This window comes from Paucilactobacillus wasatchensis (assembly GCF_000876205.1).
Classification (GTDB): domain Bacteria; phylum Bacillota; class Bacilli; order Lactobacillales; family Lactobacillaceae; genus Paucilactobacillus; species Paucilactobacillus wasatchensis.
The window spans coordinates 1-41,100 of the sequence record NZ_AWTT01000013.1; the positions used below are offsets into that span (position 1 = coordinate 1).

A 41,100-nucleotide genomic window follows, 5' to 3' on the forward strand; every position below is an offset into this window, starting at 1 on the left:
CAATTTTTATTGAATAAACGTGTGCGCCGACCGCAGATACTTCCGTGTAACCCAAAAAATCAGTGAAGCATAATTCATAATTCGAATTATGCTTCACTGATTTTTTACGTTACACTCCAGTATCTTAGCGCGGTCGCTTACACTCTTAATAGATCCATCTCATCCAAATACTCTGCAATTTCTACCGAGTTCCAAGCTGCACCCTTTAGTAAGTTGTCCGAAACGTTCCATAAGTGAAATGAACCCTTGTTTTCCAAGTCTGGTCGGATTCGGCCGATGAATGTTTCCTTTTTACCTGCCGCATTAATCGGCTGTGGGTAAATTTGATTGGCCGGGTCGTCTTGTAAAACATCACCATCAAAATTTTTGATAGCATCTTGAATTCCTTCCACTGTGGCATTTTTATCCAACACTTCAAAATAAATCGATTCACTGTGTGCTACTGGCACGGGTACTCTTGAGCAGGTTGCTGTGACTTGAATATCATCACTGTTCATATCCCCACCACACATAATTTTCTTAGTTTCATGAATCATTTTCCATTCTTCGTGGGTGTAACCATCGTCTTCAAAGACGTCAATTTGTGGTAACACGTTAAATGCCTGCTGGTAATGTTTTTTATCGCCTTTGACTGGTAAAACTTCAGGTGTATATTCTTTTCCATCTAAGTAAGCACGACTTTCATCAAGCGTTTCTTTAATTGCTCGATTACCTGCACCACTAACTGCCTGCAACGTTGTCACAATTACGCGTGATAGCCCATATTTTTCACGAATCGGTTCCAATGCCATTACCATTTGAATTGTTGAACAATTAGGGTTGGCAATCAGCCCATGATGTTGCTGCAACGCCTCGGCATTAACTTCTGGGACCACTAATGGAACATCAGGATCCATCCTAAAAGCAGACGTATTATCAATTACGACTGCCCCTCGTTTGATGGCTTCCGGTGCATATTGTTTCGACACGGAACCACCAGCTGAAAATAAAGCTAAATCAATCCCTGTAAATGAATCTGGTGTCGTTTCTTCAACAGTCACTTCTTGTCCCCTAAATTTAACTTTTGTGCCTGCTGAATGTTTTGAAGCCAACATTTTTATCGCCTTCACGTGTAACTTAGACTGCTCCACCATTTTAATCATGCGTGTGCCAACAGCACCTGTTGCACCAACTATTGCCACGTTGTATTCACTCACAGTAAAAAACCTCACTTCTTTTAAATTGCACCCATTCTATCACATAACGGGCTATTTGAAATCACTTTCCAATTATAACCGCGATTTAATCTATTTTTGGTACCGGTCGAACCTCATATGTAATGTGCCCATCTTCGTTGAAACCATATAATATCTGGTTTTGAGCCTGATCAAAAAAGCCAAGATTGATTGCACGTTTCCCATCAATTGTCTCGATACCGCGAAATGATTGATCAAAGAAATGGTGAAACCATATTGCATCATCAATAGTTGATTTACTTTTTTCATTAGCCGCTGCCAACGTATAACCTTCATCTAAGTACCTTTTGATTAGTGACACTTTAATGTACACCTTAAAGCCAAAAACACGTGCTTCCTGGTCACCCCCACGTTCGTTAGCTGAAATAAATTCTTTTTTTTCCCAATAACGTAGTTGCCGAGTGGAGACACCAGTCATCTTGCTGAGCTCCCCAATTTGAAACCGTAATTGGCTTAAATCAATCATGTTTGGTCGCATGTTTGCCATTAATTTACTCCCTTCAACGAATTACTAATTTCATATGCCGATGCATAATACCGGCTTCTTCAAATACATCGCCAAATGCTTGAAAGCCCAGCTGTTCATAAAATTTGATCGCAGTTACTTGGCCGTCAAGCGTTAATTGTTTAACATTTTCTTGTTGCTTTGAATCAGCAATAATTGATTGTAGCATTTGTCTAGCGCAGCCATGGTTACGCATCGTTTTAATTGTGGCCACACGCTGAATACGCCATTCTTGCAGATGTTCACGAACACGCACAGTAGTTACCGGGTTACCATCAATATAGCCAACAAAGTGGTGGGCACCGCATTCATGATGGTCTCGTTCCAGCTCCTCAGGTACCTTTTGTTCCTGCACAAAAACAGCCATCCTAATTTGAAAGGCATCATCAAAAATGGGACTCGTAATGTCAGTTGTTTCTTTAATTTCCATTATTATTTTAATCCTTTATTTTAATATCAATTTGTTAGTCTAATTTCGTGCAAAACTGCTCTATTAACATTATACTACCCGTAAAATAGGATTGGGGTACTGATATTATGAAAATTCACCATATCTCAAATTTAGCCGCTAATGCAACCGTTAATCAGCATTTCTACACCACTATTCTGGGACTTCGCCTGGTAAAAAATACCGTCAATCAAGAAAATTTTCGAATTCGGCATTTGTTTTACGGTGACTATGCCGGCACACCAGGAACCGTGATCACATTTTTTATTGTGCCTATGTTGGGTCGCCGAACCGATGGCAACCACTATATTGGCAGTATGACCCTGGCGATTCCCGCCGGCTCATTAAATTGGTGGACCCACTGGTTAACTACCCAGCAGATCACTGCTGCCCACACAAATGGCACACTTAGGTTCACAGATCCTGATAATATTACCATCACGTTGATTGAAACTACCACTGTGTTGCCTCATGACCGCCAAGTTCCTAATAATCAAGTACCTGGTCAATTCCAAATCACCGGGATCTTAGGAACAACTTGGGCTGGTCCATCAATCAATGCCACTAGCAATTTTTTTACCCAGTTCATTGACGCTAGCACCGATTTACACCAAAAAGTACAACTAACTTACCAACAATTCATTCAATTGGCGCAAACATCAGTTGATGATACACGCACACGCTTTGGTCGTGGGAGCATCGATCATCTAGCTTTGCAGGTTACCACTGATGATGAATTATTTAATTTTTGGCGACGGGCGGTCAGTCAAGGTTGGCAAGTTGAAATGTACCGTGACCGCACCTGGTTTAAAAGTATTTACTTACGTGATCCCAGTGATAATCGGCTTGAATTAGCTACTACTTCACCGGGATTTACCATTGATGAACCGCTGGCTACCCTCGGAGAAAAGCTAACTTTACCACCGTGGCTGGAACCAAAACGAGCTGAAATAAAAGCCCAATTAGCGCAACAAGACTAGTTTCAATGGTTGTAGTATTCGACTAACACATCCTCATCGGTTAAGATCAATTTGGTAATACTACCATTACCTGGCCGCACCGATAAATCGTATTGATCCCCCGCAAATTGTTCCATCATGCTCAGCAATGTGTTGCCATGACTAATTAAAAGCACATTATCACCATCTTGCAACGTTTTATTAGCTCGAATCAATTGGAATCCCTTATCTAGCCTTTCCCAATATTCATCGTTATTTTCGGCGTCATGGAATGGATCAGCTTCCTTAAGAAAATTCTTGGCTGTCCCAATTGAATACTTAGCCACAATTTGTTTGAAGGTTGGAACGCCATGTGGTGCCCCGGCGACATACCAAGCTTCATCCATATTTGTGCCTTCATAATAGCCATAAAACTCTTCTCTGAAAAACGGCGTGGTGATTGGCTGATTAACTGAATTAGATTTATTAAGGTCTAAAATTGTCTGTGCGGTCTGCTCAGCGCGAGTTGTATCACTACAATAGGCCGCAGTAAATCGTAGTTGCGCCAACTTATTGCCGGCACTGCTGGCATCCGCGATTCCCTTGTCTGTCAATGGCGAATTGCTCCAGCCCTGTAGTTTATTATAAATATTAAAGTAGGTTTGACCATGACGCACCACGTATACATTTACTTTAGTCATTTTTTCTCCTCCTTGATGAGCACAACCCAAAACGATGTTTGCTTTTTTCTACCTTAACGCAAGTATTAGGTTTACACCACAAATTATTCACATTGATTGTCTATGATGAAGATAATCTAACAAAGCAGGTGAGCAAGATGAACTTAATCGAAAACACAACTCAACATTCAGAAAACATTGTCGCCGCTAAAGTGATTGCAATGACTAAAAAAATAATTACCTTGATGACACAAGATGGGCAGTATCTGACCGTTCCAATTACAATCCAAGAACGACGCGATAATTTATTTATCGCTTCAATCAAAGATATCTGGCGTGCTGGCATTTGGATCCCCGTGAACCGTAAATTTCACAGTTTTCTTCAATATGATTGGCTAGCAAACCCGACGACGAACTCTTAACTTTTGGTTATTCTTGGCAGCAGCTAGTTTATCGCTCTCAATCTATGATAAAATGTTGATATTTGATGGATCAATCTTAGCCGGTCTTGATCGGCTAAGTGATCAACTTAAATATTAACGATAAAATACGCACCACGGTATTTTTTAATCCTATTGAGACTGTGAGGAACACTAAATGAAGAAGTTAAGTGCGATGAAGGATACTAGGATGGGGCTTTTTACGATCCTAGTATTTCTTTTTTGGCTCAAAACAATCTTCGCCTACTTTGTAGATTTCCGTTTGGGCACCACCGGTATTTTTCAATACCTAATTTTACTTATTAACCCTTTGGCGACCGCCATCTTTTTATTTGGTATTGCCTTTTATTTTAAACGATCCCGGTTCTTTTATCCGATCCTAGGCGGACTCTACATCGCTAACACCGTTTTACTTTATTTAAATGTCATTTATTTTCGTGAATTTACCGATTTTATGACGGTGGCGACGATGACCGGTTACTCTAAGGTTAACCAGGGTCTAAGTGGCAGTTCGCTGGCGCTGACCAACATTCATGATGTCCTTTATTGGATCGACATCGTTGTTATTATTGCTTTGATGCTCTTTCGCAAAATTAAATTTGACCCACGTGCAGTCAATCACCGCATGGCCTTTTCGTTAACTTCAATTGCGCTATTAATGTTTGGCATTAACTTGTCTCTTGGTGAAATGGACCGACCGCAATTACTAACCCGTACATTTGATCGGACTTACATCGTCAAATATTTGGGATTAGATGCATTTACGGTCTACGATGGCGTCAAATCACAACACACTAATAATTTACGTGCTAGTGCAACCAAATCACAGCTTAAAGTTGTCAAAAAATTCACCGACAGTCATTACGCTGCGCCGAAAAAGAGCATGTATGGAATTGCTAAAGGGCGTAACGTTTTCGTGATTCATCTTGAGAGTTTCCAACAATTCTTGATTGACAAAAAGATCAATGGACAAGAAGTGACTCCGTTTTTAAATTCGATTTATCATGGTAGTAATACCTATTCGTTTGATAATTTCTTCCACCAGGTTGGTCAAGGAAAAACTAGCGATGCAGAAAATATGCTTGAAACCAGTACTTATGGGCTGTCTCAAGGCTCTTTATTTGCCACATTAGGTAGTGACAACACATTCCAGGCTGCCCCAGCAATCTTGAAACAACGTGCTGGTTACACAAGTGCGGTTTTCCATGGTAACGTTGCTAGTTTCTGGAATCGAAATAACGTGTACAAAAATATGGGCTATCAATATTTCTTTGATGCCAGCTACTATGACACTTCTGGTGATAAATCCACCGGTTACGGCTTAAAAGATAAACTACTCTTTAATGATTCTGTGAAGTATTTGCAGCACCTGCAGCAACCATTTTATGTGAAATATATTACTGTCACCAACCATTTCCCGTACACGTTAGATTCTGAAGATACCGACCCTAATTTCAAGACTGTTGATACAGGTACCACCGCCGTGGACAACTATTTTGTCACTGCACATTACCTGGACCAGTCCCTGAAGGAATTCTTTACGTACCTAAAAAAGGCCGGGCTCTACAAGAATTCAATGTTTGTCATTTACGGTGACCATTATGGTATTTCGGATTCTGAAAACAAAAAGTTAGCGTCCGTTTTAGGCAAAAGCGCTGACGATTGGACTGACTATGACGATGCTCAACTGCAACGAGTTCCATTGATGTTTTTGATTCCAGGTTCGGGGAACAATGGTAAAATTTATCACACATACGGTGGCGAGATTGACGTTTTACCAACTATGATGCACTTACTTGGGATTAGTTCAAAACGCTATATTCAATTTGGCACTGATTTATTCTCTAGCCAGCATGATCAGGTGGTGGCATTTAGAAATCAAGATTTTGTAACTCCTAATTATACGAGCATTTCCGGTGTGATATACAGTAATAGTACTGGTAAAGTAGTTAAGCCAACTGGTAAGCTAAAGAAACAATTAGCTAAGGATGCTAAAAAAGTTTCGACAGAATTAGATTTATCTGATTCCATCAACGAAAAAAATCTACTACGATTCTATCATCCGAAGGGCTTCAAGACGGTTAATGCCGCCAAATACAGTTATTCAAATGGTTTAGACCAAGCAATTGACATTGAAAAGAAACTTAAAACAAAATCTACCAGTGTTTATTCTGAAAATAACAATAAGAGCACCGCAAGTGAATACATCACTGACGCACCAGAGTTAAACCACTCATCCACGGATTCCAACAGAATCAAGATTACGAACCCAGATGATAACAAAAATTAGAGCGTAAAAAAGCGCACTAAGATGGTGTAGGATAAGCTAAAAGTAGCCATTAACAAATTCCCAAGATCGGGGTTGTTAATGGCTACTTTTAATTTGTCCCTAACTATCTGCAATTTTTTCACATTGCCGCGATTAAATCAAAAGCATTGATCTTCATTTCTCCCTGCTTTTCAACGCCCCACCACTGTGGCATAATAATAGCTGATTATTATTTAAAGGAAGTATTGCCATGTACATCACCAACGACCACGACCGTGGGCTCAACAGCTTAATGACCGCCTTATTGTTTATTATTTTGCTTTCTCTCATCGTCATCAATTCACCAATCCTAATGACATTTGACATATTACTTCAGGATTTTATTTTAGGGCTCAGTTTCAACCATTCCGTATTCAACCATCTGCTTTCATGGCTAAGCAATCCAGTTATGGTGGGAATTTATATTCTACTAATTTGGTTTTTACTGTGGGGCTTCAAGCATAAGCTAATCGCTTTTTGGCTAGTTTGTACTTCCCTCACTGGTGAAATAATCTTTTTACTAATTCGTAGAGTAACCGCTCGACCATTACCCACCGGCCATGAGCAGGGACTGACAGCTGGTTCTTTCCCCAACCAACATGTTTTCTCGATAACAATGGTGGCAATGCTATTATATATTTGTGTCGTTCCGTTCATTCGGACGCGGTGGCGCGTATGGCTGACCACTATCGGTCTTTGGCTGGTAACCTGCCTTGTTATCATCGGGCAGATTCAACTTCAGAATAGTTACCCGTTTGATGCAATTGCCAGTGTTTTACTGGCATATAGTTGGGTTGAAATTTGGGAAATTATTTATCTAAAAGCATTCAAGCGACTAACGCAAACACGTATATTTAACCATTCTGATTTTAATTAAAAAGCAACCAAAAACTAGTTATAAACAAGACTTAGTCTTCTTTTTACAACTAATTTGAGGTTGCTTTTTTAATTATTTTTAATTGAAATATACAACTATTTTTGATCAAGTTTAATCGAAGTACTATGAATCGGAGCCCGTTTTCCTGGATAAAGTTGGTTAACAATCGCACTAATAGCTGTCGGCGCCTCTCCAAACGCCGTGGCGATTAACTTAACTTTGCCTGGATAATTAATGCCATCCCCAATTGCATATACACCCGGAACACTCGTTAACATTTCAGAATTCACCACAATGTCATGCCGCTGTTCCTCAAAGTCTAGTGACCAACTGGTTAAGGCCTTATTGTCAGAAGTAAAACCATAATTGACGATCACATCATCTACTTGCAAATGTTTTTCTTCATCTGTGCGCATTTTTTTCATGGTTAAATCCAGCGCACCCGCATCAGTTTGTTCAATTTGCTTCAATAAATATGGTACCTGCAGTGAAACGCTGGATTGCTTCAATAATGTCACATCATGCTCTAATCCACGAAACGTTTCACGACGGTGCATCAAGTAGACCTTGCTTGCAATTGGTTCTAACATCAATGCCATATCAACAGCAGAATCGCCACCGCCCGCAATTAAGACGCGCTTATTTTTAAAATCTTCTTTGTGTGTTACAAAATAAAATAACTGCTTATTTTCAAATTGGGCGACATTATCAATTGCTAGTGGCCGTGGTGTAAAGGCACCATTGCCAAGTGCAATGATGACTGTTTTCGAATATGACGTCCGTTGATTGGTCACGATCTTAAACCCGTCTTCATCCTTAACTACATCTTCGACGGTTTCACCCAAAAAAGTATCAATCGGGGCCTCTCGCATCTGTGTTTGCAGCTGAGATACCAGCTGATTGGCCTGAATATTTGGCAATCCGGCCACGTCCAAAATTGTTTTTTCTGGGTACAGGGCATTCACCTGGCCACCAAGCTGGGGTAAACTCTCAATTAATTGGGCCTTCAGTTCACGCAGCCCGGCATAAAACGCCGCAAACATCCCTGCTGGTCCACCGCCAACAATCGTCACATCATATACTTGTTTTTCCATTTCTGACCAACATTCCTTTCAACCAAATTGAAACTTAGGCTCACGTTATTAAATTAATTGTCTATCTGGCATATTTCAACTGCATTTATCTTACACTAATTAATTTTAATTGGCATTTCTTTTGTGTTAATTAAAATTAATTCAACTAAATTCTGGATATGAATTGTCTTTTAAGGGTGAGTTCGCTATGATTAAGTAGTGATAAGGCTTTCATTAAATCTATTGGAGGTAATTTGATGGCAACAAAGAAAATGATTCTTGATTTAGATACTGGAGTGGACGATGCCCTCGCCATTGCGTATGCACTAGCTGCACCCGATGTCGACCTGATTGGAATTGTTAGTTCCTATGGCAATTGTTTGATTGAACAGGCTGGTGCTAATAGTCTCAAACTGCTGGAATTATTAGGAGCAACCGATGTACCCGTCTACTTAGGATTGGGGCACTCCAGTACAACAGATCATTTTGATGTAATGCAAGTAAGCAAGGATATTCACGGCAATAATGGAATTGGTGAGGTCGAATTGCCGCCAGCCAAACGAGCACTTGAAGCTGCAGCCGGCGTTGATTTTATCATCGAAGCGGCCCACAAATATGCTGAAAATTTAATTTTCGTGCCAACTGGTCCGATGACCAACTTAGACGCTGCACTTGCTAAAGACCCTGAGATTGCAAACTTAATTGGCAATGTCACTTTCATGGGTGGTGCATTGACGGTTGAAGGAAACGTGACTCCATTTGCAGAAGCTAATATCAACCAAGACCCACAAGCTGCTGACCGTGTGTTACGTAGTGCATTACAAATTACAATGGTTGGTTTAGATGTTACCCTGCGGACATTGTTGACCAAACAGGAAACTCAAACCTGGCGGAACTTAGGAACAGCTACCGGTAAAGCCTATGCTGATATCACCGATTTTTATATTGATGCATATTATAATTTAGGAATCGACAAAACAGGTTGTGCATTACACGACCCATTGGCAGTCGGCGTCGCATTAGACCCCTCGTTTGTTAAGACAATTGATTTAAACATGAAGGTTACCTCTGACGACAACAATTATGGGCGAACAATTGGTGACAACGCACGCTTAAATGAGCCAACCACCAATGTGAAGGTTGCTGTCGATGTTGATAAAGACCGTTACCTCGGTGTCTTCATGGACTATCTAACTAAACTATTCAAATAATGATTAATTCAGTAACTTGCTTTTTATTGCTAAATAATTTATATTAGCAATTGAATCAATATTACATCTGGGGTGCCATTCGGCTGAGATATACCCATAGAACCTGCTCTGGTTAGTACCAGCGAAGGGAGATAATTAGTCAATCAATTCGATTAACGATTAGTTAACGTCTCTCCTTTTTATTTGGAGAGACGTTTTTTACTCCAATTTGTAATTTGGTTACAAAAATTGGGAGGTTGATTATATGAATCAACGAGCACACTGGCACGTCCGCGACATTATTTTATTAGCACTAATTGGAATTTTATTTGGTGCTATTTTCTTAGGTACCAATTTCATTTATGACGGTTTAACCGTGGTCCTAACGCCAATTGGACTGGCGCCAATGGCCAATGACCTATCGATGGGAATTTGGATTATGGCAGGTCCACTCGCCGGCTTTATGTTAAGAATTCCTGGGGCCGGTTTTCTAGGTGAGTTTTTGGCCGCCATCGGTGAAATGTTTTTTGGTGGTCAATGGGGCGCATCAACGATGATTTCTGGTGCCGTTCAAGGAATTGCCATTGAACTGGGCTTTACACTAACAGGCTACCGCTTTTATAACTGGTTAACCTTAGTTCTTTCAACAACAACTTCCACCATTTTGACGTTTGGCTGGGACATGTTCCGTAATGGTTATGCCGCTTTTTCCCCTCAAATGTTGATTCTTTTACTTGTTGTTAGATTTATTTCAATCTTCTTCTTTGGTGGTGTTTTGGTTAAATTAATTACCAATCTATTAGAACGCAGCCATGTACTAAATCGTTAAGAGGAAACTATGCAATCACTCAACGTTAACAATCTTACATTCGAATATAAAGAACACAGTTCAATCTTTCAAAATGTGAACATTGCGTTTCCGTTGCATCGATTTAATTTGTTAGTGGGTCCTTCAGGTAGTGGTAAATCTACGTTATTAAAAATTATCGCGGGATTATATCCACAATTTGGTGGCCAGCTAATCACTGGTGATGTCACAATAACGGATGTTAATTTAACCACCAAGAAACATCAAGTAGCGATGCTGTTTCAAAACCCGAACCAGCAGTTTACAATGAATACACCACGAAATGAACTTATTTTTGTGCTGGAGAATTTGCAGGTTGATCCTACTCAAATGGATGCTAAAATTGATGCTGCGTTAGCATTCGTTGATTGTGCTGAATTAGCTAACCGAAACTTCAATACACTTTCAGGCGGTGAAAAACAAAAAGTTGCGCTAGCAGTGATTGTGGCAATGGATAGTCCGGTCATTTTATTAGACGAACCTTTTGCCAGTGTTGATCCAACTGCACGTGAATATCTACTAACCAAACTAACTAAGCTCCGTGATGAACACCATAAAACGATTATCTTAGCGGAACATGATCTGCATGGGTATCAATCAATTGCTGATCAAGTTTTTCAGATTAATCCTGGTGCTAACAACATTGTTCCATTAGAACAAACAGCACGAGAAAACTTGTTCAACCAATTTAAATCAACAAGCAGTACCGCCACGATATCATTACCCGCTGATATTGACGAACCCGTTATTTCATTAATAAATGTAGAACTGAAGCAGCAAGATAAACCGCTGTTGAAGCAAGCCGAGTTTTCATTTTTTAAAGACAAAATTACATTGATCACTGGTGAAAATGGAATTGGCAAATCGACTCTCTTTAACGCCATCATCAAGCTGATGCCTTATCAGGGCCAGATCACATTGAACGATCGTGATATTAAATCAATCAAGCAAAAAAAGTTAGCCCGGCAAGTAGGCTTAGTATTTCAGGATGCCGAGGATCAATTTTTGTCCATCACCGTCACTGAAGAAATCGAACTTAGCAAAAAACATCGTATAACTAATTATTTTACAGATCAATTGATTGCCGAATCACTGGCAAACTTAAATCTAGCAAAACATTTAGATCAAGTTGTGTATTCGCTTAGTGATGGTCAAAAAAAGAAGCTTCAGATCCTGTTAATGCTAATTAGCGGTCAACCCATTTTATTATTAGATGAGCCACTAAAAGGACTGGATATCTCATCTTTAGCCACTGTGTTGGCATTGATTAAAAAATCTAGCCAAAAACAACATCAAAGTATCATCATGATTAGCCATCAATTGACTAAATTGGCCGGCTGGGTTGATTATCATGTTTCATTTGAACACCAACGACTGACTTACCAGGAGGTGTTGTGATGAATGCGAGCATGAAACTATTATTAGTATTATTAATCTCGTTAGAAGTGTCGTTTACCCACAGTCTCAGTGCCAATCTACTTTTAATCAGTGCTAGTTTAATCTATTTGCTGATTCATCGAACTTCTCTCAAAGCCATCATGTTTCTGGCCTTAGTACCATTTTTACCAGCGCTGGGATTATTCGTCACGATCTATTATTTTAGTCCGGGACAAGACCTTCATTTTGCATGGGTGTTATTCACTCGAATGTACGTCTACGTCACAGTGGGAGCCAGTTTCACGTTAACCAGTACCCCTTTAGAGCTAGCTCTCAGTCTGGAACAAAATTGGCATTTACCATCGAAATTTGCATACGGTACTTTAGCCGCTTTTAACATGTTACCTAAAATAAAATCGGCAATTGTCACGATCAGAACGGCTGGTTTAATGCGTGGCGTGGTGCTATCCTGGTGGTCACCACAGCTATACTTTAAAGCCATTTTAGTGGCATTGAACTGGTCTGAAAATTTAGCACAAGCAATGATTTCACATGGCTTTGTTGAAGACCAGCCGCGAACATTTTATCGTCAAATTAAAGTTACCGGGCTAGATTATGGCTTTCTACTCGGTATTCTAGTAATGATTCAGCTTCCAATCTGGCTATTGCCATAGTGTCTAGATATCTTTATGTTCTTCTTATTGGTACAATTAGGGTAACAAGGGAGGAATGTAAAATGGATTATAGTTCACGGAATAAAATTATTAATGGTCTTAGTTACTTGAGCATTTTATTTTTACCCGTTATTTTTCCGTTAATCGTCTGGATTATTGGCGGTCGCCAGGCAGATATTCGTCACCATGCAATCCGTGCTTTTTGGACACAGTTAATTCCGGCAATTTTAGGGATTGGATTAGTAATCGTCGGTGCTTTTTACGGATTTGTCACTAGTGATGTTCAATCAACCAGTTGGCTATTGATTGGTATGTTTGCAATTTTCTGTTTGATTTCAGTCATTCTCTTTTTATATAATATTGTTAAAGCAATTCAGGTATTCATTGCTTAATCATGAAATGCCGAAGCATCTTGATAATTCCTTACACTTAAGGAATATCAGGATGTTTTTTTATTTTTTGGCCATAGTTTTTTGAAATGTGTTCGCTGCCGCAGATGGCTAACGTGTAACGTAAAAGATACTGGTACGGTTAAAGTCCAACCATAACAGTAATTTTTCTGAAATGTGTTCGCTGCCGCAGATGGCTAACGTGTAACGTAAAAGATACTGGTACGGTTAAAGTCCAACCATAACAGTAATTTTTCTGAAATGTGTTCGCTGCCGCAGATGGCTAACGTGTAACGTAAAAGATACTGGTACGGTTAAAGTCCAACCGTACCAGTATCTTTTACGTTACACCACGCCATCTATACGCGGCTGCTCACACTCTATTTATCCGTATCCGGATCCCAATTACCCTTGAACAACTGATTTTTTAAATCTGAAGCCGACAGCTTTTCTTGAGATTCGAACCCGCGGAAAGGACGAATTGTTTGCAATGCTGAATTTTGATAACGTTTGGCCCGCTTCAGCGCATACTCACTCAGCGAACCATTTTTAATATGGGCTGTTAGTCGTGCACTTGGGGTTGTTTTTGGGTTCTCAACCCGATCCTCCAAGTCCTCTAGCTCCTCTTGGTACTCTGGTCCCAACTGAATTTGATTGGCATATCGCTCCAAACTGGCCAACATTGCTCTGGCATTCGTCTGATATTTACACATATCATCTGGCGACTCAGTAGCAACCTCTTCGTTCATCTGGTCTGCCCGCGCCAGCACTCTACTAACCTCTTCTTCATGTAACGCAGGGGTCATAATAAAATAACTGGCCATTAATCGAATAAAGCGCAACGTATTAGTCCGAACCCCAACTGAACTGCTAGGATCCAAATCCAACATTCTCAATTCTAAATATTTAACGCCAGACTGTGGCAAATCAACCAGCTTGCCACTACCCTTAAACCGAACCGCACCATGAAATTCATAATCTGAAATTAAAGTACCCTCTTTGGCACCCTGTTCAATTCGATCCACATAACGTTGGACGTTCGTGTAATCACCGACAAACTTAGTACCAAATCCATATGAACTTTGCCGAACACTTCTAATTGGATTGGCCGGACCTTCATCATGTTCAAAATAATTGACCTCTGCAATCGGGCTTGCACCAAACAAATATGTAATTAACCAACGATATCGCATAAATCCCTGCGCAATTTTTGTGTACATATAGTTTTCCAGCTCAGTTCGATTTTTGAATCGTTCCTTTAAATGTGGGTAAACCATTTCAAACACGCGTGGATCAATACTTAAATTAATATGTGTGCCGCATGGGGTTCCCTCTGCAAAGCCATGGCGTTTCAACCATTCCTTTAAATAAGCCTCTTTTTTAGGACCCATTTTGGCTAGCAGCAATGACTGCTTGTCCTGCGGCAACTTAGGTGGCATGGATAATGGCCATAACAGCTCCCCTGGTGCTAATGCAGTCCGCAATGCATTGTTGATGCCAAATAAATAATGCATCGCATCTAGTGCATGTGCGGCCGGTGGCGTTACTACTTCAGACATGGTTTCCAGAAAATCGTTAGTGACCCACGGATTAGTTCGTTCATCCCCAACTCCAGCCGGATACGGTTCCTTACTCAACTCACCATTTTCATCGACGCGCTGCATTTCTATTTCTAAGCCCATCGTAAAATCTTGTGTTTTGGCTACAGCTTCATTATCGAAAATCAATTGTCCAATTTCACTAAACATTCGATCGCTTCCTCATTTTTCGCAATTAATAATTTGTACCAGTCTACAGACTCACTGTACGAAAGTCAATTGGAATTAAGCGGTTTTTCTTATCAAATTCTAATTTTTGCTCATAATTATCTAAATTCAGTCCTTATTCAGGTTTGCTTTGGTACAATTGAGAAAATTATTTCAGTAAATAAACAGCGAGGCGCAGTTATGTCATCCATTCTTTCAATTATGTTGCTAGCACTTGCAGTCGTGGCTGCCAATATTTTGAACTTAATCTGGCCCAAAATTCCATTAGCAGTCTACCAAATTCTAACAGGACTATTATTATCACTTGATCCTCAGTTCAGCCACTTTACACTAGAACCAGAAATTTTCATGTTGGTGATCATTGCCCCCTTAATGTTCAATGACGGCCAAAATCAGTCAACAAAAGCATTGTCAAGAAATCTGTCGGTCATCATGTCGATGGCAATTACACTAGCGGTAATCAGTGTCTTAATCACGGGGACATTAACTCATTTAGTATGGCCTGGTTTAGCGTTGCCATTAGCATTAATGCTTGGCGCTATCATTACACCGACAGATGCGGTTGCGGTCAACTCGATTACCAACAACGTTGTCTTGCCTGAAAAAGTTCACACAACTTTATCACATGAATCACTCTTTAATGATGCTTCCGGAATTGTACTATTCAACCTGGCACTCGGCTCATATACGACCGGATCGTTCTCGCTTGGACTGGGGATTCTAGATTTTATCAAAGTCTTTTTTGGTGGCATTTTATTTGGGTTAATCATTGGCTGGTTCATCGTGCAACTACGCTTATACTTAACCCAAAGTCACGCAGACATCAGTGCTATCGTCATTCCGGTCAACATTATGACTCCACTCGTCGTGTACTGGTTAGCAGAACGCTTAGGCCTATCGGGAATCCTTGCAGTTGTCGCTACCGGTTTAGTTCACAGTGTTTTGCACCAACGATTACAACTGACCTCAACCAAAATGCAAATTGTGACAGCCACCACCTGGACAATTATTGAGGATATTTTAAATGGTTTCGTTTTTGTTTTATTAGGTGCCACTTTACCCACGGTCCTCACCTCAACCAAAATATCTAATATCGGTTTCCTCATTTTAGTGGCGTTATTCCTATACTTAATTTTACTAATAGTCCGTTATTGCTGGGTTCGATTTGGTTTTGTTGCGCTTAGTCATCACCAACAAAATAGTGCTGACTCTGCTTGGCAAATTGCTCTTGGCGGAATTCACGGAACGATTACATTGGCGATGGCCTTTTCAATTCCAACGGTCATTAATCATCAAACCTTCGCTTATCGGGATCAGATTATTCTGATTGCAGCATTGGTGATCCTATTTAGCCTGGTACTGCCAGCGGTGATTTTCCCGTTAGTATTACCCACCAAGCAAAAGAGTTACACACCAGACCAGTTCGATTACCATATTAGTCAATTAGTGGCTTTTGCCATTACTGAATTAAAACAATCAAATCCCATTTCAAATGAACTCCGCCAAGTCAGTGAAACCCTGTCAAGTCAGGCTAGTCCTAATCAATTCATCAATCGGAAACGATTCTTTGAGCTAGCCAATCAAACCCGTCAAATAGAGCAGGCTACGATTGAACAACTTAATGATCAGGGTCAAATTTCTGACCAAACGCAGGCATACTATGAACGGTTCTTGGAACGCTCGTCGTTTCAGACCAATCGCCGTAGTTTTATTCAAATTATCGGTCATCGATTAAAACGACGATTCAAACGAGGATTTTCGCATCGTAAAATTGACCAAAAAAAACGATTAGAGTTGCAAAAAAAGCAGGCTCATTTCAGAGACAAAAACGCTGCTACAATCGCCGCGCTTAGCGACGTTAGTGCAGCAGCAATTAAATATTTAGATTCGATTGAGACCACTGAAAACAGAAATGAAGTTGCCGCCTTGAGACGAACCTATACCGCCCGGTCTAAGTTTACCGGTGGGCAAAACACTTTAGAAAGCGAGCAGTTGCAAAATTTATTTATTCAAGCATTTCAATTTGAACACTCATACGTGCAACAACAACTCGCTCGCCAAAACATCCCTCAGGAATTAGCTAACCAACTAAACGAACAAAGTTCGACAGACGAATTAGTTTACATGCAGTCAATGACCTAAATTTAATGCACGTAACGTTGCAAGAACTTGGTGATGTGTTGCCGATATGCGTCCGGTGCGGTGGCATAAGATTTAGCATGTTGAGCTCCCTTGACAATCCATAATTGCTTCGGGCCTTTGGTTGCCTTGTAATTTTGATACACCATTTTAGTTGGAACAAACGTATCTTTAGCTCCGTGGATGAATAACATCGGTCGCTTATTATGGGCTAGCTGTTGAACTGAGCTGGCCGAGCCAAAGAAATAACCTGCTCGAACACGTGTGATTAAACTAACCACATCCACTAACGGAAAACTAGGTAAATTGTACATTTCTTTAGCTTGGTAACTAATTTCTTGCTTCACGCCGCTATAACCACAGTCTTCAACAAAGGCTTTAACTTGTGACGGCAACTTTTCGCCACTCGTCATCATTGTGGTAGCACCACCCATACTGACGCCAAACATGACAATTTTAGATTGTTGCCCAGTTGCAGCAATAATTTTTTTAATCCACTTTTTATCATCGAGTCGGTCAGGCCAACCATAACCAATGTAATCGCCCTGGCTGTGCCCCTGACCACGTGCATCTGGTAATAAAACATTGTATCCTAATCGATGAAACAAATACGCATAGGCGCCCATACTCTCTTTGTTGCCCATGAAGCCATGGGCAATCAATACCGTGCGGTTAGTTTTTGTTTGAGCTGGGACATAATCAGCCACCAGTTTTAAATCATCAGTGGCTGATTTCATGGTCCAGTGTTGTTTATGCACCTGCTGAAACCACTTTTTTTGGTGATATAATGGATCTGACTTTTTAATTACCGTTTGATTACTGATAAAGCTTTTGTGACCAGGAACCACAGCCATTTGATAAAAATATAAGCCCCCAGCCAATAAGCCACCAATTAAAATCACAACAATAATTATTAATCCAATAATCCAATGTTTTCGTTTCATAAATCAAACTCCATTTCAGTATGTATTTTGTAAGGAAGGTTATTTATATGTCAACCGAATTTCACTTTTTGTCTGCTGATCGCAAAACTAACTTATACGCAAAAATATGGCGGCCAGCAAAAGAACCGCTGGGCATTGTGCAACTAATCCACGGAATGGCAGAACACGTTAACCGTTACGAAGAATTCGCCCAGTTTTTAACCCAACAAGGTTGGCTGGTGGTTGGCGATGATCACCTGGGACATGGCCATTCGGCTACCGAAAATCACCTAGGTTATTTTGGCCAAAACAAACCAGTACAATTCTTGTTGCAAGATGAAATCAATTTATGTTTGGCGCTCAAAAAAGACTACTCTAGTTTACCATACGTTTTATTGGGCCATAGCATGGGTTCCATGATGGCTCAATGTTTGTTACCAATTTTAGACCAAAAAATTGCTGGCGCCATTTTGATTGGTACCAGCGCTGTTCACCACGAGCTAACCCCAGCATGGCCACTCATTAGTGCCCTTAATGCATTAACTCCCCACCGTGTTGGTCACTTCTTAGATACGATGGCATTTGGTAGTTTCTCTAAGCCCTTTAACCGTCATGTTAAATTCTCGTGGCTGACCCACTCTGCTGAAATTATTAAAAAATACGATCACGATCCTTGGTCAGGGTTTACATTTACGAATAATGGTTTTTATACATTATTTTCATTGATGAAACGGGCCACTAATCCTAACTGGGTGACGGGAATCCGACGTGATTTACCAATTTTATTAGCTAGTGGCACCCATGATCCGGTGGGTAAATTCGGTCGCGGACCGCACTATCATTTACGCCTACTAAAAAAAGCACAGTTTCATGATGTTACTTTAAAACTGTTTCCTGGTATGCGCCATGAAGTTCTGAATGAAATCGACCGCCAGCAAGTTTATCAATATATTGCGCAATGGTTAGGCCAAAATGTGCTACATTATAGGTAGTAATTTAAAAAACAGAAACTCTGCACAAGGAAGTGAGCAAATGTTTCCGGAACGATTAAGAGCATTACGGCGCGGTCAAAACATTACCTTAAAGGCGTTGGCCGACGCGTTAAATCAACATTTGACTAGTAATGAAAAAGCTAATACACCGTCTCAAATTGGTAACTGGGAACGTGGCATTCGGACCCCCTCATACATTGAAGCGCGAAAGTTAGCAGAATATTTTGATGTGAGTTTAGATTATTTGACTGGTAAATCGGACCAAAATGATTACGACCTGGGCAAACTTTTTCTATCAGGTAAGGAATTATCATTTAATCATACGGTACTGACCAGCCAAGACCGTTATGAAATTTTTCAATTGATTGACGGTTATCTTCATGGGCGACAAAAACGACGCGATACCGAACGATTCTATGCTACCCAAGAAGAACTCGACTTAGACCTATAGAAAAAGGTGCAAGATGAATCCGAAACAACGTAAGCGGCTCAAAAAAATTATTAAAACCCATCATCAAATAAAAACAAACAGTTATATTGACCAATTAACTGATTACCGTAATTTATTTGACGCTTTTCCACCGGTTAAATATTTAATCAATAATGTCTTGGAGAGTAATCGCCTATTACAAAATGGGCTGTTACCACAACCGCTACCCAAATTACTATTACCAGATAACATTCAGGACTCAATTTTCGCGGCGGTACAAGCCAAATACCCGGCTGATGATCCAGCTGGTGATAAAATTTGGAATCGCTATGTCGCAGCACTCCCCAAATTGGACCAACTACTGCGCAATTATCGAGATTACTTGGAATCCACCTATGGTATGTGGTCATACACCAATTCATTATTCATAAAGCAACTCTCACAATTAGTTAATGGTCAACCGGTGTTGGAAGTTATGGCTGGCAATGGCTATATTTCCAAAGGCCTCAAGAATTTGAACCCCGAGCAAACAATTTTCACGACTGACAGTCAAGACTGGCTTGATGAAAATGAAACGGGCAAACACCCGGTCACTACAATTGAGCCCCTTGATGCTTTAAGTGCGTTTGACAAGTATAAAGCCACCGTGAAGTTTGTTATAATGTCCTGGGCTCCCGACAAGCAACTAACCGACTGGCAGTTATTACAGGCCATTCGTACTAGCAACGAGCCAATAAAACTACTGGTAATCGGTGAACAAAACGGCGCTACTAATTCAAAACAGTTCTGGCAAAACGTTCACATCGTCACTAGTGAACAAATTGATCACATTAACGAGCAATTTAGCAGCTTCGATTTGATCAATGAACAGTTATTTCAATGTGAATAGGCGTTGTTGCTGCAAAAAAATAGGATTACAGACCAATTAAGGTTTGTAATCCTATTTTCAATGTGTATTGGCAGCAAAGCCACCTCAGACCACTAACGCTCCACAACGTTTGGTGTTCGAACACCCTACATAATCCGGTAGGTATATGTGTCCCACTAGAAATGTCACTAGCCGCTTGCGCGAAACAATCAAAAGATTGTCTGACTTTCTCGACTCATCGCATAGAAACATTGTAACACCTTGACGATCACAATACAAACTACTTTTTTTCTGCCTTTTTCTCATCCCTGTTAGTTTGAATCGTGGCCAGTTGCGTTTTAATCCATTCTTGGGCCAATTTAGTTACACTGGCCTGGTCATCGATTAATGCGGTCACGGACGCACACAGATCAATTCGTAACCCAGAGCGATTTAAGTCCGGCGTTTCACAAACCAGGTAAACGTTGACTTCCCGTTCCTGATCCAGTTCTAATATTTTAGTAATTGTCTTCGTATCCTGCAAGGGTAAATTAATCACACTAGTCTCTAAGCGAACCGATGCATCATCACCATCCGGCATTTTAACAGACCACTCGAACTGAGCTAATTCATTGCCACTAGTAATCTGACTGATATAATCCAATCCCGTTTTGATTGTTGTTTCTTTTTCAATCTTAGCAACGGTTGTCTGTTCTGTTTTTGTCTTAAATTGGTCTCCTAAAATTTGGTCAACAAATGTTTGTACATTAATTTTCATAAGTTACTTCTTTCTAAGTCTTGGACTAATATAGTGTCCGCGTTGCTTAATCGCTGCCACAACCGCCAACACGTTGATCACAATTCCGATTGCACTTAAAACGTCGATACTGAGTCGAAACAGCGAGGACACTTCAGCATGATAAGTGATTTGAATAAATGCCACCAGCAAAGCAATCGTGTAGATTAGTAACACAAAAATCGTGAAATACACAGAAAAGCGAAAGTTTAGGCCACTAAAAATAATCACTAATAAATATAACACCACTGCAATTCCTAGATGATTAATTACCTCACTACTTACTAATGATGTTCCTTCCATATGATACATCATCAGATTGACTACGCAATAAATCACCAGTGAAATTGTTGAATACGATATTACTTGTCGCGCTGCTTTCAAACCATTTCCTCCATTTCAACCGGGTTAATGTATTCATTCTACTATTATTCAACGAGTAACACCACTGAGAATAAAAAATGGAGTACCAAAAAAGAGCGATTCTAGCATAACCACCAGAATCTCTCCTTTTGCCCACATTCAAAAAATATTGATTGATTTATGCTAACAAATCAACCAACTGTTCAACTGAAACGCCAACAATATATTGGCTCGTGTCAGCCTGTGTCAGTGCCTTGGTTAAACTGGCACGATCATACGTTACGCCCTTAAGCTGTTCGGCCAGTTGCGCCACATCTTGCGGGCCAAAGAAATCACCAAAAAATTTAATGTTCTCAATTTTTCCGTCATCAACCTGCAGCCGTGCATCAACTGTTCCCATATCAAAATGCTGCCGTTTTTGTACTGAAAATTCAGGTGATTTGCCGTAGACCCAATCCCAGTTGTTGTAGTATTCTTCGTAAATTTGGTCAATTTTATCCTGTTCAGCTGGAGTTACCACGTATTCTTGACTCTTGATCTGTGCTAAATCATCAACGTGAAACAGCTTTTTAAGCAAAATATCACGAAATTCAGGGACAGTTATGCCTTGATATTCAGGAGCCAAATATGGTTTCAGGTTGGTTACCCGGGCACGAACAGATTTAATCCCCTTTGACTTGATTTTGTCTTCCGGGACATTTAATGCATGGGTTACGACATCCAAATCAACATCTAACATTAACGTTCCGTGTGAAAATGTTTTTCCGTTCCGCGCATACATTGCGTTGCCCGAAAATTTCTTGCCATCAACTAAAATATCATTACGGCCACTAACTTCAGCGGTGGTAGCACCCATTTCATGTAGCGCCGTCACAATTGGCTGCGTGAATGATTTAAAATCGCCAAATTCTTCACTGTCACTATTGACCACAAAGCTAAAACACAAATTGCCTAAATCCTGATAAACGGCACCACCACCAGATAGGCGCCGGGTGACACGAATATTATTATCTTGCACATATTTTTGATTAATTTCTTCAAGCGTATTTTGATTACGACCAACAATGATACAGGGTTCTTCATAATAAAACAGTAACAGCGGCTCACCAAACTCCTTATTATTCATTAAATATTGTTCTGTTGCTAAATTTTCACCGATATTATGAGATTTCATTGCTACATAGCGCATTGCTTTACCTCCGTCTATAATTTAATAAAGTGCATCCTAATTAATTGGTCAAAAAATAACCTCAGCTGAATTTTAGCACCCTATGAAACCGATTTCAATCGTGTATCGGACAATTTCAAATAAAGCGATCAGCTTCTAGTGATTTAGTGAAAAAAGTACCTAATTTTACCAATTTACAGACAATAAATTAGGCATTTTGCGGTGCAATTTGAAATCAATGTTAGAAAAATCACAATAAAATAAATTCAATTACTTACATGACAACAAATGAATAGTATAATTAAGTTAGAAAAGAATTAGAAAGAAGGTTTGTGTTATGACACAACAGTATCAAAATATCCTCGCTCCGGTTGATGGTTCCAAAGCAACAGCTCAGGTAATTGATAAGGCGATCCAGGTTGCGCTCCAAAATCATACACACCTAGATATTCTAAATGTCGTTGAAGTAAATCAATTCAGTGACAGCTATGGTGGCGCAGTCAGTGGTGACGTTATCTATGGGTTGGTTGAAGAAATTGAATCACGCCTAAACGACTTAAAACAAAAAGCGACCGATGCTGGTTTAACTGATGTTAGCATCCACGTTCGGTTTGGTAACCCGAAACCGGTTATTGCCAAGGAATTTCCAAATGATCACAAAAACCAGTTGATTGTAATTGGTACAACTGGTTTGTCGGCAGTTGAACGTTTCATGGTTGGTTCTGTAACCAGCTATGTTAATCGAATTGCTAAATCTGATGTTTTGGTTGTTAAAATCAAATAGTAAGAGTAAAAAACAAGGCGTTTATATTTCGAGTATAACTTAGATTAACGAATGGGCGGAAGCCATAATTACATGCCACTTTAGCGGCTTAGTAATATAGACATCAAAGAGAATATGCCTTGTTTTTCACGTTTTTACCATCGAAATTCATAAATCAAAAAAGAGGTTGAGGGAAAAATTAATTCCCCTCAACCTCGTTCTGATTCCCGCTTAACGAAGCCTTTATTCCTCGCCCAAACTAACAAACGTATTATATTTCAAATATTTATAATGCAAGCGCATGTTTGAAACCTCAAATGGCGTCCCATCATCTAAAAAGAAAATACCTTCCATGATGCCAACTGGTTCATTTTTAGTTAAACCGAGTAATTTTTGATCCTCTTCATTGGATGGTTCTGCTAAAATCGACATAAATGATTTGGTGACTGACTTGCCCTCAACGTCTTCTAAGTAGTTAAAAATTGAGCCTTTGACCACGTCAGGAGTCAGTGCTGGTACAACTTTAATCGGAATATAGCCAGTTTCAATAATAATTGGTTTATCATCAAATAGCCGCAGCCGTTTAACCTGGTAAACAAAATCATTGTCGTTCAAAAATAGATCCTGCTGCAATTCTTTGCTTGCTGGCACCACTTGATAGTCCAATAATTTTACCGTGGGTTTTTTACCCTCTAAATGGAAACTATCGGTTACTCCTAAATTCGTACCCTCATAATTGAATAATGATTGATTTTTCAAGTATAACGGATTAATAAAAGTACCGGAGCCTCGTTTCTTGAAAATGATCCCCTGTTGCGCTAGCATATTCAATGCCCGTTTAATAGAGCTACGGCTAACACCATACGTGTCACTAAGCGTCCGTTCATCTGGCAATTTTTTGTTGTTAAATTGATTTTTAAAAATACGATCTTTGAGATCATGCATGACCTTGCGATATACTAAGTCTGCCATTACATTATGCTCCTATATTTATGACCATTAGCTACTCATCTTGTCATGAGTATAACAGATTTTGATAATTGGTTGTATACTTTTACATAAATGGTCCGTTCCAACCCTAAAAAATATGACGATAATCACAAAATTTCAACATTTACGTATCTTAAATGAAGCTGTAAGGAGACAGTCAAATGGGCAAAAAGAAAAAGTTAAAAAAACATTAGTCGAACAAATTCTGGATAAAAACAAAATTAGCTACGAACAAGCTGAATTTCCAACTCACCAAGAAGGTGATATTGCTCAGCTGAGCGTTGACCACAGTGACATTGACGAACATTTGGTCTACAAAACATTGGTCCTCGAAGGCAACAGCACTGGCCCAGTCGTTGGCGTCCTACCTGTTGATTATCACCTTGACGAAAAGAAACTAGCTAAAGTATCTGGCAATAAGAAAGTTAACATGGTCCCACTCAAGGATTTATTAAAAACAACTGGATACGAACATGGTGCCAACACACCAGTCGGTATCTATGAAAAGTTTAAATATCCGATCTATATCGATCAATCTGCCCAAGAAACAGCGACAATTTATGTATCTTCTGGTAAGATCGGACGATCGATAAAAATCAACGCAACAGACTTAGCCAATTTAGTTCATGCGCCATTTGTGGACTTAAAACAGGCATAGTATGGAGGAATTGGATGTTACAAACCATTGCTAGCACATTCGGACAAATTATTTTATATTTAATCATTATCCCTAGCGTTCTCGGCGCTGGTTTAGTGTTCGCCAACCGCAGCAGTAAGCGTCAAGTGGTGACTTATTTTGGCTTTTCTGCTCAAATTATTGCCGGTTGGTTTGGTATTGTCATTCATGAAGCCAGCCACTTACTGATGGCATTATTGTTTGGCCATCACATCACTAGCTTTCGGCTGGTTCGCAGTCCAAATCGTAATGACCCTAGCGATAATTCCCTTGGCTACGTTAATCATACTTGGAATCAGCACAACTTCTATCAAAAAGTTGGCAATGTTTTTATCGGCATTGCACCAATCATCGGCAACACAATTGCGATTTATTTCATCACTAAGTGGCTGCTGCCATCGTCATTAACATCTTGGCAAACATTGATTACGGATCACGATTTTATTTCTCCCACACAAATTACACCAACCTATGGCTTCTGGGGCTTCATCATCTGGATCCTGGTGGTTATCAACATTTGTCTCGGTGGCTTTGATTTGAGTCCAGCTGACTTAAAAAACTCATCGCTGGGCTTAATTAGTTTGTTAGTGTTGTTGGTGTTGGTCACGGTCATCGCAAGCCTGTTTGGTTGGAACACCAGTCTTGTGACACTGATCCAGTCGATCATGGTCCCCTTCATTACAGCAATGTTGTTTGCTTTATTGATTGCCGTGGTGACTACGCTGGTGCTCCGGATTATTGGCCATTTTCGCTAGTTCCGTTCCACTCTTGCTTGAATTGTGCCAAAAAGGATTTCATTACCTGTTGCCGCTGCGCACCAATTCGTTTTGCAGTGGCTGTATTCAGCTGAGGTGCCAGCAACAATAGTTTTTCATAAAAATGATTAATCACAGTTCCCGGTTCATGACGGTATTGTTCCTTCGTCATATTTAACCGGGGACTTTTTTGTGGATCATACATTTCTTCACCTTTGTGTCCGCCATAGTAAAACGCCCGTGCAATTCCCAGCGCACCAATGGCATCTAGGCGATCTGCATCTTGAACAATCTGCCCTTCAATTGACAATCCATGTTGCTGACCATCCAATGATTTTGCAAATGACATATTGGTAATAATTTCCATAATGGCATTAATTTGAAACTCGGTAACATCAATTTCTTGTAAAAACGTTTTGACCTTGGCCTGTTGTTCCAGCGGTTGTGTCGTCAATTTATCGTCAATAACATCATGCAACCAACCAGCGGCAAGTGAAATAAAATGGTCCGCTGATTCATGCTGACAAAGTTGCTCAATCATGTTGGTCACCCGCACCAAGTGATCCATTCCGTGACCACTTTTATCTTGTCCTTCTTGGGTGATAACAAACTGTTTAATTTGATTTATTTGTTGTGCTGGCGTCATAATTTTTCTCCTTACTATTAGATAATGATAGTGTACAACAAAAAAGGACATTCGATTATTTAAGAAACTAATCTTCCTGTCCAATGGTTTGTTCTTCTAGGTCAATGGCGTGTTCCATAATTACCTGGTAAAGCTGCTCAACAAACTCTGCTGAGATATTTTGCCCACCATACTGTTGACTTAACCGTGCCACTAATGCTTCCATCCGCTTATTTTGGCGCACAGGCATTTGGTGATCTCGTTTATATCTGGAAACTTGTCGCACAATTTGAAACCGGTGATCCAACGCTTGCATAATTTGATCATCGCATTCATTAATTTGTGCTCTTAATTCATCCATTCTAGCGCTTCCTCACATTTAATTGATTAATAATTTGCTCTGTAATTTCGGTTGGTGTCAACTTGTCCGTTACAATTGTAAAATCAGCCACAGCTTGATAAAGTGGCTCGCGATATTGCCATAAATCCAAAAAAGACTCACGGTCAAGTTGGTTAAGCAACGGCCGATCCAGGTTTCCTCGTAGTCGTTGTAAAATGGCCTCTGGTTGCGTTTTTAAGTAAATCACTGGCGCACCACTTTGCTTTAAAATATCACGATTTTGCGCTTGCATCACAATCCCACCACCAGTTGACAAAATCACGTCCAGTGCAGCATTTTCCCGCAACATTTTAGTTTCAAACAGACGAAATGCTGGTTCACCTTCGCGGGCAAAAAAACTACCAATTGATTCGCCTAACTGTTGTTCAATCACTTGGTCCAAATCGCGCTGATATGTATTCAGGGCCAGTGCTAATTGAGCCCCAACCGTTGTTTTGCCGGCCCCCATGAAACCGACCAAAATTATTTGTGTCACGAAATCACTCCTCAAATTTGGCACGGATTGCGCGTGATGAAGTAAAAAATGCGTTGATCCCTGCAGCATCACCATTTTCCAAGACACTAATCATTGCTGCAATCTGTGCTTGATAATGCTGCAGCGCTGATAAAGTGGCCGGACGATTAGTCATTAACACATCTGTCCACATTTTTGGATCTGCGCCACCAATCCTAGTGGTGTCCTTAAAACCACCCGCAGCGTACTGTGGTAATTCTGGTTCTGCTTGCAACGTTTGTGCGGTACTATTTACCAGCGCTGCCGCCACAATATGCGGTAAATCACTCAACTGCGCCATCATTTGATCGTGTTTAACCGCAGTAATTGTAGTGAACTTTGCCTGCAGTGGTGCCAGCAGCCTCTGGGTTGTTTCTATCAATTTTGGCTGCGTTGAAATTAAAAAGTAGGGCACCTCATCGTACAATTTCTCATCAGCAGCAGTCACTCCGGCCTTTTGTGTTCCAGCCATGGCATGACCACCAACAAAATTGATCCCTGCCGTCGTCAACTCACGGGCAGCTTGCATCACCTGTACTTTAGTACTGCCTGTGTCAGTCACCACTACGGTTTGCTTTAACGTTAAGCGTGCTAGCTGAGTTAAGTAATCAATAATCACTTTCGTCGGTGTGGCAAGTACAATTAAATCCGCATTAATTACTGCTGATTGTAAATCTGTTGTCATCTTATCGATAATCCCTAATTGGACCGCTTGGTTCATTGTCCTTTCATCATTATCGACGCCCACAATTTCAATTTTTCCTCGGCCACGTTTCATGGCTAATGCCAGTGATGCGCCCATTTCACCCAGACCAACAACAACTAATTTCATTTTTTTACCTCACGATTGCAATTGTGCCACATCCTGCCAAAATGTTGGATAGGAAATATTGATGGCGTCAGCATGTTGTAATTGACCTGTGCCACCAGCGATTAAATTAGCCACTGCCAACATCATCCCAATTCGGTGATCCCCGTGTGAATCAAGTGGTTCGACCGCCGAATGCAGTTTGGTGCCACCATTAATCACGAACCCATCTGGTCGTTGTTCAATGTCTGCACCCATTTTTTTGAGTTCTTCCGTGACGGTTTCAATTCGGTCAGTTTCCTTGACGCGCAATTCTTCGGCTCCACTGATAACTGTTGTTCCTGTGGCTTGAGTTGCTGCTAAAGCAATTAACGGTACCTCATCCACCAATCCAGGAATATCTTGGTCGGTCAAATTGATAGCTTGCAACTGCTGGCTGTGGATCGTGATATCGCCAGCAGGCTCACTAGCTGCGGTTTCATTCGAAATTTCAAATTGGGCTCCCATTTTAGACAACGCACTCAAAATTCCAGTTCGCGTCGGGTTCAGTCCCACTTGCTGTAACACAACTTTGCTGTTGGGCACACATAGCCCGGCCACAATGAAAAACGCAGCCGAAGAAATATCGCCGGGCACAGAAATGTGTTGCCCTTGAAACTCACTTTGTGGCGTCACTTTGATGTGCTTACCTTCTTGCTGAATGGAACCGCCAAATTGTTGTAGCATTTTTTCTGTATGATCCCGCGTAATCAATTTTTCTGTTAACTGAGTAGGCTGATCAGCCTGTAATCCTGCTAAGATTAACGCACTCTTAACTTGGGCACTGGCAACCGGCAACTGATAATCAATTTCCTGGAGGCGTCGATTAGCGTGCAATGTTAATGGCAATAAATTATTGTCACGTGCGCTAATCTGTGCTCCCATTTGCGCCAATGGTTCAATAACTCGATTGAGCGGCCGTCTACTCAGCGAAGCATCCCCCACCATTTCAATATCAAATGGTTGGCGTGCTAAAAGGCCCAACAACAATCTGGTGGAGGTGCCAGAATTGCCCATGTCAAGTGGTTGATCGGGATTTTCAAACTGATCAAAGCCACCCTTACCCTCAATCGTAACCTGATCACTTGTCGTTTCAATTTTAACTCCCAGTGCTCTAAAAGCAGCAATTGTGCGTAAACAGTCGTCCGAAAATAAAAAATGATCAACGGTTGTTCTACCTTCACTGATTGCGCCAAACATCACACTACGATGTGAAATGCTTTTGTCACCAGGAATGGATAGCGTACCGTGGAGACCATTATTATTTTGCGGTAATGCAATTGTTGTCATCGCGAAATTGCTCCTTTATCAATTTAATATTGTTTTAATTCCTCCTGGTAAGCTTGAACCTGTTCTTTTAATCGGTCAATTGAATCAGCATCAAACTTATCCAGTAATGCAGTGGCTAAGGTAATGGCCACCATGGCTTCAGCAACCACTGCTGCTGCAGTAACCGCCGTAGTGTCAGAACGTTCGACATTGGCCTTATATGCTTCTTTAGTCTCAATGTCCACGCTCATTAGTGGTTTATACAAAGTTGGGATCGGCTTCATAACTGCTTTAATAATCACCGGCATCCCATTGGTCATTCCACCTTCAAAGCCACCTAAATGGTTTGTTTGCCGATAAAAGCCACGTTGCTGCTCCCAAAAGATTTCATCCATTCCTTCACTACCCGGATGCTCAGCAAATGCGAACCCGTCACCAAACTCAACGCCCTTAAAAGCATTGATGCCCACAATGGCGCTAGCTAATTTTGCATCCAGCTTTGTATTGGCACCAACATAGCTGCCCAATCCTGCTGGCATACCGGTTGCAATCACTTCAACGATGCCACCAAGTGTATCGCCAGCTCGTTTTGTCTCGTCAATCAGAGTCTTCATTTTTTCATCGGCTGCAGGATCAAATGTCCGCGTTTCACTGGCATCAGTCGCCTGCTTCAATTGAGTCAGATCGGCGAATTGTTCCAACTTTCTAGCATCCGCACTTACACCACCAATTTCTCGAACAAATCCAAGTACCTGAACACCAATTTGACCTAACAGTTGCTTGCATAAACTACCAACCGCCACCCGCATGGTTGTTTCACGGGCACTGGACCGTTCCAATACGTTACGCAAATCGTGGTGCCGATATTTCATCCCACCAACTAAATCAGCGTGTCCCGGTCGTGGCCGTTCTACCCGGCGGACGCTATTGGCTGGAGTTGCCTCCACCATTGGGTCCATAATCTCATTCCAACGAGCATGGTCTCTGTTAGTCACATTTAATGTGATTGGAGAACCCAACGTAACTTGGTGGCGCACCCCAGATAAAATGTTAACCTGATCGCTTTCAATCTTCATTCGGTTACCACGGCCGTAACCTTGTTGCCGCCGTTTGAGGTCCGCATTAATTTGGTCCACGGAAATGGTTAATCCCGCTGGCACACCTTCAATGATGGCGGTCAGTTCTGGTCCATGTGACTCTCCTGCAGTTACGTAGCGCATAGCTTCGAATCTCCTTTATTAATCCATTGTCTGTTCGTTGAAAAAGGCTTGTACTTGATCGGTTGGAATCGAGTAAATTGCCGGTTGACCTATCGCTTGCAAGTAAACTAAATTCAATTTACCATTTTTATTTTTCTTGTCATTTTTAATTTTATCATAAAATGCTGCGGTGCCAAGCAATGGTGAATCCAGGGGTAGCCCAACTGCCTGCAGCCGTTCTTTAATTGCCGCTGTAATGCCAGTTGATGCTAGTTTTAGATCCTCAAACACCTGCATTAAATGTACCATGCCGATACTGACTGCTTCACCATGTGCAAGTTTGCCATGTGCTAATAATTCAATTGCGTGCCCCATTGTGTGACCAAAGTTAAGCAACTGCCGCTGACCGCTTTCTTTCTCATCGGCCATCACGATCCGTGCTTTGTAGCCAATGCTGCGCTGACTAAGCTCTGTTGCATGACTACGAATATCATCAATCGAATTGATTTGTTCAGTTAAATGCCAAAAATCAGTTGAATCAAGGGCCGCAGTTTTTACAATTTCACCGTATCCCTCAGCAACATAGCGGTCCGATAACGTTGTCAATGTTGTTGGATCAATGAAAACAGCGTCTGGTTGGTAAAATGTTCCCAGAATATTTTTAGCTTCCCCTAAATCAATCGCTGTTTTACCACCAACCGAACTATCAACCTGCGCAAGTAATGAAGTGGGAATCTGAATAAAGCTAATTCCACGCATGTAAATTGAAGCAACAAATCCAGCTAAATCACCTACCACACCACCACCAAGGGCAATTACCCCATCACTTCTAGTAAAGTGATCGCCGGCCATTTTGGTTGCTAAATCGGCGATAACTGGCCATGCTTTAGATGCCTCGCCTGCAGGCACAGTATACTCACGCACCTGAAATCCGTGTCGCACTAGTTGCTCAGTAATGTCAGCTTGATATAATGGCGCCACATTGGTATCACTAATTAACGCTACTTGCCGCGATGGCCAAGTTTGCTCAATGAGCCCACCAATTTGTTGTAATAACCCATTTTCAATTTGTACTTCATATTGTTTTGTTGGTAATTGAACTTCTACTCTAGCCATTAACAACGGCTCCTTTGGTGCTCTGACTGAATGAATCCAACACTGCATGCAAGGCAAATACTTCACGAGTCATTTCCTTAAAGATCTCTGGTTTCAATGCTTGTGGCCCATCTGAGAAGGCTTTTTCTGGGTTATCGTGAATTTCAACAACCACCCCGTTAGCACCGCTGGCAGTTCCAGCCAATGCCATTGGAGTAACTAGATCCCAATGTCCTTCAGCATGACTAGGATCCACAATAATTGGGAAGTGACTTAACTTTTTCAATACGGGCACCGAACTAACATCGAAGGTATTACGAGTGTATTTGTTATCAAACCCACGAATACCACGTTCTGAAAGTGCAATCTGATGGTTACCACCAGCAGCAATGTATTCAGCTGCATTCAATAAATCATCAATCGATGCCGACATGCCACGTTTAAGTAACACCGGTTTGTTAGTTTTACCGACTGCCTTTAGTAAAGAGAAGTTTTGCATATTACGAGCACCAATTTGTAACATATCAGCGTATTCACAAACGACATCTAAGTGCTCTTCATCCATTACTTCTGTAATCATATCCATTCCTTGTTGGTCAGCCGCCTGGCGAAGAAACTTCAATCCGTCCACGCCCAAGCCTTGGAATGAGTATGGTGAGGTGCGAGGCTTAAATGCACCACCGCGTAAAATTGTAGCACCACCATCATGAGCCACCTTAGCCATTTTAGCGACGTGTGTTTCCGACTCTACAGAACAGGGTCCGGCCATCATTGTGAAGCCGTGTGGTCCACCAATCGTCGTGTGTGGCAACTTGATAATTGTATCTTCAGGATGAAAGGCACGACTACTTTGGATGGCAGCGGGATGATCCATAATAATTTCTTGGGCGCCGGCACGTTCTTGGTCAGTTAAGTCAGCTTCAGTAATTTTGTTAATCGCGATCCGGTTAGCATGAACGAAAATATCCGTATGACCACCGAAATGCTGTTGCAATAAGTGTTTAGTTTGAGCTGCGGTTTGTTGTTTTAAAATAATAATCATGTTATTTCCTACTTTCTGTTAGTTGAAGTTGAATGGCATTTTTGACAATTTCGATTGGCATTGCTTGGTGTGTCCACTGTTTAAAACTGAGTGCTCCCTGATAAATCAGCATTCCTAACCCATTAAATGTTTGGCAGCCTTGCTGGCGGGCAATGGCTAAAAACTTAGTTTCAAGCGGCGCATAGATGACGTCGCAAACAGTCTGTGCTGGTGTCAAATACTGTAAAACACCAGGTGGAGCAGGCAACTGGCTGTTATAATCACCCATTCCCAGGTTGGTGGCGTTAACCACGATGGTGCTTGCTTGAATAGCCTGAATCATCATTGCTTCATTAGCATAATCAAGCAACCTGATCTGGGTGGCTCCCTGAGATTCAATCTGTTTGAGTTGTTGGTCAACCTGTCCAAAGCTCTGATTGCGGCGTTTAAAAACAAATATCTGTTTTAAATGTTGTTCAGTCGCGGCTTGAATGATGGATAATCCCGCACCACCGGCACCGAAGATCGTCATTGTTTCGTTAACAATGGTCACATTTTGATTGGCCAGCTGTTTGAAGAAGCCTTCGCCGTCTACTGAATCCCCAGTTAATTCACCGTTGTGATTAACGATGACATTCACCGAATTAAGTAACTTTGCTCGTGGCGTGATATGGTCCAATAAAGGAATTACCTGATGCTTGAATGGCATGGATAGGTTTGCCCCACCGAATTTAAATGTCCGCATAGCCGTGACAGCACTTTCTAATTGTTCCGGTTGCAGGTCGAATGCTAAATACTTGGCATTCATCTGATAATGCTGAAAACTAGTGTTATGCATCAATGGTGATAAGCTGTGACCAGCGGGGTGAGCAAACAGACTAAACAGCTGTGTTGCACCACTGGTACTATTATTTTCTTCTTCCATCATCCATTGCCCCTTTCAAAAGTAAAAGCCTCACAGTGTCCAACACTGCGAGGCTTCACGGAAACAATGGAGATGGATCTCCACTGAGTCATGTAAATAAAAACGCCACACAATGTTTTATCTTGGTAAAAACATCTATGTGGCAATTGTTTTTTAATATGCTTAAAAACTATTGGTCACCTAGATGCAAACGTGATGTTTGCATCTGGGAAGACCCAAACATCACTTTCTAAACCAATAGTAATAATAACTATTCAAATTTGAATTATTGAACTGCTGCATATTAAAATCTCCTGTGAATTTGATTAAAGGTATCTTAACAAGCTTTCACATCTCTGTCAACCCATTTTGAAATAAATTTTGCATTCAATGTCATTGCATCCCCTTTCATTTCATGCTACGCTCAAGAAAATAAAAGATTGAGGTACACCATGACCCAGCAACCAGACAAGACAATTAATTTGAAACAACTCGTATTAGGAACTCACGCACCACAGCGAATGATCGCACCGATTGTGGCCGACAATTTGCGCGACGTATTAATGCAAGGCCGCGCAATTGTCGCTTCACCAGCTGAAATTGCCGAATGGCGCCTAGATTACCTAGGTACCGTGGTTGATTTCGACCAACTAGTTACCACTGGCCAAGCACTGCAAGCAATCCTTGGTAACATTCCATTAATCGTCACTAACCGCACTGCAGCAGAAGGTGGCAAAACAGAATATTCCGAAGCAGCTTATATTGCATCTTACCGAGCACTAATTGAGGCGGAGGTTGCCAATGCGATCGATGTCGAATTTTCGCAATCAGATCACACTATCGCTGAATTAACACATTTAACCAATAATAGTGACACTAAATTAATTTTGAGTCATCATGACTTCAAAGGCACGCCACTGACAAATGACTTAATTTTTCTCTACTCAAGAATGGCCAAATTGAATCCGGACATGGTCAAGTTGGCGGTTACCCCTAACAGCCGCGAAGATGTTTTACATTTAATGAATGCTACCGTAGCGGCCGACCGTCAAATTGAGCCGCCAATTATTTCTATGTCAATGGGGGACCTAGGAAAAATAACCAGAGTAGCTGGTGAACTGTTTGGCAGTGTCGCCACATTTGCATCAGTAGTAGAAAGTTCAGCCCCAGGTCAATTGTCGGCTGAACATTTACGCACGGTGATGGAATTGATTAATTTAAATTGAGACGAAAAAAAACGTTCACTTTTGAACGCCTTTTCCCGTTATATCTATCTAAAAAATTTATTTATAAAAATTAATAACTCAACAAACGACTGAAACTTAAATACTTCAAGTCGTTTTTTTATTTTTCAAGTTCCAATTCAGCTTTCAATTCCAAAACGCGTACTTCAATTTCATCACGAACTTTCCGAAACACCGTCAAAATTTCTTCCTGGGTGCCATTTGCCTGCGCTGGATCACGTAACGGCCAGTGCAATTTTTTGACGCTGCTTGGAGTGACTGGACATCTGTCCCTTGCATCCCCACATAAAGTAACCACTAAATCACTACTAAATAGAAAGTCGGTGTCAATTAATTTCGAAAACTGGCTTGAAATATCAATATTATTTTCCGCCATTACCTGCACTGCTAACGGGTTTAAACCATGAGTTTCTAGCCCAGCACTTTTTACTTGCCACTTGGACCCCATAATTTGTTTAGCAAAACCCTCTGCCATTTGACTGCGGCACGAATTTCCGGTGCATAAGAAGTAGATTTGCTTCATTGTTGAGGATCCTTTCTGAGAGTTATTGTCATTAGGATAGCAAAGGATTTGTGTCGCTACAAGCAAATAGCACTGAGATTTGGATCCATTCGTTCACTGCTTTGTTGTCTAAATGTGTTCGCAGCCGCAAGCTCCTGCGTGTAACCATAAAAAGCAACGAATGGACCAAAAAAACAGACCCATTTGTTCACTGCTTTGTTGTCTAAATGTGTTCGCAGCCGCAAGCTCCTGCGTGTAACCATAAAAAGCAACGAATGGACCAAAAAAACAGACCCATTTGTTCACTGCTTTGTTGTCTAAATGTGTTCGCAGCCGCAAGCTCCTGCGTGTAACCATAAAAAGCAACGAATTGGTCCAAAAACGGACCCATTCGTTGCTTTTTACCGTTACACTCCGGAGCTTTAACGCGGCTGCTCACACTCTTAAAATTCCTTTTTCCACCACTCCCACATATCTTTTTGCGTGTTCGATGATTTCCGTAAATTCAGTTAATTCTGCGTGGGGGTGGGTCTTCATGAACACCTTGGTTTCTTCTTGAATTTGGTTCATGACCATTGTCATCATCGTGTAAACCAGGTCGTAGTCCACTTCTGGGCGTAGTTCTAATCGATCTAAAACAGGCGTAATCAATTCTTGCAAACTAACATTAGTTGCCCTTGCATAAACTGCCTTGATACCGGCTTTGACCTCTTTTGGTGCTTTTTCTGCAATGACGTAACCATCCATCAAAACACCAAATTCATCTGGATATTGGAGCTGCAACTCAATTTTGTACTTAGTGGCACGGACAATCATTTCCACCAAATCAGTTGAATTGTGCCACACACTGTAATCAGCAACGCCTTCAATTTTATCAAACGCTTGTTGCAATACCGCCACAAATAAGTGTGCTTTATTGCCAAAATAACGAAAAATAATGCCCTTCGACACGTCCGCCTCTTGTGCAATCACATCTGTTTTAGTTGTGCGATAACCGTGAACCGCAAAATTGTGCATCGCACTTGCTAAAATGCGTTGTACTTTAGCTGGATCCTTTGGCACTGTGGGTGTTTCGTCAACCATTGAGTTACTCCTCTCTTAATTTTCAACCATATCTCTTCGTTTGTAACAGATAAAGCCAACAATAAATAATATTAACGCAAGTGCCGTCATTTCTAAAGCTAAATCCCATTGAACGTTGTGCAGTGGTACCTTATTAACCCAACCATAAGGAGTCAAATTAACTGCCCAATCAGGTAAATCCAGCAAACCACCTAAATATAATGAGATAAAACCATACGCAGGCAAAAGCCAACTAATCGTTTGTATCCGCGGCAATAGTCCAGCCAACACAGCTGTTGCACTGACAACCACTAAGAGTGCTGGTAGATAGCCATAAAACGCTTGTAAGAAACGATCCAGCGATATATGAACATCTGCAGATTGCCCCGCAGCATACATCCCTAAAATACCCAGCAATAAACCCAAAACTCCTGTAATCAATGCAACTGCGATATAGCTGCAATATAGCTGCAATCGTGAAACAGACTTGGCGTGAATCTGTTCCAACCACCCCTTACGTTCATCACCATTAATTTTCATCACCGTTTGCATGGCAGGAATTGTACTCATGACAACGAAAACAATCGCCAAGAGTGAAGCAAAATTCAAAATGACGACGCGATTAGCAGCATCCACTGCATTGCCACCCATTAATTGGACCATCATCGGATTGGTTTTCATAATATCCCCAACTGTACCGAAAATAGAACCATAGCTGGCCCCCAGCACCAACATCCCAATCATCCAAACAATAAAACTAATTCGCTCTAACCGGAAGATTAAGGAAAATGGACCTGCCAACACTACAGATGCCCGCTTGCGTCCCGGTTTGGTCACAATTAAGCCAGCACCAACATCCCGATGTGCCTGGGCATAAAAAGCAATCATTATCATTAGAAGTGCCCCTATAAGCATTGCACCAACCGGCCACCAGTTATTAGTTTCATAAATCGCCAATTTTTCAATCCAACCAAACGGAGACCACCAAGTATAGTCAGGATTTTGCACGTCAGTTAGCATGCGGAGCAAGAACAACAAGCCCATTACTAAATAACTTAAAATAGTAGCGCCCCGTGAATTGTCACTCAGCTGAGCCATCAATAGCGACGCACATCCAAACATAAAGCCAAAGGCAGCTAATCCTAAACCAAACAGCCAACTACCAGCAGCATCAGCGCCATCCATCTTTGCCGCTATTAAACTTAACGCTTCCAAAATGCCAATAAACAAGTTAATAATAAATAATTCAGCCGTTGCAGCAATTAAGGGTGCGTGTTTACCAACTCCATGTGCACGAATTAACTCCAACACACCACTATCTTCTTGTGCCCGGGTACTACGAACCGCAAAATAAATGTTCATCATTGCCATAAACAAACCCATGAAAACCATCATTTCCATCGCATAAATTAAGGCTGAATTATATGGTGGCTGCGCTGTAAACGGTCCAAACAAAGACACCATAGCCGGAGTTTTTAATGTTGTGACAATTGACTTCATGGCTGATTTAGTGCCATACAAACTATCAAACTTGCCCGCAGCTACGCCCATTAATCCAACAATACAAACTAGCCAAACAATGATTCTAAACCAATCCTTACGCAGATAAAATCTGGTCAAAAAACCGGCCTGTTTGAAATTACTATTGTGCATCACTCTTCACCCCTTGACTGTCATTATTGTAGTAGCGCAAGAAGAGATCTTCTAGTGTTGGTGGCGTACTTTGCAAACTAACAATCCCCTTAGCTGCCAACAATTCCATCGCCGCATCAATTTTTTCTGAATCAACTGAAAATGAAACTTTATTTGTTTGCTTCGAGTCTTCCTTTATATTATGAACTCCATCAATTTGGTCTAATTCACTAACCGGCTCATTTGTTTGAACGGTGATCACGGTGCGCGTTAAGTGCCTCATTTCATCTAACGAACCTGTCTCAATAATTTTACCTTGCCGAATGATTCCAATTCGGTCACACATTCGTTCCACTTCAGATAAAATATGACTTGATAATAAAATACTCTTTCTCTGTTGTTTTAATTGCAGGACATTTTGCTGAAAAATTTCTTCATTCAACGGATCCAGCCCAGATGTTGGTTCATCAAATATATATAAATCAGCTTCGGTTGATAAGGCCGCAATCAAAGCAACTTTTTGTCGATTTCCCTTTGAATACGTACGTGATTTTTTGGTTGGATCAAATTCGAATTGTTTAATCAACGCATCTGTTCTGGCGCTGTGTTTTTGGTGATTGAGTTTCAAAAGCAAATCGATCACTTCACCACCTGTTAAATTGGGCCATAAATAGACATCCCCGGGCACATAGGCCAACCGCCCATGAATTGCGACCGCATCATGCCAAACATCTTGGCCAAAAATCGTTGCAGAGCCACCACTGGCACGTAAAATACCTAACAAAACCCGGATAGTGGTCGATTTCCCTGCACCATTAGGGCCAATAAAGCCAAATACTTCTCCTTTGCGGACATCAAATGTAATGTCCTCCAATGCTTGCACCTTGCCAAACTTTTTTTGTAAGTGATTAATTTCAACTATTTTTTCTACCATGATTACCGCTTCCTCCCTGAAGTCGTGCATCATTTTTATTCGTCAAATGAGGTTTCTTTTTCATTTGCGCCATGAGTATAGCTCCTTTTGACTCGTTAGTCAATGACCAATGAGTCAATACATGCAAACTTGCCGTATTAAGTTGATATACCAGCGATAAGCGGCCTGATGTTTTTTTTGTTAGATCATATTTTTGACTAATTGGCTGGGAGCGGTAAACTAGTTAGTAAATATACCTGTCTTACTCGAAAGGATTAGCATAATGAAAAATTTAAAAGCATGTACTACTATTTTAGTCGGTAAAAAAGCCAGTATTGATGGCTCCACAATGGCTGCTCGTAATGACGATACTTTTCTGCCGTTAACCCCCCAACGTTTTGTCATCTATCCCAGTGTCAGCGGTCGCCACGAAACTTTAACTTCAGGCCAAAATGGATTTAGCGCACCACTACCTGAAAACGGCTATCGTTATCAAGGAACACCCAATGTCGATGTCGAGCACGAAGGCGTTTATGATGAAAACGGCTTTAATGAAAAAAATGTCGGTATGAGCGCCACTGAAAGTGTATACGCTAACGAACGAGTATTAGCATTTGATCCATTAGTTTCAAATGGACTAGCTGAAGATTCAATTGTTGCCATGGTATTACCATTCATTAATTCAGCCAAAGAAGGCGTCACCTACCTTGGTAGTCTGATCGCCAAATATGGGTCGCCTGAAGGTAACGGTGTTATCTTTAGTGATGCCCATGATGTTTGGTACATGGAGATTGTCACTGGTCATCACTGGGTCGCACAACGAATTCCTGATAATTCATATGCCGCAACTGGCAATCGGGTAGCCATTCAAGAAGTGGACTTTACTGACAATGCGAATTTCTTATGGTCTGATGGTATCCAATCTTTTGTCACCGATAACCATCTGAATCCCGACCAAACTGGGTGGAATTTCCGCCATATTTTTGGGACGGCAACTGAGTTTGATCAACATTACAACACGCCCCGTCAATGGTACGCCCAATTACAACTCAATCCAGAAATCGACCAGTCACCGGAAGATTTTGATTTACCATTCATTCGCCAAACGACGCATAAAATTAGTTTAGAAGATGTAGAAGCTATTTTGAGCAGCCACTATAATGGTACTCAATTTGATCCATTAGGACACGGTTCAAACGAAGATAAGCACCGTTACCGTCCCATTTCATTGAGCCGAACACAAAACTCACATGTGTTGCAAGTCCGTAATGACGCCCCTGAACAAGCCGCTGCCATCATGTGGCTATGTTTTGGTATCCCTGCTTTCACGCCATATGTACCGTTTTTCGGTAATGCTACCAAAACCGACGCGAGTTACAGTGACACCCCGCTTGAATTAAATATCGATTTAAAGAGTGCTTACTGGATGTATCGCACATTGTCAATGCTAGTTGAATCCCATCACGCTAAATTCATCCAAACTGATTTAGACTATTTGAAGGAAACGCGGGAATTCCATTATCGGTTTGTTGCCCAAACTATCAAGCAAGCGCAATCCATGACCGGCAAAGAATTAACAAGCTTTTTAACTAACCAAAATCAAAAAATGACTAATGAAATGGCCCAACGAACTAAAAAAATAATTGAACAATTAATCATGCACGGCTTACAATTATCGACACTAACATTTACCATGGATAAAAATTTATAAACCAAATATTAGTACCGCCAGTTTGCGACAACCCGTCGTAAACTTTTTTTATCTCATTAAATTAAAACCAATATTATGATACAATAACCTTTGTGTCTTTTTTTCGAACGCAACAAATAAATTTATTCGAGGTGACAATTTTGTCAAATGACGTCAATTATGGCGACCAACCCCTCGACCAAAACGGCCGACCGTATAATCGTCTTGCTTTAGTTTTTACCCTGTTAATCGGTACATTTAGTACCTTTTTAACTTCGACCATGCTGACAACTGCATTTCCAACGCTGATGAAATCATTTAATATTTCAGCAACTACCGTGCAGTGGCTGACAACCGGTTTTATGCTGATGATGGGAATTGTGATCCCAATTACAGGATTTTTCCTGTAACGGTTTGATACCCGTAAACTATATTTGGCAGCGATCGTAATTTTCTTCATTGGTACGATTATTTGCTATTTTGCTCAAAGCTTTTGGATCATTTTATTTGGCCGGTTAGTTGAAGCAGCCGGCGTTGGCATCACTTCACCAGTTTACCAAACGATTATGACTTCTATTTTTCCGCCATCACAACGTGGTGCAGCGATGGGATGGA

The 41,100-nt window shown here is 41.0% G+C and carries 42 protein-coding genes, 1 pseudogene and 1 riboswitch; of the genes and pseudogenes, 19 read left to right on the forward strand and 24 right to left on the reverse strand.

Annotation, left to right across the window (positions count from 1 at the left end; all coding sequences use genetic code 11):
• Nucleotides 1-137: 137 nt before the first annotated feature.
• From WDC_RS03435 to WDC_RS03445, 3 genes are all read right to left on the reverse strand, one after another.
• Nucleotides 138-1,196, reverse strand: a complete 1,059-nt coding sequence (locus WDC_RS03435) for an aspartate-semialdehyde dehydrogenase (RefSeq protein ID WP_082040907.1) — start codon at nucleotides 1,194-1,196, stop codon at nucleotides 138-140.
• Nucleotides 1,197-1,281: 85 nt separating this feature from the next.
• Nucleotides 1,282-1,722 carry a MerR family transcriptional regulator gene (locus WDC_RS03440; protein WP_044010405.1) on the reverse strand — a complete coding sequence of 147 codons (441 nt, stop codon included), beginning with the start codon at nucleotides 1,720-1,722 and terminating at the stop codon, nucleotides 1,282-1,284.
• A 13-nt stretch (nucleotides 1,723-1,735) separates the two neighbouring features.
• Nucleotides 1,736-2,170, reverse strand: a complete 435-nt coding sequence (locus tag WDC_RS03445; protein WP_044010406.1) for a GNAT family N-acetyltransferase — start codon at nucleotides 2,168-2,170, stop codon at nucleotides 1,736-1,738.
• Nucleotides 2,171-2,277: 107 nt separating this feature from the next.
• Between WDC_RS03445 and WDC_RS03450 the strand changes: the two genes are divergently transcribed.
• Entirely contained in the window at nucleotides 2,278-3,168 is an 891-nt protein-coding gene (locus WDC_RS03450; RefSeq protein ID WP_044010407.1) for a VOC family protein, read from the forward strand.
• A 2-nt stretch (nucleotides 3,169-3,170) separates the two neighbouring features.
• On the opposite strand, the gene WDC_RS03455 is transcribed toward WDC_RS03450, so the two are convergent.
• Nucleotides 3,171-3,827, reverse strand: a complete 657-nt coding sequence (locus WDC_RS03455) for a histidine phosphatase family protein (RefSeq protein WP_044010408.1) — start codon at nucleotides 3,825-3,827, stop codon at nucleotides 3,171-3,173.
• A gap of 137 nt (nucleotides 3,828-3,964) precedes the next feature.
• On the opposite strand from WDC_RS03455, the gene WDC_RS09640 reads away from it, so the two are divergent.
• The 3 genes from WDC_RS09640 to WDC_RS03470 all read left to right on the forward strand — a co-directional run bounded on the left by WDC_RS09640 (nucleotide 3,965) and on the right by WDC_RS03470 (nucleotide 7,431).
• Nucleotides 3,965-4,228 (forward strand): hypothetical protein, encoded by a 264-nt coding sequence (locus WDC_RS09640; RefSeq protein WP_044010447.1) that lies wholly within the window; start codon nucleotides 3,965-3,967, stop codon nucleotides 4,226-4,228.
• Nucleotides 4,229-4,403: 175 nt separating this feature from the next.
• Complete coding sequence (locus WDC_RS03465) at nucleotides 4,404-6,536, forward strand: LTA synthase family protein (RefSeq protein WP_044010409.1); 2,133 nt, start codon at nucleotides 4,404-4,406, stop codon at nucleotides 6,534-6,536.
• Nucleotides 6,537-6,765: 229 nt separating this feature from the next.
• The gene (locus WDC_RS03470) at nucleotides 6,766-7,431 is read left to right on the forward strand and encodes a phosphatase PAP2 family protein (protein ID WP_044010410.1); all 666 of its coding nucleotides are present in this window, start codon (nucleotides 6,766-6,768) and stop codon (nucleotides 7,429-7,431) included.
• 95 nt (nucleotides 7,432-7,526) lie between these two features.
• Here the strand turns inward: WDC_RS03470 and WDC_RS03475 are convergent, their stop codons facing one another.
• Nucleotides 7,527-8,525 carry an NAD(P)/FAD-dependent oxidoreductase gene (locus WDC_RS03475; RefSeq protein ID WP_044010411.1) on the reverse strand — a complete coding sequence of 333 codons (999 nt, stop codon included), beginning with the start codon at nucleotides 8,523-8,525 and terminating at the stop codon, nucleotides 7,527-7,529.
• Nucleotides 8,526-8,761: 236 nt separating this feature from the next.
• Between WDC_RS03475 and WDC_RS03480 the strand changes: the two genes are divergently transcribed.
• The 5 genes from WDC_RS03480 to WDC_RS03500 all read left to right on the forward strand — a co-directional run bounded on the left by WDC_RS03480 (nucleotide 8,762) and on the right by WDC_RS03500 (nucleotide 12,984).
• Nucleotides 8,762-9,715: a nucleoside hydrolase gene (locus tag WDC_RS03480; RefSeq protein WP_044010412.1), complete on the forward strand. Its 954-nt coding sequence runs from the start codon at nucleotides 8,762-8,764 to the stop codon at nucleotides 9,713-9,715.
• Between the two features lie 58 nt (nucleotides 9,716-9,773).
• Nucleotides 9,774-9,862: riboswitch (TPP riboswitch) on the forward strand.
• A gap of 97 nt (nucleotides 9,863-9,959) precedes the next feature.
• On the forward strand, nucleotides 9,960-10,523 hold the full coding sequence (locus WDC_RS03485; protein WP_044010413.1) for an ECF transporter S component: 564 nt from the start codon (nucleotides 9,960-9,962) through the stop codon (nucleotides 10,521-10,523).
• Between the two features lie 9 nt (nucleotides 10,524-10,532).
• Nucleotides 10,533-11,939 carry an ABC transporter ATP-binding protein gene (locus WDC_RS03490; protein ID WP_044010414.1) on the forward strand — a complete coding sequence of 469 codons (1,407 nt, stop codon included), beginning with the start codon at nucleotides 10,533-10,535 and terminating at the stop codon, nucleotides 11,937-11,939.
• Nucleotides 11,939-12,592, forward strand: coding sequence for an energy-coupling factor transporter transmembrane component T family protein (locus WDC_RS03495; protein WP_044010415.1), 654 nt, complete (start codon nucleotides 11,939-11,941; stop codon nucleotides 12,590-12,592). Before WDC_RS03490 ends, WDC_RS03495 begins: the two co-directional genes overlap by 1 nt.
• Before the next feature lie 62 nt (nucleotides 12,593-12,654).
• Nucleotides 12,655-12,984: a hypothetical protein gene (locus tag WDC_RS03500; protein WP_044010416.1), complete on the forward strand. Its 330-nt coding sequence runs from the start codon at nucleotides 12,655-12,657 to the stop codon at nucleotides 12,982-12,984.
• A gap of 377 nt (nucleotides 12,985-13,361) precedes the next feature.
• On the opposite strand, the gene WDC_RS03505 is transcribed toward WDC_RS03500, so the two are convergent.
• Nucleotides 13,362-14,729 carry a glutamate--cysteine ligase gene (locus WDC_RS03505; RefSeq protein WP_044010417.1) on the reverse strand — a complete coding sequence of 456 codons (1,368 nt, stop codon included), beginning with the start codon at nucleotides 14,727-14,729 and terminating at the stop codon, nucleotides 13,362-13,364.
• Nucleotides 14,730-14,927: 198 nt separating this feature from the next.
• Here WDC_RS03505 and WDC_RS03510 point away from each other — a divergent pair, with 198 nt between their 5' ends.
• Nucleotides 14,928-16,889: a cation:proton antiporter gene (locus WDC_RS03510; protein ID WP_044010418.1), complete on the forward strand. Its 1,962-nt coding sequence runs from the start codon at nucleotides 14,928-14,930 to the stop codon at nucleotides 16,887-16,889.
• Nucleotides 16,890-16,891: 2 nt separating this feature from the next.
• Here WDC_RS03510 and WDC_RS03515 read toward each other — a convergent pair whose 3' ends face one another.
• Entirely contained in the window at nucleotides 16,892-17,830 is a 939-nt protein-coding gene (locus WDC_RS03515; protein WP_044010419.1) for an alpha/beta hydrolase, read from the reverse strand.
• 47 nt (nucleotides 17,831-17,877) lie between these two features.
• Here WDC_RS03515 and WDC_RS03520 point away from each other — a divergent pair, with 47 nt between their 5' ends.
• Genes WDC_RS03520 through WDC_RS03530 form a run of 3 tightly spaced genes read left to right on the forward strand, consistent with a single transcriptional unit; the run spans nucleotide 17,878 to nucleotide 20,120 of the window.
• Nucleotides 17,878-18,801 carry an alpha/beta fold hydrolase gene (locus WDC_RS03520; protein ID WP_044010420.1) on the forward strand — a complete coding sequence of 308 codons (924 nt, stop codon included), beginning with the start codon at nucleotides 17,878-17,880 and terminating at the stop codon, nucleotides 18,799-18,801.
• 40 nt (nucleotides 18,802-18,841) lie between these two features.
• Nucleotides 18,842-19,252 (forward strand): helix-turn-helix domain-containing protein, encoded by a 411-nt coding sequence (locus WDC_RS03525; protein ID WP_044010421.1) that lies wholly within the window; start codon nucleotides 18,842-18,844, stop codon nucleotides 19,250-19,252.
• A 13-nt stretch (nucleotides 19,253-19,265) separates the two neighbouring features.
• Entirely contained in the window at nucleotides 19,266-20,120 is an 855-nt protein-coding gene (locus WDC_RS03530; protein WP_044010422.1) for a hypothetical protein, read from the forward strand.
• Nucleotides 20,121-20,379: 259 nt separating this feature from the next.
• Here the strand turns inward: WDC_RS03530 and WDC_RS03535 are convergent, their stop codons facing one another.
• The 3 genes from WDC_RS03535 to WDC_RS03545 all read right to left on the reverse strand — a co-directional run bounded on the left by WDC_RS03535 (nucleotide 20,380) and on the right by WDC_RS03545 (nucleotide 22,426).
• Entirely contained in the window at nucleotides 20,380-20,856 is a 477-nt protein-coding gene (locus WDC_RS03535) for a hypothetical protein (RefSeq protein ID WP_044010423.1), read from the reverse strand.
• A gap of 3 nt (nucleotides 20,857-20,859) precedes the next feature.
• The gene (locus WDC_RS03540; protein ID WP_044010424.1) at nucleotides 20,860-21,258 is read right to left on the reverse strand and encodes a hypothetical protein; all 399 of its coding nucleotides are present in this window, start codon (nucleotides 21,256-21,258) and stop codon (nucleotides 20,860-20,862) included.
• 157 nt (nucleotides 21,259-21,415) lie between these two features.
• On the reverse strand, nucleotides 21,416-22,426 hold the full coding sequence (locus WDC_RS03545; RefSeq protein WP_044010425.1) for a lipoate--protein ligase: 1,011 nt from the start codon (nucleotides 22,424-22,426) through the stop codon (nucleotides 21,416-21,418).
• A 316-nt stretch (nucleotides 22,427-22,742) separates the two neighbouring features.
• On the opposite strand from WDC_RS03545, the gene WDC_RS03550 reads away from it, so the two are divergent.
• A complete protein-coding gene (locus tag WDC_RS03550) occupies nucleotides 22,743-23,189 on the forward strand; it encodes a universal stress protein (protein ID WP_044010426.1) in 447 nt (148 codons plus the stop codon).
• 222 nt (nucleotides 23,190-23,411) lie between these two features.
• On the opposite strand, the gene WDC_RS03555 is transcribed toward WDC_RS03550, so the two are convergent.
• Complete coding sequence (locus tag WDC_RS03555; protein WP_044010427.1) at nucleotides 23,412-24,140, reverse strand: GntR family transcriptional regulator; 729 nt, start codon at nucleotides 24,138-24,140, stop codon at nucleotides 23,412-23,414.
• 115 nt (nucleotides 24,141-24,255) lie between these two features.
• Between WDC_RS03555 and ybaK the strand changes: the two genes are divergently transcribed.
• Together ybaK and WDC_RS03565 are read left to right on the forward strand one after the other, a co-directional pair.
• Nucleotides 24,256-24,816, forward strand: coding sequence for a Cys-tRNA(Pro) deacylase (gene ybaK / locus WDC_RS03560; RefSeq protein ID WP_082040909.1), 561 nt, complete (start codon nucleotides 24,256-24,258; stop codon nucleotides 24,814-24,816).
• 14 nt (nucleotides 24,817-24,830) lie between these two features.
• On the forward strand, nucleotides 24,831-25,589 hold the full coding sequence (locus WDC_RS03565; RefSeq protein WP_044010428.1) for a hypothetical protein: 759 nt from the start codon (nucleotides 24,831-24,833) through the stop codon (nucleotides 25,587-25,589).
• On the opposite strand, the gene WDC_RS03570 is transcribed toward WDC_RS03565, so the two are convergent.
• The 9 genes from WDC_RS03570 to aroE form a co-directional block, all read right to left on the reverse strand.
• The gene (locus WDC_RS03570) at nucleotides 25,570-26,235 is read right to left on the reverse strand and encodes an HD domain-containing protein (RefSeq protein WP_044010429.1); all 666 of its coding nucleotides are present in this window, start codon (nucleotides 26,233-26,235) and stop codon (nucleotides 25,570-25,572) included. The two genes, WDC_RS03565 and WDC_RS03570, sit on opposite strands and share 20 nt — an antisense overlap.
• A gap of 67 nt (nucleotides 26,236-26,302) precedes the next feature.
• Nucleotides 26,303-26,575: a chorismate mutase gene (locus WDC_RS03575; RefSeq protein ID WP_044010430.1), complete on the reverse strand. Its 273-nt coding sequence runs from the start codon at nucleotides 26,573-26,575 to the stop codon at nucleotides 26,303-26,305.
• A 1-nt stretch (nucleotide 26,576) separates the two neighbouring features.
• Nucleotides 26,577-27,089 (reverse strand): shikimate kinase, encoded by a 513-nt coding sequence (locus WDC_RS03580; RefSeq protein WP_156126988.1) that lies wholly within the window; start codon nucleotides 27,087-27,089, stop codon nucleotides 26,577-26,579.
• A gap of 4 nt (nucleotides 27,090-27,093) precedes the next feature.
• Nucleotides 27,094-27,939: a prephenate dehydrogenase gene (locus WDC_RS03585; protein ID WP_044010431.1), complete on the reverse strand. Its 846-nt coding sequence runs from the start codon at nucleotides 27,937-27,939 to the stop codon at nucleotides 27,094-27,096.
• 9 nt (nucleotides 27,940-27,948) lie between these two features.
• Nucleotides 27,949-29,244 (reverse strand): 3-phosphoshikimate 1-carboxyvinyltransferase, encoded by a 1,296-nt coding sequence (gene aroA, locus WDC_RS03590; protein WP_044010432.1) that lies wholly within the window; start codon nucleotides 29,242-29,244, stop codon nucleotides 27,949-27,951.
• A 23-nt stretch (nucleotides 29,245-29,267) separates the two neighbouring features.
• Nucleotides 29,268-30,443 (reverse strand): chorismate synthase, encoded by a 1,176-nt coding sequence (gene aroC, locus WDC_RS03595; RefSeq protein ID WP_044010433.1) that lies wholly within the window; start codon nucleotides 30,441-30,443, stop codon nucleotides 29,268-29,270.
• Nucleotides 30,444-30,461: 18 nt separating this feature from the next.
• The gene (gene aroB, locus WDC_RS03600) at nucleotides 30,462-31,538 is read right to left on the reverse strand and encodes a 3-dehydroquinate synthase (RefSeq protein ID WP_044010434.1); all 1,077 of its coding nucleotides are present in this window, start codon (nucleotides 31,536-31,538) and stop codon (nucleotides 30,462-30,464) included.
• Nucleotides 31,531-32,559: a 3-deoxy-7-phosphoheptulonate synthase gene (aroF, locus tag WDC_RS03605; protein WP_044010435.1), complete on the reverse strand. Its 1,029-nt coding sequence runs from the start codon at nucleotides 32,557-32,559 to the stop codon at nucleotides 31,531-31,533. The genes aroB and aroF overlap by 8 nt, the downstream gene beginning before the upstream one ends.
• 1 nt (nucleotide 32,560) lies before the next feature.
• The gene (gene aroE / locus WDC_RS03610; protein WP_044010436.1) at nucleotides 32,561-33,463 is read right to left on the reverse strand and encodes a shikimate dehydrogenase; all 903 of its coding nucleotides are present in this window, start codon (nucleotides 33,461-33,463) and stop codon (nucleotides 32,561-32,563) included.
• A gap of 431 nt (nucleotides 33,464-33,894) precedes the next feature.
• Between aroE and aroD the strand changes: the two genes are divergently transcribed.
• Nucleotides 33,895-34,668, forward strand: coding sequence for a type I 3-dehydroquinate dehydratase (gene aroD / locus WDC_RS03615; RefSeq protein WP_052497786.1), 774 nt, complete (start codon nucleotides 33,895-33,897; stop codon nucleotides 34,666-34,668).
• A 118-nt stretch (nucleotides 34,669-34,786) separates the two neighbouring features.
• On the opposite strand, the gene arsC is transcribed toward aroD, so the two are convergent.
• The 4 genes from arsC to WDC_RS03640 form a co-directional block, all read right to left on the reverse strand.
• Complete coding sequence (gene arsC / locus WDC_RS03620; protein ID WP_044010437.1) at nucleotides 34,787-35,209, reverse strand: arsenate reductase (thioredoxin); 423 nt, start codon at nucleotides 35,207-35,209, stop codon at nucleotides 34,787-34,789.
• Between the two features lie 414 nt (nucleotides 35,210-35,623).
• Entirely contained in the window at nucleotides 35,624-36,271 is a 648-nt protein-coding gene (locus WDC_RS03630; RefSeq protein WP_044010439.1) for a TetR/AcrR family transcriptional regulator, read from the reverse strand.
• A 15-nt stretch (nucleotides 36,272-36,286) separates the two neighbouring features.
• Entirely contained in the window at nucleotides 36,287-37,903 is a 1,617-nt protein-coding gene (locus tag WDC_RS03635) for an ABC transporter permease (protein ID WP_044010440.1), read from the reverse strand.
• Nucleotides 37,893-38,816 (reverse strand): ABC transporter ATP-binding protein, encoded by a 924-nt coding sequence (locus tag WDC_RS03640; protein ID WP_044010441.1) that lies wholly within the window; start codon nucleotides 38,814-38,816, stop codon nucleotides 37,893-37,895. Before WDC_RS03640 ends, WDC_RS03635 begins: the two co-directional genes overlap by 11 nt.
• A gap of 259 nt (nucleotides 38,817-39,075) precedes the next feature.
• Here WDC_RS03640 and WDC_RS03645 point away from each other — a divergent pair, with 259 nt between their 5' ends.
• Entirely contained in the window at nucleotides 39,076-40,506 is a 1,431-nt protein-coding gene (locus WDC_RS03645) for a C69 family dipeptidase (protein WP_044010442.1), read from the forward strand.
• A gap of 140 nt (nucleotides 40,507-40,646) precedes the next feature.
• Nucleotides 40,647-41,100 (forward strand): annotated as a pseudogene (locus WDC_RS09490) (MFS transporter); the annotation flags it as partial.

What these genes read in the sequence shown, in the direction of transcription:
- ybaK (WP_082040909.1), top strand. Translation starts at nt 24,256, where the DNA reads ATGACGATAATCACAAAATTTCAACATTTACGTATCTTAAATGAAGCT.
- aroF (WP_044010435.1), bottom strand. Translation starts at nt 32,559, where the DNA reads ATGATTATTATTTTAAAACAACAAACCGCAGCTCAAACTAAACACTTA.
- WDC_RS03495 (WP_044010415.1), top strand. Translation starts at nt 11,939, where the DNA reads ATGAATGCGAGCATGAAACTATTATTAGTATTATTAATCTCGTTAGAA.
- WDC_RS03515 (WP_044010419.1), bottom strand. Translation starts at nt 17,830, where the DNA reads ATGAAACGAAAACATTGGATTATTGGATTAATAATTATTGTTGTGATT.
- WDC_RS03555 (WP_044010427.1), bottom strand. Translation starts at nt 24,140, where the DNA reads ATGGCAGACTTAGTATATCGCAAGGTCATGCATGATCTCAAAGATCGT.
- WDC_RS03545 (WP_044010425.1), bottom strand. Translation starts at nt 22,426, where the DNA reads ATGCGCTATGTAGCAATGAAATCTCATAATATCGGTGAAAATTTAGCA.
- WDC_RS03485 (WP_044010413.1), top strand. Translation starts at nt 9,960, where the DNA reads ATGAATCAACGAGCACACTGGCACGTCCGCGACATTATTTTATTAGCA.
- aroD (WP_052497786.1), top strand. Translation starts at nt 33,895, where the DNA reads ATGACCCAGCAACCAGACAAGACAATTAATTTGAAACAACTCGTATTA.
- WDC_RS03475 (WP_044010411.1), bottom strand. Translation starts at nt 8,525, where the DNA reads ATGGAAAAACAAGTATATGATGTGACGATTGTTGGCGGTGGACCAGCA.
- aroA (WP_044010432.1), bottom strand. Translation starts at nt 29,244, where the DNA reads ATGACAACAATTGCATTACCGCAAAATAATAATGGTCTCCACGGTACG.
- WDC_RS03445 (WP_044010406.1), bottom strand. Translation starts at nt 2,170, where the DNA reads ATGGAAATTAAAGAAACAACTGACATTACGAGTCCCATTTTTGATGAT.
- WDC_RS03535 (WP_044010423.1), bottom strand. Translation starts at nt 20,856, where the DNA reads ATGAAAATTAATGTACAAACATTTGTTGACCAAATTTTAGGAGACCAA.
- WDC_RS03440 (WP_044010405.1), bottom strand. Translation starts at nt 1,722, where the DNA reads ATGGCAAACATGCGACCAAACATGATTGATTTAAGCCAATTACGGTTT.
- WDC_RS03505 (WP_044010417.1), bottom strand. Translation starts at nt 14,729, where the DNA reads ATGTTTAGTGAAATTGGACAATTGATTTTCGATAATGAAGCTGTAGCC.
- WDC_RS03490 (WP_044010414.1), top strand. Translation starts at nt 10,533, where the DNA reads ATGCAATCACTCAACGTTAACAATCTTACATTCGAATATAAAGAACAC.
- WDC_RS03635 (WP_044010440.1), bottom strand. Translation starts at nt 37,903, where the DNA reads ATGCACAATAGTAATTTCAAACAGGCCGGTTTTTTGACCAGATTTTAT.
- WDC_RS03640 (WP_044010441.1), bottom strand. Translation starts at nt 38,816, where the DNA reads ATGGTAGAAAAAATAGTTGAAATTAATCACTTACAAAAAAAGTTTGGC.
- WDC_RS03525 (WP_044010421.1), top strand. Translation starts at nt 18,842, where the DNA reads ATGTTTCCGGAACGATTAAGAGCATTACGGCGCGGTCAAAACATTACC.
- WDC_RS03455 (WP_044010408.1), bottom strand. Translation starts at nt 3,827, where the DNA reads ATGACTAAAGTAAATGTATACGTGGTGCGTCATGGTCAAACCTACTTT.
- WDC_RS03465 (WP_044010409.1), top strand. Translation starts at nt 4,404, where the DNA reads ATGAAGAAGTTAAGTGCGATGAAGGATACTAGGATGGGGCTTTTTACG.
- WDC_RS03550 (WP_044010426.1), top strand. Translation starts at nt 22,743, where the DNA reads ATGACACAACAGTATCAAAATATCCTCGCTCCGGTTGATGGTTCCAAA.
- WDC_RS03450 (WP_044010407.1), top strand. Translation starts at nt 2,278, where the DNA reads ATGAAAATTCACCATATCTCAAATTTAGCCGCTAATGCAACCGTTAAT.
- WDC_RS03570 (WP_044010429.1), bottom strand. Translation starts at nt 26,235, where the DNA reads ATGACGCCAGCACAACAAATAAATCAAATTAAACAGTTTGTTATCACC.
- WDC_RS03480 (WP_044010412.1), top strand. Translation starts at nt 8,762, where the DNA reads ATGGCAACAAAGAAAATGATTCTTGATTTAGATACTGGAGTGGACGAT.
- WDC_RS03530 (WP_044010422.1), top strand. Translation starts at nt 19,266, where the DNA reads ATGAATCCGAAACAACGTAAGCGGCTCAAAAAAATTATTAAAACCCAT.
- aroC (WP_044010433.1), bottom strand. Translation starts at nt 30,443, where the DNA reads ATGCGCTACGTAACTGCAGGAGAGTCACATGGACCAGAACTGACCGCC.
- WDC_RS03575 (WP_044010430.1), bottom strand. Translation starts at nt 26,575, where the DNA reads ATGGATGAATTAAGAGCACAAATTAATGAATGCGATGATCAAATTATG.
- WDC_RS03630 (WP_044010439.1), bottom strand. Translation starts at nt 36,271, where the DNA reads ATGGTTGACGAAACACCCACAGTGCCAAAGGATCCAGCTAAAGTACAA.
- WDC_RS03565 (WP_044010428.1), top strand. Translation starts at nt 24,831, where the DNA reads ATGTTACAAACCATTGCTAGCACATTCGGACAAATTATTTTATATTTA.
- WDC_RS03470 (WP_044010410.1), top strand. Translation starts at nt 6,766, where the DNA reads ATGTACATCACCAACGACCACGACCGTGGGCTCAACAGCTTAATGACC.
- WDC_RS03520 (WP_044010420.1), top strand. Translation starts at nt 17,878, where the DNA reads ATGTCAACCGAATTTCACTTTTTGTCTGCTGATCGCAAAACTAACTTA.
- WDC_RS09640 (WP_044010447.1), top strand. Translation starts at nt 3,965, where the DNA reads ATGAACTTAATCGAAAACACAACTCAACATTCAGAAAACATTGTCGCC.
- aroB (WP_044010434.1), bottom strand. Translation starts at nt 31,538, where the DNA reads ATGGCTAGAGTAGAAGTTCAATTACCAACAAAACAATATGAAGTACAA.
- WDC_RS03510 (WP_044010418.1), top strand. Translation starts at nt 14,928, where the DNA reads ATGTCATCCATTCTTTCAATTATGTTGCTAGCACTTGCAGTCGTGGCT.
- aroE (WP_044010436.1), bottom strand. Translation starts at nt 33,463, where the DNA reads ATGGAAGAAGAAAATAATAGTACCAGTGGTGCAACACAGCTGTTTAGT.
- WDC_RS03585 (WP_044010431.1), bottom strand. Translation starts at nt 27,939, where the DNA reads ATGAAATTAGTTGTTGTTGGTCTGGGTGAAATGGGCGCATCACTGGCA.
- WDC_RS03500 (WP_044010416.1), top strand. Translation starts at nt 12,655, where the DNA reads ATGGATTATAGTTCACGGAATAAAATTATTAATGGTCTTAGTTACTTG.
- arsC (WP_044010437.1), bottom strand. Translation starts at nt 35,209, where the DNA reads ATGAAGCAAATCTACTTCTTATGCACCGGAAATTCGTGCCGCAGTCAA.